Source organism: Mesorhizobium australicum, from assembly GCF_900177325.1.
GTDB lineage: Bacteria > Pseudomonadota > Alphaproteobacteria > Rhizobiales > Rhizobiaceae > Mesorhizobium_A > Mesorhizobium_A australicum_A.
Map to the genome: position 1 here is coordinate 500,834 of NZ_FXBL01000004.1, position 53,961 is coordinate 554,794.

Consider the following 53,961-nt stretch of genomic DNA (forward strand, 5'->3'; position numbering starts at 1 on the left):
GGCCATGAGAACAAGACCTACGCACTGTCCGGCGATTCGGCCGTCTCCTTCGAGGATATCGCACAGATCCTGTCGGAGGTCAGCGGCAAGGAGGTGCTATTCATCGCCGTCTCGGATCAGGACTATATTGCCCGCCTCATGGCTCAGGGGTTGCCCGAGCCGGCCGCCGGCTTTGTGCTGGCATGGGTGCATGGTGTCAACGCTGGCGAGTGGGAGGGCAAGACCGGTGACCTGGAGAAACTCCTTGGTCGCAAGCCGACGACGCCGGCCGAATTCCTGCGAGCCAGCTATGCTTCGCTCGAAACTTGAGACCGATAGCTAGTCCATAACGGTCGCACAGGACCATGGAAAAGCGAGGTAGGCGCGCGTGAGGTATGCGCCAGTCTCCGCCGCATGCGAAGCTTCGCGGCGATCATGAATAACGAACGCGCATCACCGTCTGGTGCCGAACAGAAGCATTGGATTGGAGGAAGAAGCAGGCATGGCTGAAACGTATCGTCTCCACTGTCCGTCGTCAGGGTTTTTGAGACAAACGGCAGCCTGATTTAGCGGAGGCTCTGGCTCATCTGGGTTGTCAATTTAGGCTGCGGCTTTGCGATGCTGCAAGCGCCGCTGTTCGATGGTCTTTCGCTTGATCCTTTCTCGTTGCAGCAGGATGGTCTGGCCTCGCCCGAAGTAGACGTCGGCGGGGGTAAGATTGTCGAGGCTCTCGTGGTAGCGCCGATGGTTGTAGTGCTCGACGAAGGCGGCGACCTGGGCTTCGAGATCGCCCGGCAGGAAATAGTTTTCGAGCAGGATGCGGTTCTTCAGTGTTTGATGCCAGCGCTCGATCTTGCCCTGCGTCTGGGGATGACAGGGTGATCCGCGGGTATGATCTATGTCCCTATCCTGCAGCCAGTCGGCCAACTCGCCGGCGATGTAGCACGGCCCATTGTCGGAAAGCAGGCGTGGCCGTTGATGCACCGTTGCCTGGTCGCAGCCTGATGCTGTGAGCGCCAGGTTCAGCGTGTCGGTGACGTCCTCGGCCTTCATGGTGGTGCACAGCTTCCAGGCGATAATGTAGCGGGAGAAGTCGTCGAGGATGGTGGAGAGATAGAACCAGCCCCAGCCGATCACCTTCAAATAGGTGAAGTCGGTCTGCCAGAGCTGGTTGGGCACCGTCGTTTTGTCGTGGAACTCGTTGGCCGCCTTGATGACGATGAAGGCTGGGCTGGTGATCAGGTCGTGCGCCTTGAGCAGACGATAGACCGAAGCCTCCGAGACAAAGTAGCTTTCGGTGTCGGTGAAGGTTACAGCCAGTTCGCGCGGCGACAGCTCCGGCTTGTCCAGGGCAAGGTCGATGATCCGGTCCCGCACGCCCTCGGGAATGCGGTTCCAGACCCGTCTCGGCCTTGGGCTGCGATCCTCGAGCGCGTCGACGCCGCCGCTCAGGAAACGATCATACCATCGATGGAAGGTGGCGCGGGGGATGCCGAGTTGTTCCAGTGTGCGCCGCGCCGGCAAGTGGGATTTCTCGACGATCCGGATGATCTCGAGCTTTTCGGAAGCAGGGTATCTCATTCGTCGTCGCCCCCATCCGCGATCATGCTTTTTTTAAGCAGTCGCAGTTCCAGCGCCTGCTCGGCGACGACCTCCTTCAGATCACGCGTCTCACGGCGAAGAACCTTGACCTCATCGGTGGTGGCAGCCCGCGCCGTGTCGCCCGCCAGCCGCTTCTTGCCCGCCTCGAGGAATTCCTTCGACCAGTTGTAATACAGGCTCTCGGCGATCCCTTCGCGCCGGCACAACGCCGCGATCGACTCTTCACCGCGTAGTCCCTCCAGCACGATGCGGATCTTCTCCTCCGCTCCATACTGCTTGCGGGTGGCCCGGCGGATGTCCTTGATCACCGCTTCTGCAGGGCGCTTCTCTGTCCCGGATTTCTGTCTCATCTTCGCTCCTTGAATGGCTACGATGAACCAGAAATTCTCCCCTCTCAGTTAAGCCGATTTTGTCTCATTGGTGCTGACGCCGGACAATCGCTCTCCGTTTGACAACGACGATACAATTTCCCAGAAAACGGAGACGTCGTTATCTGAGACTTCGTCTATTCGCGCATGAACGCGGGCTCTAAGTTTCTCACCCTTCAAAAAATTCCTGTGCTCGCGACGTTCGGGCGGAACGTCGGGTCTCCTTAAATCTAGTTCACTTGAAGGATACTCGTTTTCTTCTTCTTGCCGCAAATTTTGTTCTTGAACTTTATCGTTCAAGATCTTTTGGATATCGGCAAAAGGCACATACTTAAGATGGATTCCCTTGAAATTGGCCGAAATTTCGAAGTAGCGAGTCTCTCCATCTTTCGGCAATATGCAGAACTGACGGGACCCAAGCCGGGCGGTTCCGCTTTTTCCTAGGCTTGCTAGCCTGTCACTTTCCAAGGCAATTCCGTTTCCGTTAGCTAGGGTAAGATAAGCGATGCAGCCCGGCTTTTTGGATTTGATCCTGATAGGCACCTCAATATCCAAGCCTGTGCCGAGGCGCACGGCCGCTTCTTGGCCCTCATCTACGATTTGGGCGAATAACGCGGCAAGGCGGTCGACATCCTGTTCGGCAAACTGTTGACCCGGCCGCGTCTGCAAAATACCCGAAAGGTCAATTTCCCATCCGACATCTGCGCCAAAGTGGCGAGAGACGACTTTCTGATATTGCGGGTTATGCGCGCCACGCTCAGAAAGCGACGGTGCGTTGAATTTGCGCTGGACCATCCAAAAATCCCAACCGGAAACGCTAAAGATTAATTCTAGGCATGCTGTGACGGCAATGTAAGTGCTATCGGGCGATGTGGTGACCGGGCGCTATTTGCGCGCTTGAAAAGGATCGTTTTCGAGCGGATTTGAATCCCCTTTCTGCGATCCGGTAGAATTTTTCTCGAAGCCCGGATTTCCGTCATTTCTCGAACCATGAAGAAGGCGTGCCGCCGTCGCCGGGGGCTGCGCTCGAAAACGATCCATAGTGAGGGCTCACGACAGAACACCATCAAGATTGACGAACGGGCGGACGCCGCACACGAGAAAGATCGCCTATCTGCGCGTCTCGACGTGCGAGCAGAAGCCGGATCGCCAGATCGACGGGTTGAAGATGATTTGCGACGAACTGCATATCGAAACCCTCTCGGCCACCGCGCGGCGGCGACCGGTCTATCAGACCGTGATGCGCCGGCTCCAGCCGGGCGATCTCTTCATCATCTGGGACCTCGATCGCGCGTATCGGTCGGCCAAGGATGCGCTGAACGAGCTGGACCGCCTGCGCGGGCGCGGCATCGACTTCCTGATCGCCAATCTCGATATCGACACGACCACGCCGCACGGGCGGCTGGTCTACACCATCATGGGCGCGCTGGCCGAGTTCGAGCGGGCGACGCTCTCGCGGCGCACGAAGGAGGGACTGGCGGCGGCGCGGGCGCGCGGCAAGCGCCTCGGCCGGCCGCCGCGCCTGAACGATGCGCAGTTGCGTAGTGCCGATACGCGCATTGGCGCAGGCGCAACCTATACGGCGATAGCGGCAGAGCTCGACGTCGATGCCTGGACGCTCTCATGTTCGCTGCGCCGGTATCACATCCGAAAGGCAAGGAGATAACTCATGGGACTGCTCGGCATCTTCCTGCTGGCCACGCTATGCATCGGGCTTCCGCTCGCCCTGGTGATGGGCGGGATCGGCAGCTACCTCGAATCCCGTAACGAGAAGACATGCGTGGAGTGCGCGGAGACAATTCTGAAGGATGCGCGCAAGTGCAAGCATTGCGGCGCGATGCAGCCGGAAAGCGTCAAGGCCGTAGCCGTCCCGGCTGAGACGGCTTTACCGGCAATCGCGAACCGGCAATTGTCGGACAAGGCCGGGCGGCTGAAAGACAGCCCCGGCATGGCCGATCTTCAGACCCGCCTGCGCGATGAGCTCGCGCGCGGTCAACGCAAGCGCTTCTGGTGGGCTGTCGGCGTGACCACCTTCCTTATGGTCAGCGCGGCGTCGCGTGGTGCGAGATTCGATATGGTTATTGCGCAGGGCGTGATGGCGGGCGCAGGCGCGATGCTTGTCTATCTGTTGCTGGGTGCCTTGCACCGCCGCAAGCTCAACGCCGCCTACCGTGCGGGCGTGGAGGGGATGGACGAGCCGGCCCCAATGGCAGGTCAGGAGGCGGCGCAATGAGCGACTACAATCAACTGCATCGCGCGGCGCATGATCCATACTACCGGATTGCCTTTGAAGACCGGCAGCGCCGCGAGAAGGAGAGCCGCGACATCGCGCAGACGCTCGCACGCGGTAACGCCTCAAGATCGCCCGACATATCCATGCCCGGCTTGTCCATCCCCTCATCGCCGGAAGTGTCCGTGGGGAGCTATTCCTCGTCCGGTGCGTCGTCATCCGCCGAGCCCGACGCGGTTGACCGTGCCCTCGGGGCGGTCTTTGGCTTCCTTGCGCCGGCGATCGCTTACGTGGCCATCAGCTACGGCATGGTGTGGCTCTGGGCTCACCACTTTTACAAAGGCCCGGTCGCGTTGCTCTTCCTAGCCCTGTTCCTGCTGCTGTCTGTCGGTTTCGTCGTAAGATACTGGCGGCAGGCGATCGTGATCGCGGCCATCGCGACGTTTTACTGCCTGCGCTGACGCGCCATGATGCGGGAGCTGAATGAAAAAGAGCGTGCCGTCCTTGTGGCGGCAGTCGTGTTTCACAACGACGTGGTTCGGGCATGGGACGAGGGTGTGCCGTTGGCGGAGGTTGCGGCCATGCATGAGCATATGGTCCGCCAGCGCCGGAATGTCGGATGGGCGGCGATGGATGCAGGGCCGGACGTACTGGCGTTCGGCGCGTGGCTGAGCAGTCGCCTGCTATCCACGTGGCGGTTTTTGCAGACCTCGGCCGAAGGCGGCCGGGTGCCGGTAAGACCGACGACGATTGAGATTTCCGCGCCGGTGCAACCGTGACCGGCGCGGAGCAGGGAGGCAGCGAGGATATGGCCTTCTTCTGCCTCTTCCGGCTGCGCATGACGCCCGAGCAGGTCGCGGTGATGCTCGATCCGGGCGATCCCGCCATGCAGAAAATCTGGACCATCTATCTGCGCGACCGCTTCGCCTATGCACGGCGCTACACCACGATTGCCCGCTATCTGACCCCGAAATCGTAAGGCGCAAGATATGACCGAACGGCTGACGCCTGAGGAACGCGGGGTACTGGACGGGGCGCGGAACTACTTCAACATGATGGCACGCCTGATCCACCGGGCGAAGATGGCGCGGCGCGTGATCGGTACCGGTGTGACGCTGAAAGAGACGGCGTCCCTCCATGACGATATGCAGGCGCACCGCAATGCTGTCTGCCGGCTCGACAAGGGCGACCATTTAAGCACCGAGTACCGCGAAGACCTGCACGACGTTGCGCTGATCCTCTCGACCGACCTTCTCAGCGCATGGCGCTGCCTCGTATCGGAAGCGGCCGGGACGCAATCTTTTCCCACGCCGCCGCTCAAGAAGCCGACAATGTACGAGCACTCCGCCTCCAATGGCTGGGGCTGAGCCTACAGGCGGTTGGCGTAGGTCTAGACGGGCTCAAAGAAAAACCGCCACCCGGGGGTGGGCAGCGGCGAAGGGGATTTCGATGGGGGCAATGGCTAGGTCCTTCCAGTCACGCGCTGCTTTTTCTCGTCCGCTCTTGCATTGTAGATCGTGGTTTGCAGGGCCGTCTCCGTGTCTTGGAATGCCACACTGTCCATGACTTTCCAGAGGTGCATGTCGAGCGGTTTGAGATCCTTTACCCGCAACATGAGCTTCAGAAAGCGATTGAAACGGGGTTGATACGAGCCGATCGGCTCCTTGAGCTGGATCGTCATCTCAGGCCGCCTTTCCAAAGCGTGCCACCTGATCAGCCTGCATCTGCGCGCGATAGATGGCGTCCAGCTTTTCGGCTTTCTCCAGCAGGGCTTTGAACGTCTTGAGGCAGATGCGGGCCTTAGCCTTCTCGGCATAGGCTGCATCGTACAACTCTTTGACATCAAAGATAGAAATGGCGTTCTGGTTGGCTTGGGACCAACTCAGCCAATCGGCGAAGCGAAGCCCCACTTGCTTCAATGCATTCATAGTAAATTCCTTTCCACACAATAAGTTTAAGGCTCAATGGAGAGGAAATTATATGTAAAATATTAAAATAAGCTTAAAACTGTTAAATATTCTCTTTTTATTGATAGCTTTTATTAGTATAATCAGGATTAAGAGAGAATTTTTCATGAAAAACTATCAAATTTCGGCGGCAAGGGCGATGACAGGCTGGTCTCAGACGGAGTTGGCCGAGCGCGCCAATTCCTCGCTCACGACTATTTCCCAGGCAGAGACCGGCAACAACGCCGTATCGACTAAGCTGGCGGCTAAGATAGAGCAGGTTTTCAAGTCCGAAGGCATCTTCTTCACCGAACGCGGCGTCGAAAAGCGCGACACGGCTATCTACACCATCGGCGGCGACGGCTGGTGGCTTCAGGTGCTGGACGATGTCTACCAGTCGATGATCGACCAGAAAGGCGAAATCCTTCTCTTCTGCGCGGATGACCGGGAGTCGGGCGAAGAGGTCGTGCGCTCCTGGGCGCGCATCCGCAAGCTCGGCGTCTCCGTGCGCCAGCTCGTGCGCGAGGACAACGATTATCTCCTTGGCCCCGTCAACGAGTACCGCTGGATTCCGAAGGAATTTTTCACGAACTACGTCACCATGGTCTATGGCGAGAAGGTGTGCATCTGCGCCGAAAACAATACGAAAGCCGTCATCTTCAAGGACAGGCAGCTTGCCCGGATGATGACCAATCTTTTCAACTGGAACTGGAGCCATGCCGAGCAGCCTACAAGCAGCAGCGCCACCGATGCCGACCGACTATAGGGTCACCATCAACGGGCGATACGGCACCCTTGAAGCCTCGGCTGCCAGGTTGCAGGTCAGCGTCGGCAATCCGCGCTACGAGGGCCGCAAACTGGAAGCTCTGGCGGACTTCTGTCGGCGCCGCTACGAAAATACGACTGTGGTTCTCTCCGACACATTGCAGCGTCACAACCTGCCGGAGCCCCAACGGTACTGGATGGCGTGCCGGCGTGAGGGGCAGGAATGGCTGGAGCGAAATCGCGCTGCCCTGCACGGGCTCACCATCCGCCGTTGGGACGATTACCTGATGGACCCGCGCTATGCTTCCGCCAGAGCGCTGATCGATAAACTGACGGCCAGTGGTCCGGCTCACGAGGCGATTCTCGCGCTGGCTGAAAGGCAGACATCTATTCCCATAGAACGAAGCCTCTCCTTCCTGCGCGAAGAACTGGCAGTCTTCTCCTTCATGATGGAAGACAAGGCTATCGACATATATGCAGGAAGCTGGATCACGCCCGCCATCCGCGAGCTCAAACTTCCAGCGTTCGATTGCATCCGCTGCCTGTCGGTCGATCTCGAGCGGAAGCGGACCGCGAAACCTGACCTCGCATTGAGTGCCTAGAAATCACCTCTACACAGCTACGCCGAAGGCAGGATCGGATTCCGATTGCTTCCTTGCATCGTCTTCCGGAGTGATTTCGTCGACGGTCGCTGCCGACGTGTTTATGCCACCGGTTCCTGACTTCGCGGGTCTGACGCGAACCTGCACCATCCAGCCATTTCGATGACGCTTGCCGGGGGGCGGCCTGCCGTCAATGACCTGCCCGATCCATTCGCTTCGCTCCCGTGTGGGCCATGACGGGGCGGCCTGTTGCCGCCCGGCTTCTTTCGCGCATCGGCTGGATGATCCGGCCGCGAACTTGACAGCGAAAGGAACAAGCAATGTCAAAACACACCAAACCCGAGCGCCCGCTCTACCGGGTCACGTTCTCCCGCATCACCGGCAAGGATGAACACGATCAGGACATCCTCTCCCGCCCCAAAGAAATCGGCGCGGTCTGGGCAAGGAAGAACGGCAAGACCGGCGCTCTCATGATCCTCGACCTGATCCCGGTCGAACTCTCCCAGCGCCAGGGCGTCATCTTCCTGGTGCCGCCTTACGAAGAGCGCGACGGAGGCAAGCAGTGAGCGCGGCGCTCACCGTCGCCGGCCTGAACGACCTGTTCCGTGAGACTTTCCTCACGGGGCGGGTCGTCCTCACAGACGGCATCGCATCGCTTCCCGATGATCTTCGCGAAGCGGTCATCACGCGGGTCCGCACCTTCGATGCGTTCTCGCCGGACGACGATCCGTACGGCGAACACGACTGCGGCGCGTTCGACCAGCCGGGCGTCGGCAAGGTCTTCTGGAAGATCGACTGTTACGATCCCGAGTATCGCCATCGCAACGAAGACCCGGCCGATCCGAAGGTCACGCGCCGAGTGCTGACCATCATGCTGGCGGAGGAATACTGATTGCAAGCGTCAGTCGAAGTGCGGTTCAAGGCCCGCTCCAACTAAGGCGCGTGGAATTGGCCTGCCTCAGTTCAAGGGAAATAGCACAGTTCGAGATGGCTGGAGCGGAACTCTGCAAGACTGCGTAACACTACGGGTCGATTAGAACTACGCGAAGTTCGCAACGTATAACTACCAATTTATCCGAATGATTCATCGTTGATAGCTTCAACGATTATATCTCTAATATCATTGCTGAGGACGACAGCATCATCGGACAATTTCCTCAGTGTTTCAATTTTTCCAGCTGCCAATAATATTGTCGCAAAGTAATCTGTGGAAGAAACATCGTGACGATCCCACAGTTCCAACGCTAAATCTTCGAATTCATCCGAGAGTTTTTGATCGAACTCATCGTAGCTCAGGACAAATTTCTCACATATTACATTCAATATAAATATTGCATCCTCACGGTCATTCTCCCGAATCCCCTTGACCGAATTGCGTAGAGTTGTGACAAACCTCAGCGCCTGTTCATGAGAAATATGAACCGGTACCTTGTCTAATTCATCAGATATTACTTCGAGTATTTCATTCATACAGTGGAATATGCGTTATGTTTTGTTTTGCATTCCGATATAGTTTACCATCAGACCCCAGATATTTGCCACCGATTTGTACCTGTGCTGTCCACATTTTGCGGGAGTTTGACCCGACCGGCGCTCCCCGATCTGGAGAATGCCATTTGATCTCGACTCGTTGGCCCTTGAGAAAGAAGCGATATTTATATCCCTCATCAATTCTTTGGCTTTTGGTAAAAGGGAGTTCACGGTTGGCGGGGATCAACTTTCGAATTTGCTTCAATGAGACACCGCCACCCGTCAGCGCCGTGGATATGTCCCGAGCCGAAATCCTTTGAAGTTGTGATAAAGATTTTGCGTACCCAATGTTTGATTTTAGGCCATTCAATGAGCCAAGCGTATACGTACCTTCACCTGTAACGAGCCCAAAATTTCGACCGACCGCCAAGGCCCTTATGGGGTGCTTAATCAAGGAATTGCTGGAACCGCCTTTTCGAACACCATGGCGAGGTATCGTTGATGCCGCGCCACGAGCGTTATCATTCGCCGGCCGCGCCAAACGCCGGACACCGCTGGCGCTTGCCTTTCTTTTGATTGCATTCGGATGGTTCTGCGCTGCCATTCGTCGAACACCATGCATTGCTAGGGGTCGCCGTACTGTCCTTTGCGCTGATGGGGACTGCCGCTGCGCCAGCGTCCGGCGCAGCCTTTGGGCTTGCGCCAATGTGTTCGCGGCGGGCTTTCTTGCGATTCCCGGCTGGCGAATCCCGTTGTTCAATCCCGTCATCCGGCCCGCACGCGGAATAGTTTGCGCCTGCGGTCGCCTGACCTGCGGCCTCACCACCGGCGGCCTGACTACGCGCGGAGCGGGACGATAAGTAGGAGCGCGATAAACCGGCGCGGACCAGCCGCCGCGCCGCTGTACTTTGAGGATTAGGGACGGGCTATCCGGCCTCGCAAAAAAAACGGACGGCTGCGCCGCCCATAGCGAGGCTTCGGGCAATACCAGCAGCAAGGCCAGCACCACCCGCGGAAATATCCTTCTGATCCCGATCATGACGCTTTACCCGGCCAACGATTTCCCTATTCTTCAAACATCTTGCTACGGGTGGGGCATGCGGACAACGGGGTCGCGGGACAAATTATTAGCGGTGAATGAACGGCTGGGCGCGGGATGGTTTTTCTTGGTGCTGGCAGCGAATGCGTTGATGCCGGTCGCGGCACCGGCTCAGGAAACCTCCGTCCTCGAACTGGTGGATGAATGCGATATCCTCGCCGCCCATCCTGACGACCCAGAGCGCTACGCCGATGGCGTGGCGGATGATGCGATTGTGCCAAAACTCGCGGTGATGGCCTGTGAAGCGGCCATCGAGCAGGGTGCCGTGCCGCGATACATATTTCAGCTTGGCCGCGCCCTGCTGGCGGGCAACAAGCGCAGCGAGGCTTTTGCGCAATTCAATAAAGCGGCAGATGCTGGCTATGCCGCCGCCTCGGCCTATCTTGGCGATGCCTACCAGTTCGGCTACGGCACGGAGATTGACCCCGCCATGGCCTTGGCCGCCTACCAGAAGGCGGTTGCGGGCGGGTTTGAGATCGCCAAGGTGCAGATCGACCAGCTGCAGTTCAACCCGCAGATGTACACGGGCGAATTCCTGCCCGCGTTCTTCAATTCCGATTTTGCGAGCATCAACGGCAAGTCGAAGGATGAGGGCGTGGGGCCGCTGGCACGCAACTATGTCTTCAATCTCGTTCAGACGGTCATGAACGAATGCGGCGAGGTGCTTTCACCCGCCAGTGTGCCGAAGCTGTTCCGCTATCGCTATCCGTCTGGCTGGACAGCGCAGGCCGATGAGAATGTCGCGGTCGCCATCCAGACCTCCGTTGCCGAATATGACGGGCAGGCCTTTCTAAAACGGCACGGGTGCGAGGGAGCGGTGGCGAAGCATGTGTTTTCGCGCATGAATGCGTTTTTCTCGGAACAATGAGGGCGGGCGTGAGCGTGGGACGGTTTTTGAAGTCGGGCATGGCCGCGCTGCTATTGGCGTCGATGGCAAGCGCCGCCAGTGCCGAAAAGCTCTTTACCGAGCTGGGCGGGGCCAAGGCATACTTGCCGGATGATTTTGCCTGCGCCGCGAAGGCGCGCATAACGGTGCGCGCGGACGATCCGGCCTATTTCAACAGTGACCGCGCCAACCTCGAAAAGATGATCGCTGGCGTCCGCGCGGTGCTCGGCTTCCAGTGCGACCAGATCGAGGACGTGATGATAAGGGGCGTTGCCGGTGACAAAACCGTCTATGGCGGCGTGGTCACGGCAAAGAACGACTGGCTGCTGATCGACGTGCCGGTGAGCATTGTTGATGGCGCTCCAGCCCAGACGATCCCGCCGCCCGCGAGCGAGACGCCCAAGAATGCCGGGTCGGTGACGGCGCTGGCATTGCCGCCCAAGCCGGACCAAAATGCCGGGGGCGCAAAGCCGTTTGCGGCAGAGCCGCCGCCAGCACCGCCACCGGCGACGAAACCGGAAGCCTCCGGCGGCATTGAGCAGTTCAAAGATGTCCAGCGCAACATTCAGGGTGGCAGCTTTCCCGATGCGGGCTATAATTTCGCACCGCTAATTGCCTCCCTCTACCTCGGGAAGCTGAGCGACATCCCCGACGATCAGGAAAGCCGCAAGACAGTCGGCAGCATCATCGCCTCGGTCGCCGAAAACTGCGGCGACCGTCCCATCAATGTCGCCCGCGCCTTTATCGCCTATATCGACCCAAAGCTCGGGCGAGCCATGTCAGGCGATCGGGACGCGTTGATGCAGGAGGGTCTTGGCCGCTTAGCCGAAATGCTCAAAGGCATGTCTCAGGGTATGCCGGGGATGATGGATTACATCGAAAGCAATGCCTGGCAGATCGCCGAAGCGAAGGCGGACGGGCGACTGTTCATCCAGAACTACGGATGTCAGGGCGCAGACTTTGGCAAATTCGAGAGAAGCCTGCACAGCATCATTCTCCAGCGCTCGGGAAGCAACTTCGATCCCTATGACGTTATCGCCTATTCTCGACTCATGAGCCCGGCGCTGCGCAATCGTCTCGGCTACGCCGATCCGGACGAGGCGCTGCGCGAGCGCGAAATGGCAGGCTTTCATCAGGCCGCCCAGAAATCCTGCGAGGGGCGGTTCGATCAGTCCGGGTTTTGTGCCTGCGCGGTCGATAAACTCAAGGATGCCAGCCTGACGAAGGACCAGTGGCAGACAATTGGTGGCGAGTTCGCGAACGTAACACGATACGGCGCACTCCGCCCTGCCATCGCAGCATGCTATTGAGAGCAGCGAACATGACATCTGGCGGGTCTATACTTCTACGGGGAATTGCAACGGCGGCAGCCCTGACGGTGGCGTTGCCGCCGCAAGCAGCTGCGAACGATATTTTGCGCTTCGGCGAGCAGCTTCTCAACGAGATGCAGCGCAACAGCGGCGGCCGGGTTATCCGCCGCCTCGATGAGGATGAAATCATTCGCCGTGTGCCAGACCGGCGGCAGCAGCGTTCCGAAACGAGGCGGCAGCAACGGAAGACGCAGCAGCGCAGCGCTGAATCCGGCCCGAGAGGAAATCCCACCGTCTACCGGCTCCAACAATTCCTGATCGCGAACGGCTTCAATCCCGGCGAACCGGATGGAGATTGGGGACGCGCAACCGAACAGGCGCTTAAAGACTGGCAGGCCTCCATCGACAACGAGCCGACCGGCGTCCTGACCGACCCGCAGCGCATGACGATTTTTGGGACGACCGACCCGGCCGGAACCAAAACCGCCGAGCAACCCGCCCAGCCGATGACGGCACCAGCGCGTGTGGCAGCAGCCACCCCGCAGGGCGGAGGCTACGTGCAGGTCAATCGCCCCGGGTACGGCGTATGGTATGGGCGCATGGCCTGCAAGCGCGACCGGGAGACGCTGGATACGCAATTCGAGTTCGATATCGCCACCCGAAAAGACGGTTATTACGAACTGACGCTGGCCCTATACCGTCCGAACGACAAGGACGGACATGTCACCTACACAACCTTTTTGGGTGAGGACATTCGCGGCAAGGAAGGGACGCGGAATTTTGTCGTCAGCAAACGAGATAACGACATCGGCGCGATCACACCGGGCAACTTTACCCTGACAGGCGATATCTTTGGAAGCGCACCGCTAGAAGCCGCTTTTTCAAGCGGGCCGTGTCCTAGCTTCGCCGCCGAGCATTATTCGGCATGGGGATCGAGGATGACGCCGACTGCCGCGATACCTGTGGACGGTGGAACGTTTGTGTCACTACCGACGTGGCGGGATAGATGCGAAGCGCTCATCGGGTGGATGGACAAATTGACGGTCGAATACCCCGGCCATGATTTCCTCAAAGGGGATCGCAGCAATCACCGGCGCACCCTGCCTCTGTTTGCCGATGACGATTTCCTCCCGGTGTTCGGGCAGGCGTTCGACGCCCTCAACGAAGAATCGCGGCGGAAAATCTGGGACGAGATCGGCGATCATTGCGAACGAGACCCGTTCACCCGCGACCGGATGCGCATCTACAACTATTTGATCGAGGGGCGATTCAGGGAATATGGCGTCCATGCGCCTATGTTCGGGGTCCGTGAAATCCGCAAGATCAGGAACGAGGTGCGCGCCCTCGCTCAGCAAGCTGCCGCACCGATGAGCGGGGATCGTCCTTTCCGTTCGGTCGCAGGCGATCTGATCGCGGTTCGCGAACAGATCGCCGCGAAATCGACCCAGCTATGGCCGAGCGAGACGAAGGATGCGGCGGCCGCCATCGACGCGCGCATCCAGACGCTCGCGCGCGCCGAGGCGGACAAGGCGCTGGCCGCAACGCAGGCTGCTAGCGATCCGGCATCGGGTTTGAAGCTGGCAGGCGATGCTCTCTCCAATGACCGTTTTGGTTTCCTTGCCCAGATGGCTGCGGCGGATCGGGATCAATTCACGCGCGCTATCGAGGAGTTGCAGGCAGGTTTCGCCGAGCAGTTATTTGCGCCCGAGCTATCCAAAGCATCGGCAGCGCCCCGCGATCTCGGCGGCGTCCGCCAGATCGCCGAGCAGTTGAAAGCTGTGCCCGCAATAACAACCGGCATACCGGATACCCCGAAGCAGAAATTCATTGCAGCCCTGACCACCGAGCGCGACAAACGCCTTGTTGAAATCGTGGACCGCAGGATTGCCGAGTTGACGGCGCTGCCACCCGGTCTGGCCGGGTTGAGCGCTGGCGCGACATGGGCCGATACGCTCAAAGCCGATTTTGCCGGGTTTAGCGATAACGCCGCCCTCAAAAAAGCTGAGGGCGAGTTCGGTAAAGACCGGCAGCGCCGCCTAAAAGAAGCCCTCCCGGAATTTGAGGCTCGCGCGCGTTCCATGGCAAATCAGGCGGAAGCGGCGGCCCTGGTGGACCAGTATTTTTCCATGCCGAGCGACAAGCGTGAGACGGTCTGGCTCGAATACATGTTCGCTGCGAACGCGGTTGGTTCATAGCCAAGGCTTGGTAATACCAGTCAATCGGGCATAGCGCGGTTCGCAAGATGTGCGGGGTAGTACCCCGCATCTTGGCAAGGGGGTCGCTGCGCACCCCCGTTGCATCCCCCGGCCTGTGGCGCAAATCAGGCATTGAGCCTTCACGCGCCATCCGACCGTATCGCCGGTCGATCACTCGCAGGCGTCTGACCGCTGCACCACCAGTCAAGGAGCGTTCGGAGCTCCCCGACACCCCATGACCAACCCTGCGCGGTTTGGATGCGCGCCATCTTCTCGAAGATGGATCACGACCAGGGGCGTCCGCCGCCCCATGGACCCGCGCCATGCTCCCGCGCATGGAGGCGGCCGGAGGAGATGTCGGCTCTCCCCCGGACCCCATCGAGCAGGCGGAGATTTTGCTCTCCTCCTGCACCTCCATCAAACAAGCATTGCCGCCCGTTCCGCAACCATGCCGTTCACAATCTTTACAATGCCACGCATGTGGTGAGATTTAGCATGACCGAATCTTCCGAGCCGATTCCCGATCAACCCGCGCCTGGTGTACTTGCCGGAAACCTTGGCAAGCCAATCAAGCTGACGGATTTGCAGCTCAATGGCGTCACCGCCGAAGCCGGACGCGGTGGCCAAACGATCAGCATCTATACGCGTCTCTATCTCACTTCAGATGATCGCTTTTTTCACCGAATCGTGGAAGGCGTGACTGCCCATATTCAATATCGGGCGGGACAGGCCGGACAGTCCATCGACTTAACCCGCGTCGGTCTCATGTTGCTGATAGTTCACCCCGACAATACGGGTGATTTGTGGCTCGATGCGGCGGCCGTTACGATCAAGATTCTGATCAAATGCCCCATGGCGGCAGGAGCGGTCATTTTCGAGAAGGACATCGCGGATGTGACTGGAATGTCATTCCCGCTCGTGGAGATCGATAAGAAGGACCGCGTGATCTGCATTTTCCGAGAAGGATGGCGGTTTGCGCTTTTCTGCGATTTCAATCCCGACGGCGATCTCTCAATAGAGGATATGGAAAGGGATCTCGGAACACTCCACCGACGGCTGAAGTACCGAGACTTGTATGACTCCATCGCTGACCAAAACGTTTTCGGGCGTCTCGTCGAGGCGGGTTGGTTCCCGTTTGTTGAAATTCTCGGCGCGGAGTTTCGTCAGCTTGCGAGCCACTGCGAAGCAGGGTTCGAGCTCGACGAGATCGAAGCGAAGCTGCTTACCACGTTCGATGTGCCGCGGATCGAGAGCATGTTTGCCCGATGGATGGCTAAACCTCACTTTGCCGGCAAGGAGCTTCTGCTCCGATCGGCCCTCAAAAATTTCGCATCCGGCGACTCTGTCGCGGTACTGAAAATTGTGCTGACCGAAATCGAAGGCATATTGCGCGATGCGTACCGGAAGGTTCACGGCAAGGGGGCGAAGCTTAATAAGCTCTTGGAATTCGCGGTCTTGTCTGCCGAGAAAAAAGCCGGACAGCCGGACACGCTGCTGTTTCCGGCAGCATTCGCTCATTATCTGAAATCCCACACATTTGCAGATTTCGATCCTGGGACGCGAACCGGCAAGGCAAGTTCGCGTCACGCAGTCGGACATGGCGAAGCCGATGCGGAGAGCTATACGCAAGTGCGGGCGCTTCAGGCGCTGCTCACTCTCGACCAATTAGCTTTCTACACCTGACATTCCGGCAGGAGTTAATGACGGAAAGGCTCATCGTCATCCTCGCGCTCGGACTCGATCCAGCGACGCAGGGTATCGAGCGTTGCAGCGGCCCAGGCGCGAACCGCCGGCGAAGAATGCACGAGCCAGCCGGACACAAGCGGTACAAGGGGCTCAAGATATCCCGCGAGCGACCCCGAACATGAACTGGGACGAAGACGATCTGACACAGCGCGGAGAACATTCGGTTGGCCGCCGAATTCCTCTACAAAGGCGGCCATCGCCGGATGCCATGCCAATGATCCGTCGCGCTGTTCTAGGGCAATCGGAAGCCACGGCACCGCAAGGAAGGCCCGTGTTTCTGGTTTAGCGCGAATCCAATCGAGGTAAAGCTCGCGCGGGAGTTCGAATAGCAGGCCGGCGCCGAGCCAGTCTTCCCGATCCTGTCGCAAGAGGCGGCCCAGCCGGTGACGACGCACCGGGTCCTTCCTCTCAAATTCCTTGCTCAGTTCGCCCCAGACTTGCTGCGGATGGCTCTTGATCAGAGTTTGCAGGATTGTGCGTGCCGGATCATCCAGCGCGAAGAACACGTCGCTGTCTGCAAGCCGAGCAAGGCGCACAAGTTGCCTTGTCATATTGCAGGCGAACTTGTCATCGACAGCGCCATGTTTCGCGAGCCACGAGACGGATTCATGGAAATAGTGCCCGTCCATCGTCCCCCGATTAACACCGTTAAAAAGGTCGCGGGAAAGCAGGATGGATTTCACGGTTCGGATGAGCGTGCGTGCGGGCGACCGCCCGTCGTACAGATACATGAACACGATCTCGATCGCGGCCCAGAGACCGGGCGCGCCCATACGCTTGAGCGCATCAAGCAGCGGCTGAATATCGCCGGGCGAGAGATGGTTGAGACGTTGACCGTAGGACAGCGTCACGCATCGCCACGGCTCAACGTCTCCACTTTCCAGAAGGGAAATCACAAGGGCGAGATCAGCCGGCTGGAGCTTGCCGGAACCGATCATGGAGATCGCATCATCGCTGAGCTTCGGCGTCTGGAGGGCCAGACGCACGCATTCGCGCGCCGCTTCGCTATTCCGGTCGTCGGTGCCGGCAATCAATCCGCCGAATAATTGCCGGTTTGCCGGCGTCGGCTTGTCATTCAGATATTCGACTGCCCGTTTGAATGCGGCCACCGGATCGTGGAGCGACCTGGCAAGTTCGCGCGCAAAACCAAAAACGTTCTTGCCATCATTGACGCACAGCGCATCAAGCGTCCGGTCAAGCATCTTACTGTCCTTCGCGATAGCCGGAGCCAGCTTCGCAGCTTCGCGGGTCGAATACTCGAAGTCGTGCTTTGCGCCTGGCGAACGGTCGTACCGGGAATCGGGATCATGAAGATCGGCAGGCCAGCCATATGTGTAAACAACGACCCGATCGACCGGATCATCCGGCATCAATTCGTCGAAAAGCGCGCGCACCTTCGAGACTCGATCCGGTTTGTTCTTCTGCGCATCGAAATACAGCCAGCTTGCAACCGCCTTGATCGCATCCGGCCAGACTCCTGTATGCGCAATGATCCTCAAGACGGCGGCGCGCGCATCCTCGAAAGGTATTGAGCTAAGCAGGCCGCGCAGGTGCCGGGCTATCGCTTTCCTGGCCGGCTCCGCGTACGGCCCTCCCGATGTTGCAAACTCGCTGAGCCGGGAAAGGCCGGTGCGATGAAAATCCCACAGCTCGCCATAGGTCTTCGGAACCCAGTCCTCCAGGCGCTGTGAACTACCGATCTCATCGGAACTCCCGCTTCTGGAGAAGTGGGATGTCATCAGCATGCTTTCGAGCGCGTCGACGCAAAGCCGCTGCTCCGCCGCATCCGGCGAGCGCAAACCCTCCTCAAGAACCAGCAGGCGGGTGGCAGGATCGGCTTCCGTGCCGGAAAGGTATGGTTGATACAACTGCTTGAAGTGGCCGCCAGCACCGTTGTCATAACCGTCATCGGTTTCGCTCGCCGCAAGACGGCGCAGCAACGTGGCGGCGCGGGTAAAGCTTTGCGCACGGAAGGCCAGTTTTTCCAATGCCCAAATGAGATAACTGCGCCCATCGCGGATCGCCTTGAGTTCGTCATTCGTCAGCGGCGACAGCACACGATGAATCGTCTCCGCCGCCCGGTCGGGATCGACGTGGACGAGCCGATCAAAGCACTTGGCGCCAAACTCGGTGTTGAGAGCAGCAAGGTTTCCGAGGCACTCAGGAGCCAGCAGCGCTCGCGCAAAGGCCTTTGCCGTCGGCGAATTGTCGAGCCACCGCATGCGGCGCAACAGGCTCGATTTCAGTTCTTCGGATGCATCTGAGAAGAATGAGATAAGCGCTTCAGGCGACAGGCGGCCCAACCGGTTTTCGCCGAGTCGTGCAGCGAGCGGCACCGGCAGAACCTGGAAGAAGCTGCCGCGGACCTCAATGATCCCGCGTGCCCGAAAGCCCAGTATGAGATCGGTGAACTGCGCGGGCGGCATGCCGGCAAGCTTCTCCGCCACGAAAGCCGCTTCGGCGGCAGCCTGACTCCTGAAACCGACCCACTCAAACAGGCTCAATATCTCCAGCGCTTTTTGCGCTTCGTCATTTGGTGTGCTGCCGCCCCAGATTACCCGGTCAAGAACCTGCTCGGCTGAATTGATAATGTCGCGCCCATCGCCCTGCTGTGCGCCCAGAACCGCCATTTGTGGAAAGCCGTTCGCCAGTTCGGCAATAAACCGGGCATCGGCATCTCGAAGCGCCGGAGCAGCGCTCTTCGCGATCGCTTCGATATTGGCGTCGTCGGCGCGCTCCAGGCGAAGCGTGCGTGTGCCTTTCGCTTGCGTGAATTTCGTTTCGACGTTGATCGTGATCAACCGGAGTTGCGAACCCGCCCGGCCTGCGAAATCAGCGAGTTTGCGATGAACGTCATCGGGACATTCATCGACGACCAGTATGCCATTCGATCCGGAATCGGCGATTTCGAGCGCCAACTTGAGGACTTCTTCCTCAACGACGGAATAATCGGCATAGATGACGGAGCGGGCTGTCACCTGAGCATCAACTGCCGCCCCGTCAGCCAGCATCTGATACACAAAACGGGATTTTCCGAAGCCTGACGGGCCAATAACCCGGATGATGCGTTCTTTGTCTTCCAATCCATCAAGACAAGCTTGCACGCTCTGATTAAAATTCCAGGCGTTGATCCGGACATCTTTGCGTTCCGCCTCTTCTATGTTCCGGTTGACCGGGACATAGCGCGGCGTGTCGGACGGCACCCAGGGTACGTCATAAATGCCCGGCGATTTGCCCCAATCCTCATGCGATTGAAACCCGCCCAGCGACCGGCCGCGCTGATAGGAAGCCAGCCACAGTGCCACCGCCGGGTGGGTGAAAACCCAATCCGCTATGCGGTTCGCATCGTAAATCTCGATGGCGGCCGCCATATTCGGATCGCCGCCGCCGTCCGTGATGGCCTTTCGGATCGCAGCAACCAGCTTGTCCTTTTTCTTCTGGATCATCGGATAGGAACAGAAGACGACATAGGCGCCGCCGTCTGAAAGGACTTGCAGAACTGCGTCGTTGATCGCGGTCTTGCCGCCCTTTGCCTTCTTCAAAATCTCAGCGCGGATTTGCCCCTCGGTCAGATTTTGCGCTTTCGATTGAAAGAGCGTCAGCCGGTGGGGAAAATAAGCAGTGGAGTCGAGGCCGCCCGTCCATTGAACGCGGCCATCCTCGCCGCCGTCCGGAACCGTTACCTGCAACGGCACCGATGCGGCGCGAAGCGGAATATCCGTCAGTCGGCACTCCGCCAGCATGAGGCGTTTCATCAGCCTCACCAGCATGACGCTATCGAGCGTCTTGATGAAGTCGGGAGCAATCTCGAACATCATCGGCCGCCGTCGTCTTCGGGAAACAGCCCCGGCATCCAACGGTCGGCGAATTTCGCCGGAAAGGCCAATCGCAACGGCGCGCGGGTACTCTCCGATGTCAGCGCGCCGACATCAAGCAGCCCGGACGTGATGCGCCGCGCGGCACGCTCGCTCATACCAAGCATCTGCACGACATCGCTGCGCTGCAATTCCCCTTGATAGAGGACGGCTTTCAGCACGATGTCGGACTTTGAAGGAAGGGTTCCCGCCCTGATCTGCTCTTCCGCCCAGATCAATATTCGATCGCGCAGCCGGTCGGGCCTCATCAGGTTTTCCATGAAGGAGATCTGATCGATGCAGGTCTCAAGGAAAAATTCAGCGAAGGCGGCCAGCTCCTCCTCGCTGAGCGTACCGCGCCCATCGAGGTCATTGCGCCTGGGCATATCGCATGCGGCCAGGTGGTACTTATACTTCTTCTCCTGCCGCGCGAGTCCGCGTGAAACCGACCAGAGTCCCTGCGTGTCCAGCGTACCGAGCAGCATTGCGTACGACATCATCCGCGCGACGCGGCCGTTTCCGTCAACAAAGGGGTGCACCCAAAGCAGCCGGTGATGCGCGCAGGCGGCGGCGAGGACGGAATCAATGCGCCCCAGCTTGCTGTAAGCCTGATGGAAGCGCGCAAGGAACCGTGGAACGGCGCCGGGGCTCACGGCGATATGGCGACCCACTTTCACGTCGCGCTCACGCAGGGCGCCAGGTACGACAGCGACTTCTTCACCCGTGGTCGGGTCCTTTGCCACCAGCAATTCCGGCGGCAGCAGTTCACAAAACCGCCGATGCATTTCCTGGATAGCGGATGGTGCCGTTGCCGGCTCGGAAAGCCCGCCCGCATCGATCCACTGCTGCACGGTGATGTGCGCTTTGGCTTCGAGCTGCAGATTGCGTTTTTCCGGGTCGGCGCTGTAGTCGCCGTGCAGGGCGCGCTCGATATCGATCGGATGCGTGTTGTGCCCTTCGATCAGGTTGCTGTAGTAGCAGTTCATCGAACGCACGAGATCGGCCAAGGCGGCGGAGATCGAGGCCGGGAGCGAGCGCCTGAACCCCTCCGAGCGCGCGGCCAGATCGAGAGCCAGATCGTTCAGAACCCCGCGCCGCTTAGCATCCGCCGATATCATGAGCGGCTCGAACAGTCCGGTTGTTTCTCCATCGTCGCGAAGGATCATATTGCCTGTCTTTGGCCGCTTTTCTGGCCGACTTCAAATCAAAATTTTTTTAATGATATCATACATATGCACATCAGAGAAGCTTGAAATATTCCGCTATTTTGGCCGCTTAGTAGGCCGGTTGACCTCAGGCGCCCCCTCGCTTGGGGGAGGCACGGGTCAGTTTAATCGTTCCCGCCGTATTCATTCCCTTTTGCCAGTTTCGGTTTGTCCAGTAGACGCCCTTCATCTCTGGAGGATGGCGCGTGGCGAGGATTTCAATATAGGCCGCTCCCATGTGCATCTGCTCATCCGACGGCTGAGGATGCGGGGTGCTGTTCCGGAAAACCGAGGTCACATAAAAACGGCCGGTTCCCGCCTCCTTGATCGGCTTAACAAACAAAGTGTCCGACATCGAGTAATCGCCGTCGCCGGTCAACGACATGCTGATAGCGAACAAGCTCTGCCGTATGGTCATTGTGCCCCGAATCCGCACTTTGACCTTTGCAGGGTCAAGATCGGGATGAAAGGCAGCAATCTCCTTGATGTTGGATTCTGCAATGAATGCCCATTCCCCTGAAATATTGGGGAAAACCCATGTGTTGAGAAAGGGGAAAATCTTCCAGAACACGCGCCAGAGCGGCGATGTACCGAGAATCATGATAAAAGCTGCCGCGCCGGTAATCGCAAACGACACCGTCCGCGCATATCCGGTCATGTCGGTCGGTCTGATAACCAACCAGGCTGCGATCAGCGCCAAAGCGCCAATGGCCAACACGATGCGGATCAGCGTCGGCTTCTCCAGGGCTTGATACATGCCCGATTCCTCAATATATAGTATTGGTTCTTGTTTTGTTTATGCTACATTGTGATTCACGTTTTGTCACCCGAAAAGGAAACGCACGATGGCGCTCATGAACGCCAACACATTGCTCTATGGCGCCCGTGACGCTATCGCCTACCATCAGGCCATCCAACTGCCCGATGACGTGCGCGCCGCTATGTTTCAGGCCGACCGCGATATTCGCGCCCGCCTGAGGAAAGTGACGCGGTTCGTAATCGATAGCGGACGGGCAATGAGCTACGCTTCGGCAGAATACCGCCGGGCAAAGCAGGAACCGCTTCAGTTCGAGCTGCGCTTTCTCAGGCAAGGCAGTGTCGTTTACGACACGGTCATCGATCCTGCTCGCCGTCCTCCGCAGCAAACGGACCTGGATGATGGCATTTATGCCCGGACATCCTTTCTCTCGGATTTCGAGCCGGGGCTGGCTGCTACCAAGTATTTCGAGCTGGTCGAGACGGCCCTCGCGCCCCTGTGCAAGGAGCGCGGGTGGCGCCTCGTAACAAACAAGGACACCTGCGTTCGCGTCGTCATCGACGAGAAGATTCACATCGATCTGCCGCTCTACGCTGTGCCCGACACGGAATTTGTAACGCTCGAGAAATGCTTCCAGGATGTCACGGGGCTGAAGCTCGTCGCCGGGAGCGCCCGGTTGTCTACCGTTCTGGATGGGTTCTCGGACATCCGCATCCCTACCGACAGGGTCATGCTGGCGCATCGCAAGAAAGGCTGGATTTCATCGGACCCTCGCGCGCTGCATGACTGGTTTGTGCGCGAGTGCGAGCGGCATGGCCCGCAGTTGAGGCGGACCTGCCGATACCTGAAAGGTTGGCGCGACTTTCTCTTCCTCGAAGGCGGTCCGGCGTCGATCGCCCTCATGGCTTGTGCTGTCCGCAGCTACAAAGAAGGCGGATGGGTTCCTCAAAACGATCGTGACGATCTGGCGATGTTGGAAATCGCAAAACGGCTTCCCGTATTTTTCAGCGCAACGATTGTGAACCCGGTGCTGCCGGATGCGGAGCCACTCAACGACTGGGACGAGGTAACCCGGAAGCGGTTTGTGAACGCCGCTAACGATCTCCACGGGCACATGCACACAGCTCTTGAAGGCACCGCGAACGCGGAAATCACGGTTCGCAGGCTGCAAGAAGCGCTGGGCACCCGTGTTCCGTACCGGCCTGATCTGGTTCGGGCGTTCGACAAGACACCGGCGCGCGCGCCGGTCGCTGCCGTGGTCGCATCGCCTCTGCCGCTCAGGAGGCCGACCACCTCTGCATGAGCGAACCATGGCTCCGCATTAAGGCTGTCCTGGAGGCGCAGGGATTTATCCCGGCGGGTGACGTCAATGAAGACCGGTATGTCGGTGCACTGAAGTCCGGCAGCGTCTCGGTCAAGGTGGAAGTTACCATCGAGGACTATGATTTTCTTGTTCTGCCGCGTGTGAAGGTACTGGATCGTCAGGCGCTGCCGAAAGCAATTCGCGGCCATCTCACCGAAGGCGACTATCTCTGTTACGCCGATCGCGAGACGTTCCTGCTCGACCGCTACCAGCCGGACCGGTCGATATTGACTGTTCTCGATAGGGCCCGCGATACACTCAATATTTTGCTTCACGGCAATCCCGCGCGCGATATCGCTGCGGAACTTTTCGCCTATTGGGGCGGCGTGCCCCATGCCTTCATCGATTCGCCGCGCACAATGACCAGGGCAACTCTCGGATCAGTCAGTTTTCGGAATGGTTATGTGCTGCGCGTCGTTGCATCCACTCCGGAACGTATGAAATCTTGGGCAGCAGCCGGGAATGCAACGTGTGAGGTTGCAGGATCGATACCCGTTCTGCAATGCACCGGCCACATCCTTCCTCCGGAAGCGGCGATCGAGACATTTGCCGACGCGCTATCCTGGGCCCAAGGTCAGCAAGGTGCGCCAGGCGGTATCGCGGAGCTGGCCATTTCCGCGTCGGACACCGCGCCCGGCCTCTTCCTTGTAGGTGATAATGGGGTGCTCGGATTCCAGGCCATCGCAAACCCCACCTTGAATATCGCCGCCAAGCGGGGATTCCGCACTTCCAAGCGGGGGGCTCTGTGGCTTACCGAGAAAGACAAGCTCAAAATCGAACGGCTGCGCGGTGTTCCGGCGGATCACGATGAAATTGTCGCGCGGAATCTCGCCGGCGTAGCGCCCCTCAGCGGAAAGAGGATTGCGCTGATCGGATGCGGCACCGTAGGGAGCTACCTCGCGCGGGGACTGGTTCAGAATGGCGCCGGGCAGCGCGCTTCTCTTTTGCTGATCGATCCGGACATCTTTGCCCCAGGCAACATCGGTCGCCACTTGCTTGGCGCCCGCTATATCGGTCGGAACAAGGCCGAAGCCATGGTTGAGGCGCTAAGGCACGATTTTCCGGACGTCGAAATCGAGGCTGTGACGCGCAGTGCGGCGACCTGCTTCAGCAGGCTGGCCGGCTTTGATCTCGTTGTGGACGCAACGGGCAGCGAGCAATTCTCCGATGCCCTCAACGGCTGGGCGCTGGCGAGCCGCAATGCGGGGCGCGCGTGTCCGCCTATCCTTTACGCATGCCTTCATGGCAACGGCATAGCCGCACAGACTTTTCTTGCAACGGGGCGTGCGGGGGATGCCTGCTTTCGTTGCCAGCGGCCGTTATTCGAGCAATCCTGGCGCTATCCGGTCGTTCAGGGACCCTACGAGACCCCGAACGTGGCAGTGCGGCCATGCGGCGAAGGCGCCTTCGTGCCCTTTGCTGTAGACGCCACGATGATGGCTGCGGCGCTTGCTCTGCGTCATGCCATCGATGCGGTTTCCCAGAATGGCAGACCGACTTTCAGAATGCGTGCGGTGGATGCCTCGAAAGCCAGGCATCAGAACGATCGAACTGTCGAACGCTCCGAGAAATGCCCCGCTTGTTCACCTCTCGTGCATTGAGCATCGATTCGCTGGTTCCCGGTTCCAGGAACAGTACCAGTCGCTGACTCCCTTGTGTGTAGAATGCTGCGTCGCGGGATATGCATATTGACGCCCGCCTCGAAATACTCTCTCCTGATCAAGTACCCTTAAAGGGGTGCCGGCCACCTGGCCGAAATAACCGACGGCGGAGCAATCCAAACGTCGAAGAGAATGAGAACAGCCCCGGCATTTGCTGTGTGGCGCTGCCAAAACCACCCTCGAAAATGATAAAAAGCCGCGCTTCGGCGCGCGTCATAACCTCATGGAGGAAGGCATGCGCTTCGCACTTGTAGATGGAATTCTTACATCGCCCTCATCAGGGCTGACCGGTGTGTGCCGGGCTTGCGGGAACCCTGTGTTTGCGAGATGCGGTCCCATTCGGGCTCATCATTGGACCCACCGTGGCGAGCGCGTGTGTGATAGCTGGCACGAGCCGAGGACGCAGTGGCACTACGCATGGCAGGATAGGTTTCCGAAGCCCTGGCAGGAGTTCATCCGTTATGCACCATCGGGCGAAAAACACATCGCGGATGTCCATACCGGCCACGGGTTTACGATTGAGTTCCAGTACTCATATCTGAAACTCGAAGAGCGCCTTGCCCGCGAAGCCTTCCATGGCAACTTGGCATGGGTGGTCAGCGGGGGCCGGTTGACTAGAGACCTGCCGCGCTTTCTCGAAGGCTTGGCATCGTTCCAGCCAGTCTGGCAAGAAGGCGTTTATGTCACGCCGTTTCCGGAAAGAGCTTTCCCGCGAAACTGGCTTGATTGTTCCGCACCGGTCTTCTTCGATTTTGCGAACGCGCCGAAACTTTCAGATGCGTCCTCTCTGGTAGCGCAGCCGCTTTGGTGCCTGCTGCCGAAGCGCGTATTTGGCAAGGCCGTCGTACTCCGGATTCCACGAAATACCCTCGTGCGATGGGCACACGAGCGTGATCAGCTATTGCCAACGCAGACGATTATGACACAGGTGGCCCGCGCTTTGGTCATGATCGAGCGCGCGAGACAGGCTGAAATCGTACGTCTGCGTTCGATCGAAATTGGCAGGCAACAACGCCGCGTCTGGCGGCCACGAACAAAACGCAGGCGCTTTCGCAGATACTAGTTGGAATAGCCGGTAAGTTGCGGAAGGCCTTGGGGCTTTGCCCCCGGCGCGCTCCAAGAGCCTTCCGCCCAGCCTCGGTCGCTGCGCTCCTGCAGCCGGTTCCCCGCGAAGGCTCTTTCCGCTTGCACCCCATTCTCGCCGAAGGGCAGGGGTTCAGGTAGGCTGAACCCATCAAAGATTGGAAGAGCGCAGCCCGGCCATGATGGCATCCAGCTCGGTATCCTGGTCGAGGGTTGGCGCTGAGAGAGCCGGCACGCGCGGCCTCCTGTCCAGCCAGGCATATTTGTCGGGCCGGGTGCGCACGTCGCGCAGCAGGCCGGCCATTTCCGGCCGCTCCCAGAAATTCGGTAGCTCCACCGTGAAGAACCCGTGATCGCGGGATTCCAGCAGCGCCTTGTCGCCGCCAGTGGCCGCGCGGATGTCCTCGACCTGGAGCAGCGGGCGGGCCTGTTCGGAGAGATTATCGCCCGAGCCGTTGACCTGGTTCTGGTTGACGTTGAACCCGCGCACCATGACGGAGGTTTTGCCCGAGCGGTGCTCGATCTCCTTCAGCGTCTCGTTGTCCGGCAGGCCGCGATAGAGCGTGTGCGCGACGGCCTTCTTCCAGATGCGCGCGGTCTCGCAGCCGTATTTCGCCTCGATCTGCGCCGCCGCGTTCTGGAAAACGCCAAGGAAATTGATCCCGCCCTCGCGGTACAAGGTGAGGATTTCGAAGAAATTGGAGACGTAGAGCTGGCCCCATTCCTCGCCGATGAGAAGGGTGCGCAGGGGACCGTGCGCATCGGCGACGCGCTCCACGATGGCGGCCGTCATCGCGCCGACGAAGGTGCGGCTGGTCTCGCTGCGCGCCGAGCCGATCAGGAAGAGCGCGGTGCGCTCGTGTTTCATCTCCGCCGGATCGAAGGAATTGCGCTCCGTCACCGCCCGGGCCGCCGATCCCGGCTGGAAGCCCCGCAGCCGCTCCATGATGAGCGAGGCATAGGCATTCCACTGGTCTTTCGATTTCGTGAGGGCGGCGATCTGGAGGCACATGCCGGCATCATCCTGCATGCGGTGATCGCTGGCCCACACGTAAAGATCATGGGCGATAGCCTTGGGATCGCGCCCGAAGAAGTCCCACAGGCCGCCCGGCGTGCAGGGATGGATGGCGGAAGGATAGAGCGCCGTGATCTTGTTGTAGAGCGCAAAGCCGGTGCGCACGCCCTGGCCGATCCAGCGGTGCGCCGGATTGGGATCGACCGGCACAAGGTAGCTCGCCGCATCGTAGGCCACGTCGCCGACAAGGGGGCGCAGCTCCGGCCGCGCCGCAATTTCCAGCAGGCGGGTGTTGATGTTGAAGGTCTCGGACGGGTAGCCGTAGAGCCTGTCGGCATTGATGAAGCGCACGCGGTAGCCCTGCCGCTCCAGCGTCTTCCAGGAGACCCACGCCAGCTCGCCGTCCTTGGGATCGGTAATAGTCTTGCTCAGATGCGCCGTGCGCGGCGAGACGAGATTGGCCCCGAGGAAACGGGTGAACTTGCCCTTGCCCGCCTGCGCATCGATGGCGATCGGTTCCGTGCCTGCGTAGACTAGCGCGCTGCCGCCCAGGAATCCGAGTTCTATGCCCCGGCGAAGGATACGATGCCCGGTCATAGCAAGCCGGACTCCTTCAGGTTATCAGGATCGTTCAGCGCGGCATGACCGAGCTGGCCGGACGGGTTGGCGTCCAGCATGGCGCGGAGCTGCGCGGCCGCCAGCGCTTCGGCGCGCGCCCTTGCGATACGGGCCTCCGCCGCATCCCGCCAGGCAAGGCGCTGCTGCGCATGAGATTCGAACGTCCACACGAACTGGTAGAGTTCGGTGAGACGGCCGAGACTCATGACGGTTTCTCCTCGTCATCCCATGTTGCGAAGCGGAACGGCTCGGTCGGGGCCGGCGCTTTGTCAGCCGGTGTAGGGAGCGCCGGCGGCGGCGTATGGTCCGGCGCGGCCGCTGGCGGCTCATCGTCGGCTGTGAGGATTTCGATGCCGACGGAGCCCAGCGTATAGCCGCCGATCAGCAGGTAGCCGAGATAATCCGCTTCGAACGGCAGCCCGAACAGAATGCAGCAGAAGGCCCAGAAGGTGGGTGCCAGCGCCATGCCGATCAGGCCGCGCCCGACAAAGGCATGTGCCTCGTCCGGCGTGATGACGAAGCGGCCAAGGCGCAGCGGCTTCTTCCACGCCAGCAGCGCCAGGACCGTGAACACCAATGCGGCGAAGGCGAGAAGGGCGAAGAAGAACAGGGCTGCGAAGGCGATAACGGCGACGACCACCCCGATGGCGGCGTTCTCGTCATTGCTTTTCGAGGACATGACACACTCTCCCTTGTGGTTATTACCGTTGAAGCTTGAGACCGGTGGACGCGCCGAGGCTTTGCCCCGGCCCATCCGCCTGGCGGCTGAAGGCGAGATAGCGGCCGATATCCCGGTGCAGGTCGCGCAGGAGGGTTGCCTGCTCACGGCGCATCTCTTTGATCCGCGCCTGGAGGACGGCCCGCTGTTCAAGCTGTCTTTCGATCAGTGCCTGGCGCTCGGCCGCCTGCCGCTCGCGGCTGCGCCGGGCTTCAAGCTCGTTGCCCCGGCGTATCTGCTGGTATTTTCCGGTGAGGCGGTGCCAGAGGCCGCGCAGGCCCTTGGGCAGCCGGCCCGCGCGCGCCCTTGTTTCCTCGTCCCATTCGGATTTCTGGCGTGCATCGAGATCGGTGCGCGCCTTGCGGTGATGCTGCGTCATCTCCGCCCGGTAGGAGGCCAGCTTCTCCGCACGGCCCTTGAAGGCCGCGCGCGATTCTTCGACATGCCGGCGGATGGACAGCGTCATGCGCTGGCCGATGGTCTTGCGCGTATCCGTAACCGAAGGCAGCGCCTCCCCGTCGCCGAGCCGGGCGCGCACCTCTTTCGTCTTCACATCGAGCAGACGCGGCAGCGACCAGACATCACCGCGATGATCGAGCACCACGAAACCGCGCTGATCGCCTTTCGCCAGGAAGAACCCGCGTTCCTCCAGCGCATTGCGCAGAGCTGGCAAACCGTCCGAGCCTCGCCAGCATTCCTGCACGGTTTGTTTGAGCCAGCGGGGATCGATATCCTGCCGCTTCGCCTGCTGCCATTCCGCCAGCGTGAAGTTGGTTGGATTGCGCTCGGCTGCATTGGCAAAGCCGCGCGGCATCTTCCAGCCATGCTCCAGATAGAGGTCGCGCGCGATGTCCCGGAGTCGGTTCTTGAAGAAGGGTAGCGGACGCGCCGTCATCGTGTCGGCGTCGATACGGCTCCACACCGCATGGGCATGACGCCGGCCTTCCTTCTCATGGAAGACCAGGGCACGGGGCTGGCCGTCCAGTCCGAGTTGTTTTTCGATGCGGGCAACGGCATCCTCGAACACCGGCACCGGCACTCGTTCGCCTTCGGGCGGACTCAAGGAAAGCGAAAAGAGATACTGGCGGCAGTTCGTGCCGCGAGCGATCGCCTCGACCTCCTTGAAGGCGGCCTTGAGATTATCGCCGGCAAAGCCCCGCAGCTCATGCAGGCTGATATGCTCGTTATCGTCGGTGCGCAGGAGATGGACTGCGAGATTCTGACCACCGGCGCGCTGCGAGCCTTTGAGGATCATTGCACCGCCTCCGGTTTGAGACCGAGCGCGGCCAGCAGCAGCCGGCGCAGGTCGCGCACATCGCGAAGCGCGGCGAATAATTCGGCTTCTGTCTCAGGCGTCATCGGCAAGGCACCGATATTCACGGCATGGGCGAGCTGGTTGAGATTGTTGGCCAGGTGCGAGCGCCCGAGCAGGGCAAGGACCTGCGCCAGGGCCGTGCGATCTTCCACGGCAAGACCGGTGCGCCGTGTACGGATCGGCAGGGTATCCCCCAGCACTTTCGTCTTGATGTAAGCGCCGAGCGGCGCGCCTGCGGCCTCAATAGCCAAGCGGGCGCGGTCATCCACGCTCAGGCGCAGGCAGAAGGGAGCCGAACGCTTTTTCTTCGGCTTCGCAGCCGGTTTGCGGTAAACTTGTTCGGCAGTAGCGGGGTTGAATGTCTCGGTCAGGGACATGGCGGCACCGGAGGCTTGCTAGGCCTCAGGTGCTCAAGCTGGGTGTTCCAGTCGGCTAAAACCTCGAACAACTGGTTCGACATTTCACCATCAAGGCGCGCCAATTTGGCATTGTACAACAAGTACTTAGCCTTAGCCTGCACTTGCTTCATGGGCTTCATGGCTGAGCGGCGTAAGCACTGCGGACCTCGAATCCAAGCTCACCATGTCGCTACATTCCGCAGATTTACGGCAAAACTCGAATTTGCAGCGGATAAGCATCAAGAACGAAGGTTGAGCGCTGCCCACGAAGGCAGCACCCTGATTGGGGGCACCTCGGGCCCGAAACTGGACCTTGGCTTAGGCACCTAGGCCCGCGTCGGACAGCGACATATGCTGCGGAATGGGTGCTTCTCGTTTGAGCTAGCTCAACGAGGCTGTTGAGCATGCCGTGCATAAGAGAGGTCGCGCCACGCAGATCCGGAGCAAATTCGATGACGAATACGCACCGACGGCAGGAGGATTATGATCTCCTGACGCTCGCGACCAGAACGATCCCTCGTTACACATCCTATCCAACCGCTCCCCAGTTCACCGCCGACGTCGACGCCGCGACGTTTGGCGGCTGGCTGGACCTGGAAGCGAAGCGTGGCGACCCGGTCTCGATCTACCTCCACGTCCCCTTCTGCAGGTCGATCTGCAATTACTGTGGCTGCACGACGAAGGCGGCGCTTCGCGACGATCCCGTCCGAGCCTATGCCGAAGTGCTCAAGGACGAAATCCGACTGGTGGGGGCCACGACCGAACGCATCGCCGTATCGCACCTGCACTGGGGTGGAGGCACGCCGAACATTCTGCCACCGGACTGCATGGCTGAGCTGGTCGGTCTGCTTTCCGAGACGTTCCGTTTCACGGACGACATGGAGCATGCGATCGAACTCGATCCACGGCACGTCACACAGGAAGGCATGGCGCGCCTCTCCGGCCTTGGCGTGAACCGGGTCAGCCTCGGCGTGCAGACGCTCGATGACCGTGTCCAGACAGCGATCGCGCGCGTCCAGCCCCTGCCAGTCGTCGAAGACGCAATGCGGGCTATATCGCAGGCAGGCATCGCGGATGTGAACTTCGACCTGATGTTCGGCCTTCCGTTCCAGACGGAAGCGTCGATCAAAACAACCGTCGAGCAGGCGATCCGCCTGGCCCCCTCGCGGTTCGCGGTCTTCGGCTACGCGCACGTCCCCTGGATGAAGCCCCACCAGCGCCTGATCGCCGACGAGACCCTCCCCGACGCCGGCGCACGGATCGCTCAGGCGCAGCTTGCGCGCCGTCTCCTGGTAGCTGCCGGCTATCAGGAGGTGGGCATCGACCACTTCGCCCGTGAAAGCGATCCGCTGGTGGCGGCGATGCGGAAAGGCACGATGCGCCGGAACTTCCAGGGCTACACGACGGACGCCGCGTCCACCCTCATAGGGCTTGGAGCGTCATCAATCAGCCGCACCCCCTATGGCTATGCCCAGAACCTGCCCGACAACGCTGGCTGGCAACGCCGTATCAGGGCGGGCGAACTGCCCGTGGCTCGGGGCAAGGCGATGGACGATGTGGACAGGATGCGTGGCGATGCCATCGAGTCCATCCTCTGCTTCTTCGAAGCCGATCTCGCCGCGGTCGCCGAGCGCCATGACACTTCGGTCGACGTGTTCGGTCCGGACCTCGTCAGGCTGCGCACGGAAATGGGAACGCGCGTCCGGATCGACGGCTGGAGGATCGCCATAGATCGGGACCCCCACGAAACCGCGCGTCTGGTCGCCAGTCACTTCGATGGCTACCTCCATTCAAACGGCCGTTATTCGGTGGCGGTCTGACAGCATGCGTTTCCTCTGGAACGCGTTGGGTTTTGTGTCGCTTGCAGCGGCCGCGGCCGGGGCAATCCTGCCGTTCCTGCCGGCCACGCCGTTCTTCATTCTGGCGGCCTTCGCATTTTCGCGCGGTTCTCCCAGAGTCGAGGCCTGGCTGTTGGAACATCCGCGGTGGGGTTCCGCGATAAAGGACTGGAGACGCGACCGATCGGTCTCCAAGAAGGCAAAGACGGTGTCCCTTTCGGTTATCTGCGCGACGCCCGTGCTGTCCTGGGTCCTCGGCTTCGGATCGGTCGTCTTGGGAATTCAGGTGCTCGTCCTTGCCATCGTGGCCGCGTTCATCTCGACGAGGCCCAGTCCTGGCCCTAATGCCCAGCCCTGAGGCATGCTGTCCAGAGATCGTCAACGATCCAGCAGCGGCTCGTAGCGCGCATCGGTCAGTGTCCTGAGGAAGGCGACGAGCGCCTCCACCCGTCTGTCGTCGAGCGCCGGACCGTGCGTGAGTTCCTTGACCGCGAACGTCTCCGGCACGCTCGGAAATTCGAAGGGCTGCCCGGTCTCCGGATTCATCTGCGCGGCGTCGGCCCTTGAGTTGTACCTGTTATAGAACCTGACGACAGTCGACAGGTCCCTGAAGACGCCGTTGTGCATGTAGGGTCCCGTCACCGCCACGTTGCGAAGGGTCGGCGTGCGGAACTTTCCGCGCTCATCCAGGGAGCCAACGGCCGGGTTGCCCGCGAGACCGGGATCGACCGTCCCGGGTGCGACGCCGTTGGCCACGCGCAGCGCCTTGTTCTCGGGCACGCCGATGTTGTGATAGCGGTTGTCGGTAAAGGTCTCTCGCGGGTCCATGGGGCTGCGGGAGAGTCGATGGCACTGGCTGCAGTTCGTGAACTGATCCGAGAAGAAGAGCACCCGTCCGAGTTCCTCCTCGTCGCTTAGCGTTGCCTCGCCGCGCAGGAAGCGGTCGTATTTCGAGTCGAACGGCGCGAACGCATCGGTGCGCTCGAAGGCGGCGACCGCCCGCGCCAGCGCCTCGAATGCGGCTTCGGGATCGTCGAGTACTCCCGGCCCGAACGTCGCCGGAAAGGCGGTCCGGTAGGATTCGTTCTCCCGCAGCCGCGCCGCCACCGACGCCATGTCCGGCATGCCCGTCTCGGCGGGGTTCAGCGGCGGCCCCCCGGCCTGCTCTTCGAGCGTGGCCGCGCGCCCGTCATGGAACAGGCCTCCCGCCCATTTGCCGTCCGACCCCTTGTGGAGGGGTGGCACCAGGGCGGCGTAAGATGCGGTCGGAGCGTTGCGGTCGCCAATCGAAACCCCGTCGTCGCCGAGCGACGCGGCGAGACCGCCGGGATCGGCAAACCCCCGGCCGGGATCGTGGCAGGTGGCGCAGGACTGGGTCCGGTTGGCGGACAGGTTAGGATCGAAGTAGAGCGCCTCGCCGAGAGAGGCCAAGGCCGCGGGATCGGCCGCGGCGACGGGTTCCACGCGCTCCCGCGAGGCGAACATCATCGCGCCGCCCGAGACCAGCGCGGTCGTCGCCGCGGCGAGCAGGCCCATCGCAAGCGCGTACTTCTCCGTCACCACGGCCGCCAGAAGCGCGGCTTCGCGGGAGGCCGCCGCTGCCCGGACGGTCCGGACATCATGTCGGGCGACCACGGCGGGTCGTACGTGACCGCCACTTCCGCAGCCGCCACGCCGGGCACGGCGCAGGCCGCGCGCTCCACTCCGTCCTTCAGATAGCCGACGGCCGGGCAACCCCGCGTGGTGGTGGTCATGACCACGTGGGCCGTCGAACGGTCATCCACCGCAACGAAGTAGATCAGCCCGAGGTCGACGACGTTCTCGCCCAGTTCGGGATCGATGACCGCGCGCAGCGAATCCCTGACGCTGTCCGCCAGCGTCCCCCGGCCCGTCGGTTCAGGTGCGGTCGTCATGACCCGTTCCGATCCTCACCAGCAGGCGATAGGCGGCGCCGTCAGGATCGAAGCCGCCCCGCCACTCGTGTCCGCGCTGCGCGAGCTGCGGAAACAGGAAGGTCGGCTCGCGGTCGAGAAGGGCCTCCATCACCTCGCCCCGCTGCATGGCCTCGGCGGCGCTCAGCACCTTCACCATGGGCTCGGGCGGCATCAGCCCGCGGTTGTCGAGATGCATGAGGGGGAACGGCCACCGAGCGTCGGCAGCCTCGGTCGTGGAAACAGCAGGACCGGCCGTCGGAGTGAACAGCACCTCCCAGTCCCCGCCGCCGATCTCCCGGTCCTGGTGTGTGAATCCTTTCGCTCCGAGCGCCCCGAACAGCGGCACGGGCCGGAACGGCGCCAGCAGGCGAAGCCCTTCGCCCGGTCCGAGCGCTGCCACCGTCTGCATGATCCGGCCGAACGGCTCGCCCCCTGTCGCGAGGATCGGCCTCACGTCCAATTCAACGTATTCGGTCATGATCGTGCTCCGTTCAGCGCCCGCCTGGCGCACTCGAGTAAAGAAGGGAAGGCCGCAGCGCTCCCTCGGGAAACCTCTGGCTCGCGGCGACGTCGGACAGCATCCGTGCCCGAACCAGATGGAAAACGATGCCTGCACTCGCGGCCAGCGTGCCGAATGCGGCGATTTGAAAGCCTGCGGCGTTTCCAACCGCCAAGGCGGCCGTCCCCGCCCCCACAGAAGCGAAATAGAGCAGGAACCACGGCCGTGCCGCTGCCTCCGAGACGAGGTCCTGGACCCGGGGCGTGGGAGCGCGCCCGAGGACCGGGCCGTAGCATTCAAGCCAGGTCATGAACGGTACGATCTTGTAGAGCTTCGCTAGGCCGAGGCCCGACAGCCATCCCAAGCCGACGAGGTAGACAGATGCCGCGATAGCCCTCTCGGCCCCGGCCAGTGCCGCCAGGGGCGCTGCCAGCACCACCGCAAGCCCCAGGGAGGCGAAAGCGAACACGGCGGTCTGCATGTTGAGTTCCAGTGCCCTGCGTCTGCGCCCGCGATAGAAGTTCACCACGTCCCGGCCATAGAGGGCAGCCGCGCCTGCGGCGGCGAGCCCGGCCACGAGCAGCACCCCTGGCACTGACCACCCCGCGAGAAGGGCCGCCACCCCTCCTCCGACGGCGGTTGCCATCGCCCCTGCCGAAAGCAGGAACGCCACACGGGTGCCGTTCCCCTGCGGGTCGGGCGAAAGGAGGAACATCGGAAACAGGCGATAGGAGACGCCCACCGCGCACATGGCCAGCCATCCCCCGAGCCCGGCAGCCGCATGAACGGGCATGCCCTGGGCGGCGACGTCGACGAGCGCGGGGGCCGACAGCGTTCCGCCGAGGACCTGCGTGAACACGAAGCCCAGCGCCGCCGCGGCCAGAAGCCCGGCCAGTCCGGCGGCCACGAAGGCTGCCGGGAGCGGAAGTGGCCGGGACCGCGCAATCGTCATGCCGATTGCGGCCACCGCCATCGCAAAGCCGAGGCAAAGCAAGAGGCCGCCGATGGGAAGAAAAGGCGCGGGCGTCTGAAGCAGTCCGTCCATCGCCAGAAAGCCCGACAGCAGCGAAACCAGACCCACGACGACGAACAGGAGCGCAGGCAGCGCCAGCCAGTTTGCCGCGAGCGAACGGTTCACGAGAACCGGAACGAATTGGAACAGCGCGCCGCACATCAGAAGGCTCAGCCACCCGATCGTCACGAGATGGACTACAACCAGCGTGCCCGGGTCTCGCAACCCGGCGGCTGGATAGCCGTAGCCTGCCGCCATCAAGGCCTCTGCCGCCAGCAGCGACATGAGCGCCGCGGCGAAATAAGCCATGGTCCATCGGGAGAGCGAGGCTCCGGTCATCTCGGCACCGTCGCCGGCTCAGGAGCCGCAGCAGCATTCACAGCCGCTGCCTGCCTCCCGGGAAATCAGGACGCGCCACACTTCCGGACCCTGCTCGACATAGGTCCAGCCGAAGAGACCGGGGAACCTCGCCTGGATCTGGTACTGAAGCGGACGCGGCTCGTGATCGCTGACGATCGCAAAGGCCTGGCTCGGCTTCAGCGCCTCGAGTACCGAGAATATCCGGGGATGGCGCTCGTAGGGCGGGATGGTGCGGACGTCGATGGTGGGGATGTCGGCGAGTTCTTCAGTGGTCATGCACGAGGCTCCGGGGTTCGACTGCACGCGGGCATGACGCGAAGCGCGCCGCCAGCTCGTGGACTTTAGCGAACCCGCACCGATGCTTGTTTGTCGAAGCGCAAACTCAGGAGACGGCGAAGCCGAGGTCCGGTCACGGGCTTCAGAACAGTCCGATCGCGACCGCGGCCAGGTTGACGGCCAGCGCCGCGAGCGCCGGGATCATCACCGCCGCTCCTGCGGCGACGGACAGCGCCGCGATCCAGTCGAACTTCCTGTCGGCCGTCATTCCCATGATCGTTCCTTCATGTCCTCAACGCCCGTTTCCGGGACGGCGTTCCGGCGCAGGCAACGGTGCATCGCTGCCTTGGTGGAGAACGCGTTCCGCCGCGCCGTCGAGATCTTCCAGCTGTCCGCTTTTCATCGACCACAGGAAGGCAAGCAGGCCCGCAAGGCCCATGCCCAGGGCAACGGGAACCAGCCACGCCAGGAGCCCGGTCATGCCGTCACCGGACGCAGGACGTCCGCCCTCGATTTCGAAGGCTCGCGCCGATCGGAAAGCACCCGCAGCGAGTTGGCCACGACCAGGATCGACGAGGTCGACATCGCCACGGCAGCCACGAGCGGCGTGACGTAGCCGGCCACGGCGAGCGGCAGCGCCAGCGCGTTATAGGCGATCGAGATCGCGATGTTCTGCCGGACGAGGCGCATGGACTTGCCAGCCACGGATATCGCCTCCGGCACGCTGCGCAGGCTGGAGCCCAAGAAGACGAGATCGGCCGCGCTGCGTCCGACATCGGCTGCCGTCGACGGTGCCATCGAGACGTGCGCCGCTCCGAGGGCTGGCGCATCGTTGATGCCGTCGCCGACCATCAGCACCCGTCTCCCTTCGCTGCGGAGCGTTTCCAGGCGGGTGACCTTGTCTTCCGGACGCTGCCTTCCCGACAGCTGCCCGATGCCCGTCAGCTTCGCGATCCGCCGGGTCTCCTCTTCGGCGTCCCCCGACAGAAGTTCGACCGACAGGCCGGAATCCATCATGGCTGCCACTGCCGCTGCAGCCCCCTCGCGCAACGTGTCCGACACGTCAAAACGGCCCACGAAGATGCCGTCGCGGGAAAGCCAGGGCCCCGAGCCGCTCGAATCGCCGTCTCCCTCGACCGCCCAGCCGGGCCTGCCGAGCCGCCAGATGCAGGCTCCGATAGGGGCTTCAATCCCGTCGCCAGGAACCTCGCGCGCCTCCGATACCTCGACGCCCTCGCCGCCGCCAAGTGCCGCGACCGCATTGGCCGCCGGATGGCGTGACAGTCGCGCCAGGGCGGCAGCGACAGGCAGCTCCGTCTGTGGAACGTCATGCGAGGAGACCCGCATCCGTCCGGTCGTCAGCGTTCCGGTCTTGTCGAGGACGACGTGGTCGATCTCAGCAAGCCGCTCCAGCGCGCTGCCGTCCTTCATGGTGACGCCGATCCCGAACAGACGGCGCGCGGCGGCCGCCTGGACCATGGGGACGGCGAGGCCGAGCGCGCAGGGACAGGTGATGATGAGGACGGCGATCGCCAGCGTCAGGGAACGGTGCCAGTCGCCAGTCGCCACGAACCAGCCCGCGAACGTCGCCAGCGCGACCGCATGGACGACGGGTGAATAGAGGGCGGCGGCGCGGTCGGCGATCCTGCGGTAGCGTGCGCGGCTGCCTTCGGCTGCTTCCATCAACCTGACCATGTCGGCCAGGAACGAGTCGCCAGGTCGACGGACGATGCGCAGCTCGATCGGACTGCTGAGGTTCAGCGCTCCCGAGAGCACCCGCGATCCCGGCTCGATGCTCTCGGGCGAGGTCTCCCCGGTGACGATGGAGAGGTCCAACGTTCCAACGCCCTTGAGCACGGTGCCGTCGGCCGGGATCCGCTCGCCGACGGGCACGAACACGGTGTCTCCCTCGCGCAGCGCCTGAACGTCCCGAAAATCGCGGCCGCCGTCCCTGTCCAGCACGGTCGCTCCGCGCGGCATCATCCGCGCCAGCGACTGCACGGCGTCGCGCGCCTTTCCGCGCATGGAGTGGTCCAGCGCGCGCCCGGCCAGCAGGAAGAACAGGAGCGACGTCACCGCGTCGAAGTAGGCGTGCTCTCCTCCAGACAGCGCGTCGTACGTGCTGAGACCCAAGGCCAGCAGGATGCCCACGCTGATGGGCACGTCCATGTTGGTCCGGCCGACGCGCAGCGCGCCCCAGGCGGATTCGAAGAAGATGCGGCCGGAATACGCGACAGCGGGTAGCGCGAGCGCGGCGGATATGAGGTGGAAGGCATGGCGCGTGCCCTCCTCCGCCCCGGACCAGATCGAAACGGACAGGAGCATGATGTTCATCGCGGCGAAGCCCGCGACGGCCGTCGCCCGCAACAGCTTCCCCATTTCCGGGGCGCCGATCGGATCTGGCTCGGCCAGCGTCGCCGCGTAGCCGGCCCGGCGCACGGCGTCGATGATGGGCGGCACCGGACCCTCCGTCCGCCACTTCACCGCTGCTCTTCTTGAGGTCAGGTTCAGGCGGGCGGAGGTCACGCCCGGAAGCCTTCCCAGCACGCCTTCGATCGCGGCGATGCACGCGCCGCAGTGCGCGCCGGGAACGCTCAGGTCGGTCTGCATGATGCCGTCGCCGAGATCCCGGCTGGCCAGCCGGATTTCCTCGGACGGCACGTCCCGGCCCGGCCCTGCCATCAGGGCGGCCTCCGCTCCGGGCGCGCAGCAGCTCATTACGTCAGGCCTCCGGCCGCGCCACGGCGACGTAGGCATGCCAGGTTGCATGCCCGAGCAGCGGGAAGATCACGATCATGCCCAGCAGTCCGGTCGCGACGCAGAGCGCGAAGAGCACGATCACCATCGCGCCCCATCCGATCATCGCCGGAAGGTTGTTCCACACGAGCTTCATGCTGGTCCCCATGGCCGTCAGCGCGTCGACCCTGCGGTCAAGCATCATCGGCACCGAGAACACGCTGATCGAGAAAGCGAAGGCTGCGAACAGCCCGCCGATGGCTGTCCCGACCGCGATCATCGTCCAGCCATAGGCAGAGCCGATCAGAACGCCGATGACGTTATCCAGGCCGGGGAAGGCGGTAACCCCGAAGAACAGCGCCCACAGAAGCACCGCCGCCCGGGTCCAAAGAAGCATGAGCAGGCTGAGCAGCAGCCCCGCAAAGAACACCTGTGCTCCGGCCTTCGGGCGCGTCCTGAGCATGGATGCAAGCCCGACCGTCCTACCCTCGCCGAGAGCGCGGCTCTTGGCGTAAAGGCCGATCGCAAGGAACGGGGCGACGATCAGGAAGCCCGCCAGCGACGGGAACAGGATGTAGTCCCGGCCGAATTCGAACAGCGTCCAGACGAACGCTGCCGACAGCAGGAACACGCCGACGCCGTAGGCGATGCTGGTCGAAGGCCCGCGCCAGAAATCCCGCCAGCCCAGCGCCAGCCACCGCAGTCCGGCCGTCGCCGGGAGGCCGCGCTGCAGAGCGGGGTCGCGCGTCTCGCCGATCCCGGAGGTCTCGCTCAGCAGCCAGTAGGACTTGTCGGTCTCGTTCATCGAAAATCCTCCCTCAGCACGCCGACTTGGCGGCCCGGTAGCTGCCGCCTGTACCCGCCTCCTTGAGATGGGGCACGCAGTCCGGCTGCGACGTGACGGCCACATAGACGAGATGGGCGTTCGCCGCCGCCACGAGCAGCAGCCCGGCCGGAACCAGCAGCCATGCGGAAGTCCAGCGCCGACGCCCGCCTGCGGTCCGGGCCGTCATGGCTGATTCGTCCCGAGATCGTGGACGTAGAGCGCGAGCGTCCGGATCTCCGCGTCGCTCATGCGTTCGTCCCAGGTCGGCATGTGGCCCTGCCTGCCGCCATGGACGGACGCGATGATCGTCTGCAGGTCGCCGCCGTAGACCCAGCCCGCGTCCGCCAGGTTCGGAGCGCCGACCTCGCGGTTGCCCTCGGCGTTCTCGCCGTGACATGCCGCGCATGTGGTGGCGAAGACCTCGCGTCCGGCTTCGATCCGCTCCAGGTTCTCCTCGGTCGAGTAATCGGGATTGCTCAGCGAATAGACATAGGCCGCGACGCTGCGGACCTGGTCCCGCTCCAGCACCCCGTCGCGTCCGAAGGCGGGCATCTGCGCGATCCTCGTGTCCGGATGGGCGGTGTTGATGCCGTAGCGCAGCGTCTGCTCGATCAGTTCGGGACCGCCGCCCCACAGCCAGTCATCATCCGTCAGGTCCGGATAGCCGGCGCGCCCGCGTCCGTCGCGCCCGTGACACGCCGCGCAGTTGTCGCCGAAGAGCTGCCGCCCGGTGCCGCGAACGGTCTGCATCAGCGCCTCGTCGGCGAGTATCGCGTCGTAGGGTTCGGATTCAAGGCGGGACATCCAGGCCGACCGCTCCTGCTGGCCTTCGATGACCCGCTCTTCTACCGTCGTGCGCTGGTCGACGCCGAGAAGGCCCTTGGTATAGGTCGTGCCGATTGGCCAGGCGGGCACGAAGAACCACCAGGCGATCGCCCAGATATGGGTGACGATCAGGAACATCAGCACGCCGCGGGGAACAGGAGTGTCCAGTTCCTTGATGCCGTTCCATTCGTGCCCGGTCGTTTCCCTTCCGGTGACGGGGTCGCGCTCGTTTACTTCCATGGCTTGTCGTCCCTGTCGAGGATGCTGGTCTTCGCCCTGTCGAAGCGCTTCCGGTTCGAGGGCCAGAAGGCGTAGGCGACGACGCACAGGAAGAAGCCCACCAGGTAGAACAGGCCCCAGCTCTTGGAGAAGGCGACAAGGGTGTCGTGGCTGATCTCGAACATCGCTCAGTCCTCCGCATCGGGCGCTTGTTCGGTCGCGGCCGTGTCGCGGAAGGCGGCGTCGGTCAGCCTCCCGAGGACCTGCAGGTAGGCCACCAACGCGTCCATCTCGGTCAGCCGCGTGGCCACCCCGTCAAACGCGCTCACCGAGGTGGCCTCGCCATAGCGCTCGGTCACCCCCGATGCAGCCTCGCTGTCGGGGAAGGCCTGACCGTAGGCGTCCCGCGCCGCGTTGGCGATCATCTCGTCCGTGTAGGGCACGCCCAGCGCGTGCTGGGCCGCGAGATGCTGCCCGAGGTCGCTCGTCCGAAGCTCGGTCCGTGCCAGGAAGGCGTAGGCTGGCATGTTGGATTCCGGCACGACGTCGCGCGGATTGATCAGGTGCGCGACGTGCCAGAAATCGGAATACTTGCCGCCAACCCGCGCCAGGTCCGGACCGGTGCGCTTCGACCCCCACAGCATCGGGCGGTCGTACTGGGACTCCACCGCAAGCGAATACGGCCCGTAGCGCTCGACCTCGTCGCGCAGCGTGCGGATCATCTGGCTGTGGCAGGCATAGCAGCCCTCGCGAACGTAGATGTTGCGGCCAGCCAGCTCCAGCGGCGTGTAGACCCGCATGTCGGGCGCCTGCTCGACAGTCTCGTCGATGGTGAAGAGGGGCGCGATCTCGACGATGCCGCCGACGCTCGCGGCGGCGATGATCGCCAGCACGAACCCGATCGCCGAGCGCTCCAGCTTCCGGTGGAAGAGTTCAGGCATCGCTCATTCTCCCGGTACGGCGACGGCCGCGGGCACGTCGCTCTCGCGCCGCTCCGCCAGCGGCACCGACCGTACCGTCATCCAGATGTTGTAGCAGCAGACGACCGCGCCGATCAGGAACAGGAGGCCGCCGAAGGCACGGGCGATGTAGTAGGGATACATCGCGACGAGGGAGTCGACGAAGGAGTAGGCGAGCGCCCCGTCTTCCGTGTAGGTCCGCCACATCAGCCCCTGGATGATGCCGGAATTCCACATCGCGAAGACGTAGATGAGCGTTCCGGCGATCGCGAGCCAGAAGTGGACCTCGACCAGCCTCGCCGAATACATCCGCTCCCGGTTCCACAGGGTCGGCACAAGCGTGTAGAACGAGCCGAAGGTGATCAGCGCCACCCACCCGAGCGCCCCCGCGTGGACATGGCCCACCGTCCAGTCGGTGTAGTGGCTGAGCGCATTGACGGGGCGGATCGCCATGAAGGAACCTTCGAAGGTCGACAGGCCATAGAACACAGCCGCGGCCATCATGAAGCGCAGCGTCGCGTCGTCGCGGACACGGTGCCAGGCGCCGTTGAGCGTCAGGAGGGCGTTCCCCGCCGACGCCCATGAGGGAACGAGCAGCATTACCGAGAAGGTCATGCCGAGCGTCTGCACCCAGTGCGGCAGCGCCGTATAGTGGAGGTGATGCGAGCCCGCCCACATGTAAAAGAAGGTGATGCCCCAGAAGCTGAGGATCGAAAGGCGGTAGGAGAAGATCGGTCGCTGCGCCCGCACGGGAAGGTAGTAGTAGAGCATCCCGAGGAAGCCTGCTGTCAGGAAGAACGCGACCGCGTTGTGCCCGTACCACCACTGGACCATCGCGTCCTGCACGCCCGGCCAGATCGTGTAGCTCTTCGCATGGCCCCAAGAAACGGGGACGGCGAGGTTGTTCACGATGTGGAGAATCGCCACGACCACGATGAAGGCCATGAAATACCAGTTCGCCACGTAGATGTGCGGCTCCCGGCGGCGTGCGATGGTGCGCAGGAACAAGACGAAATAGGTGACCCAGACCACGACGAGCCAGAGGTCGGCATACCACTCGGCCTCGGCGTATTCCTTCGACTGCGTCACGCCGAGCAGGTAGCCGGAAACGGCAAGGATGCAGAACAGGTTGAACCCGAGGAGCACGAACCACGGGCTGAACTGCCCTGCGAGCCGCGCGCGTGACGTGCGCTGCACGACATGGAATGACGTGGCGATCAGGGCGTTGCCGCCAAATCCGAAGATGACCCCGGAGGTGTGCGTCGGCCGCAGCCTTCCGAATGTCGACCAGGCCGCGTCGAAGGCCAAGTCGGGCCAGGCGAGCTGGGCGGCGACCCAGACGCCCATGAACATGCCGAACACGGCCCAGGCCATCGACAGCACGATGCCGACCTTGATCGGATCGTCGTAGTATGACGCCTCGCGGTCCTCGGTCGGCTCGGGATCGTAGAACCCGGACAGGACCGGGTAGAGCAGTCCTCCCGCGAAGAGGATCACCAGCAGGCCGTGAACGCCAAGCGTGTCGCTCCTGCCGAGCGCGGCCATCGCGATCCCGGCGGCGGCCAGCATGACGAGGACGACCGCCGCGTACTGCCTTTCGGTGGAACTGAGTTTCCCGATCATGATGCCCTCTGCAAGTCGATCATGCTGGCTCCGCAGTCTTGCCCGGCAGGCCAAGCAGCTCTGCAAGAACTTCCTTGTTCCCGGCTATGTCCGCCAGCGAGTAACCATCGAACACGGATAAGAACGCCTCGACGGCTTTCCTGACAACCCCTTTCAGCCGACAGGCGGGGGATATCGCGCAGGTCCCGCCCTCGGAGCGCATGCACTCGACCAGGCCGAAGTCGTCTTCGATCTGCCGCACGACGTCGCCGAGATTGATGTCTTCCGGTTTCCGCGCGAGCGCGATCCCGCCGGAACGGCCGCGAACGGTCGTCAGGTAGCCGAGCCGGCCAAGACGCAGGGCCACCTTGAGAAGATGGTTGCGGGAGATGCCGTAGCTTTCGGCGACGTCGGCGACCCGCGATGGGCGGCCGCGGTTCAGCGCCAGGTAGACAAGCATGCGCAGCGCGTAGTCGGTGTGATAGGTCAGGCGCATCCGTCCCTCCCCGGCTCGAAGGGTGCTTCGACCCGTTTGCAGATGGCGGCCGTCATCGTTCCGCTCCCGAAGCGCGCTCGAGGCGGAAGAACATCGCGAGCCTCAGGCTCTTCGCGATGCGCTCGGCCCGATCGATGAAGGTTTCAGCCACCCCTTCAGGGCAGAATTCCTCGGCACTGGCACGGAAATGCCCCAGCCAGACGTCGAAGTCGGCTTCGCGCACCTGCTCCAGCTTCGTGTGGGCGGGCACCGGGCGTCCGCTGTACGAGCCGTCCTTCAGGATCACCGAGCACCAGAAGTCCGTCATCTTCTCCAGATGAGGCTCCCAGCTTCCCGCGATCTCGGCCGCGAAGATAGGCCCCAGACGGGCGTCCCGGCGGACGCGTCCGTAGAACTCGCGCACCAGGCGGCCGATGAACGCCCGGTCGACTTCGGGATGGACGACGGCCCGTTCCTCGGGAGGGCGTTGCAGCTGAGCGGAAGCCGGATGGTTCAATGTGGTATCTCCAATACCACTTTCTAACGTCGGCGCGCTGCGAAGGAAAGCGTGCTGGATGTCGCAGCCTGCATTCCTCACGCTCTTTGCGCCGGAACAACGATCGGCCGCGTGTAGCTGACGAGGCTGCTGGCTTGAGGAGACAGCCGGACGATGCCTTCAGCGATGGACCCTGACATGTCGGTCGACGAGATCATGCGCAGATGGCCCGCGACCATCCGGGTCATGATCCGCCATCGGATGCTGTGCATCGGCTGCCCGATCGGCATCTTTCATACAGTCGCGGACGCGGCCGCCGCCCATGCGATGGAGGAGGCAGCCCTGACAGCCGAACTCCTCGCCGCGATGCGGTCGGACCCGTCGGCTGATGCCCCGTCGGCCTTCGAGGCGAACGCTCACAACCCGGAACCTCGTGAAGGAGAACAATCATGCGCGTGATCGAAGCAGTCGCCGCCCGACTCGACCAGTCGGTCAGGATGGCGGGGAACCGGGATCGATCTGCCGACCTCGAGCCTGTCGTCCGAGAACCAGATTCGCAACGCGATCTGGCGCTGCATCTTTTGCGGCCACGGGTCCGCATGCGCGGAGTGGGTCAATGCCGGAACGACGGGCGTGCCGGAATACTGCAGGAACCGGGAGTTCTATCTGGGACTCACCCGCGACGCAGCGTAGCCTCGGCCGGACGTCCGGCAACTCACTTCCGGCGTCGGTTCTCGGCCACCAGCATGAGCGCGTGCGGATTGGTGACGGTCACCTTCTGGCGGCCGCTCTTCACGATGCCTTCGTCCTCCCAGGCGCTCATCAGCCTGCTGACCGTGTGGAGCGTGCTCCCTGTCATCTCGGCGATGTCCTGCCGGGTGATGGGGAAGTCGATCTCGACGCCTTCCTCGGTCTTGCGTCCGGACTGCTGGACCAGCCGCATCACGGCTCCGGCGATTCGCTGCTCCACCTGGCGCGTCGACATTTCCACCACGCGCGACTGCGTGTCCTGAAGGCGGGCGCCGATCGTCTGGTAGGCGTTCGCGCCGAAACCGGGGAACCGGGACTGGAGGTCCTGCCAGACGCCGTTCGGCCAGGACAGCACCACGCAGTCCACCGCAGCGACCGCGTTTGCGGGATAGGTCGTCCGTCCCATAGCGACGGCGATGCCGAATAGCTCGCCCTCGTTGATGTAGCGGGCGATGACCTGCTCGCCCTCGGGCGTGGCCTTCACCACCCTGATGTGGCCCGACAGGAGCAGGAAGAACTGCCTGGCTTCCTCGTCCTGGGAGAAGACCTCCGAATCCTTCGGAAAACGCGACGAGCGCGCCGTCGAAAGGATTGCGTCGACGTCGTCGCCGCTCAGTCCGGCGAACGCGGGCAGTCCCGATACGAGCGACCTGTCGAGCGACATGCTGGAAGTCTTCCGGACGCCGAAGCCTCCGAAGTATCTACCCTTTGTTTGCGCTTGCGCAAACTGCCTCACGGCGTCGCGGGCTATTGGTGGATCATCGGCAGATCAAGCCGCGAATACGAAAGGACAGAACAATGAAACGCATCCTCGCAGCTCTCGCCCTCGGCGCGGCGGTCATGCTTACCGGAGCTGCCCAGGCGGCCGAGATCGAAGTCCACATGCTCAACAAGGGCGCCAAGGGCGCGATGGTGTTCGAGCCCGACCTGATCGTCGCGGCCCCCGGCGACACGATCCGTTTCGTGCCGACCGACAAGGGACACAACGTCGAGACCATCAAGGGCATGGTCCCGGAGGGCGCCGAGGCCTTCAAGAGCAAGTTCAACGAGGAGTTCACGGTCACCGTCACGGCCGAAGGCGTCTACGGCGTGAAGTGCGCGCCGCACTACGCGATGGGCATGGTCGCGCTCATCAGGGTCGGCGAACCCGCCAATGCGGAAGAAGCCAAGGCCGTGAAGCAGACGGGCAAGGCCAAGGCCGTCTTCGCCGAACTGTTCGGCCAGGTGCTGGCCGCCAACTGAACGAGGAGGCCCGTCTCCCGGAGAGGGGGCGTCCCGGCGGCCGGAGAGCGAGGCGGCGCTCTCCGGCCAAATTTTTTCGTGCCGCATTTCCCTATTTACCTTCCGGCAACCATGGGGAGCGGTCCTTCGCTCTACTTCAACCAGTTTGACGAGGCACAAAGAGCGCCAGCCCGCCTGTGAGAAGCAACGCCTAGACGACGTCATGCGCGGAGCCAAGCATTGATCGACTTTCTCACCTGCATCGCCGTGGATCACGACCCGGTGTATACTGTTTTGGCGGCGCTCGCCTGCGTGATCGGAGCGGCGGTTACCGTCGGCGTGAACGCCCGCGCCACGGCGACACGCGGCTATCGTCACGCGCTGTGGGTGTTCCTGGCTGGTCTCGTCGGCGGGGCGACCGTGTGGACCACCCACTTCGTGGCGATGCTTGGTTACAGGACCGACCTGATCGACGGCTACGATCCGGCGCTGACGGCGCTGTCGCTCGGCCTCGCCGTCGCCGGCAGCGCTGCGGGCGCACATGCCGCGATCGGGCGCTGGAGCCATGCCCCGGCGCTGGGCGGGCTCATCGCGGGATTGGGAGCCGGAGCCATGCACTACGTAGGCGCCTCGGCGATGCGGATCAGCGGAACAATTGAATGGAGCGGGACTGGCATCGCGCTGTCGCTGGTCCTCGGCGCCTCGCTTTTCTGCGCTTCCGCTTTGCGCGCCAGGGAAGGAACGGCGTCGTCCCGGCTTCAGGCCGCGCTGCTGATGGCGGGAGGAATCCTTTCCCTCCATTTCATGGGCATGGGTTCCATGGCCGTCGATCCAGGGGCTGCCGTCGCCGATGCGACGTCGTCGATCCCCAACGGCGTGCTCGCGGGCTTCATCCTCGCCATGTCGGGGACACTCGCCGCCATGGCCGCCGCGACCTTCATGATCGATTACGATTCGGAGCGGACCGCCAAGAGCCATTTCCGGTATCTCGCGCTTCACGACGAACTGACGGGCCTGCCGAACCGCGCCTGTGTCCGCGCCCGCGTCGAGGAACTCGCGGCCGACCCCGTCGCGCTCGGACGTCAGATCGCGGGCGTGCTGTTCGATCTCGACCGCTTCAAGGAAGTCAACGACGTCCACGGCCACGCCGCCGGCGACCACGTGCTGCGCGCCATTGCGGAGCGGATCTCTGCGGCGATGGCCGACGGCGAATTCGTCGGGCGCTTCGGCGGGGACGAGTTCGTCGCGATCAAGGTCCCGGTCTCCGGACGCGAGGAGGCAGCCCGCTTCGCCGAGAAGATCCGTCATCTTGTCGCGCAGCCGATTCAGTGGCGGGACGTTGTCCTCTCGGTCGGGGCCAGCGTGGGTCTCGTCGTCTATCCCGAAGACGGGCTGTCGCCGACGGTCCTCCTCCAGCGCGCCGACGCCGCGATGTACGCGGCCAAGCAGGCTGGACGCAACAACGTGACGACGTTTCAGCCGGACATGGAGGAGACTGCCCGCATGCGCAGCGAACTCGTCATGGACCTGAAGCGCGCTGTCTTCAACCGGGAGCTCTCCCTAGCCTACCAGCAGCAGAACGACACGGTGACGGAAGAGGTCGTGGGCTTCGAGGCGCTTCTGCGATGGAGCCACCCCAAGCACGGCAACGTTTCCCCAGCCGTTTTCATCCCGATCGCCGAGGAAGACGGCTTGATCGGATCGATCGGGGAATGGGTCCTACGCGAGGCCTGCCGCGAGGCAGCCTCTTGGCGCAAGCCGCTTCGGATCGCGGTCAATGTCGCCCCCTCGCAGCTGTCTTCGACGGAGCTTCCCGCCCTGGTACATTCGATCCTGATCGAGACAGGATTGAAGGCGTCGAGGCTGGAACTCGAAGTCACCGAGACCGGAATAATCGCCGACCAGCAGCTCGCGCTCCACGTCATCAGGCAGCTGAAGGCCCTCGGCGTCCGCATCGCCATGGACGACTATGGAACCGGATATTCGTCGCTGTCGATGCTGCAGAGGTTCCCCTTCGACAAGATCAAGATCGACCGGGAGTTCACGTCCGCGATCGGGACCGCACCCGAGGCAGAGGCGATCATCCTCGCCACCGTCGCGCTGGGACGCGCGCTGGGAAGGCCCGTGCTTGCCGAGGGCGTCGAGACCGCCGCTCAGCTGGCCTTCCTCCGCAAGGCAGGATGCCGCGAGGTCCAGGGTTTCCTGTTCGGAATGCCGACAGGCAGGGCCGGAGCCGCACGCATCGCCGGGATCAGGAGGCCCGCCAGCCGTCTGCGGGCAGCCGACGCGGCCCTGATGCCTGCGATTCAGTCTGTGGCGTGACCGACGGCCACCGGGAGGGACATCGGGACGTCCAGCTCGGCGTGCATCCGGTTGAACCGCTCCAGCCTGTCGAACACGGAAGCCTGCGGCAGCTCCTTGCCCTGCAGTTCCGGCGCTACCTTCCAGCCAGGATCGACGCCCTCCATGTTCGGAAGCTCGTGCGCGATGCCCTTGTGGCAGTCGATGCAGGTCGCCTCGCCCGACAGCAGGTAGCGGGTGTGGATCTCGGCCGCACGCGGAGCCTGCCTTGACAGGTCCATGGCGACCGAGGAGTGGCAGTTGCGGCATTCCAGGCTGTCGTTGGCTTTCAACCGCGCCCATTCGTGCTTCGCGAGTTCGAGGCGGTGATCCAGGAACTTCTGGCGCGTGTTGATTGTGCCGAAGATCTTGCCCCAGACCTCCTTGGAGGCCTGCATCTTGCGGGCGATCTTGTCGGTCCATTCATGCGGCACGTGGCAGTCGGGGCAGGACGCCCGCACGCCCGAGCGATTGGAGAAATGGACGGTGCGGGTCAGCTCCTCGTAGACGTTCGTTTCCATCTCGTGGCACGAGATGCAGAAGGCTTCGGTGTTGGTCACCTCAAGGGCAGTGTTGAACGCGCCCCAGAAGATCACGCCCCCGAGGAAGCCGCCGAGCGTCAGGAAACCGAGGCTGAGCGTCGCCGCCGGCGTGGAGACGATCCGCCAGGCCCACAGTGCGGCCGCCTTGATGCGCGCCCACATCTACTCGTCCCCGGCGTGGCCGACGCCGAGCTCGCTCATGTCGACGAAGGTGTTGCCGACCAACGGGGCCGTGTCGGCCTGCGGTACATGGCAGGCTGTGCAGAAGTAGCGCCGCGGAGACACGTCAGCTAGCATCTGGCCTTCGCGTGTCATGTAGTGGGTGACGCTGATCATCGGCGCGCCCGAGCCTTCCGTGAACTCGCGCTTGTGGCACGACATGCAGCGGTTGGCGTTCACCGACAGCTGGTAGCCCTCGATCGAGTGCGGAATGATCGGTGGCTGCTCGGGATAGGCGCGCATCTTGCGGACATCGTCGACGATCCAGCGCGGGATCGGATCGGCGGGCAGGTTCTCCATGGGCTGCCCGGCGCCCGTCAGCGGCGGCACGATCTCGGCCGACATCTGCGCAAGCGCGGCCGTGCCCGCGAGCGCAACCAGCCCGAGGGCGACGAGGAGGCGCGCGCGGCGCATCACGCGGGGACGATCTTGACCGCGCATTTCTTGAAATCCGTCTGTTTCGAGATAGGATCGGTCGCGTCGAGGGTGACCTTGTTGATGAGCTTGCTTGCGTCGAACCAGGGGACGAACACCACGCCCCGCGGCATTCGATTTCGGCCCCGGGTCTCGACCCGGACCCGCAGTTCCCCGCGCCGGGAGACGACGTTGACCTCCGCGCCCTGGTTGATGCCTCGACGGCGCGCGTCGTCGGCGTTCATGAAGCAGACCGCTCCGGGGAACGCCTTGTAGAGTTCGGGCACGCGCATGGTCATCGAGCCCGAGTGCCAGTGCTCGAGCACACGACCGGTCACCAGCCAGACGTCATATTCGTCGTCCGGCGATTCCGCCGGGGGCTCGTAGGGCACGGCGAGGATGACCGCCTTGCCGTCGGGCCTGCCGTAGAAGCGTACGCCTTCGCCCGGCTTCACGTAGGGGTCCAGTCCCTCACGGTAGCGCCACTTCGTTTCCTTGCCGTCGACGACGGGCCAGCGCAGGCCGCGCACCTCGTGGTAGGTGTCGAACGGCGCGAGGTCGTGGCCGTGGCCCCGGCCGAACTCGGCATACTCCTCGAACAGTCCCTTCTGCAGGTAGAAGCCGTATTCGCGGCTCTCCCTGTTCTCGTATACCGCGTCGAGATCGGCGAGCGGAAAGCGGTCGACCTTGCCGTTCCGGAACAGCACGTCGAACAGCGTCTTGCCCTTGTATTCGGGATGGGCGTTCAGGATGTCGGCAGGCCAGACCTCGTCGGTGGTGAAGCGCTTCGAGAATTCGGTCAGCTGCCACAGGTCGGACCGGGCCTCGCCGGGCGCATTCACCAGCTGTCGCCAGACGTGCGTGCGGCGCTCGGCATTGCCGTAGGCGCCTTCCTTTTCCACCCACATCGCGGCGGGCAGGATCACGTCGGCCGAGAGCGCCGTCACCGTCGGATAGGCGTCGGAGACCACGATGAAATTGTCTGGGTTGCGGTAGCCCGGATAGGTCTCGTTCGAGTTGTTGGGCGCCGCCTGGACGTTATTGTTGACCTGCACCCAGTAGAAGTTGAGCTTGCCGTCCTTCAGCATCCGGTCCTGCTGGACGGCATGAAAGCCGACCTTGTCGGGCAGCAGCCCGTGCGGCAGCCGCCAGATCTCCTCGGCATGCTCGCGATGCTCGGGATTTGTCACCACCATGTCCGCAGGCAGCCGATGGGCGAAGGTGCCGACCTCGCGCGCGGTGCCGCATGCCGAAGGCTGGCCCGTCAGCGAGAACGGGCTGTTGCCCGGTTCGGAGATTTTTCCGGTCAGGAGGTGGATGTTGTAGACCATCTGGTTGGCCCACACGCCGCGGACGTGCTGGTTGAAGCCCATCGTCCAGAGCGACATCACCTTGACGCCGGGATCGGCGTAGAGCTCGGCCAATTGCTCCAGGAAGCCCGGCTCCACGCCGGAGAGTTCCGACGCCATCTCGAGCGTGTATTCCGAGACCAGCGCCTTGAACGCTTCGAAGTCGATCGGCTCCATCTTGCCCGGATCGGCAGCGCCCTTGGCTGCCATCTCGACCGGATTGTCCGGACGAAGACCGTAGCCGATGTCCGTGGCACCGCTCATGAAGACGGCGTGGTCGCGGACGAAAGCCTCGTTCACCCTCCCCGTCTGGATGATGTGGTTGGCAATGTAGTTCAGGATCGCCAGATCCGTCCCGGGCTTGAACACGATCGGGATGTCGGCGAGGTCCATCGAGCGGTGGGTAAAGGTCGACAGCACGGCGCAGCGGACGTGCGGATGGCCCAGCCGCCTGTCGGCCAGCCGGGTCCAAAGGATCGGATGCATCTCTGCCATGTTCGAGCCCCAGAGCACGAAGGCGTCGGCGTGCTCGAAGTCGTCGTAGCAGCCCATCGGCTCGTCCATGCCGAAGGTGCGCATGAAGGCGACGGCCGCGGAGGCCATGCAGTGGCGGGCGTTTGGGTCGAGGTTGTTGGTGCGGAAGCCCGCCCGCATCAGCTTGGTGGCGGCGTAGCCCTCGAAGATCGTCCATTGCCCGGAGCCGAACATGCCGACGGCTTCCGGTCCCTTCTCGCGCAGCGTTGCCTTGCACTTCTCCGCCATGACGTCGAAGGCCTCGTCCCACGAGACGGGCTCGAATTCGCCGTCCTTGTCGTAGACCCCGCCGGACTTGCGCATCAGCGGCGTGGTCAGGCGGTCCTGGCCGTACATGATCTTGGAGAGGAAGTAGCCCTTGACGCAGTTGAGGCCGCGGTTGACCTCGGCCTGGCTGTCGCCGTGGGTGGCGACGACGTGACCGTCCTTCACGCCCACCATGACCCCGCACCCGGTGCCGCAGAAGCGGCACGGCGCCTTCGACCACTTGATCTCCAGCGCATTCACGCCGCCCGGAACGGGCTGTGCGGCGGCCGGCAGCGCGATGCCCGCGGACGCGGCCGCAAGCGCGGCCGCATGTGCCTTGAGGAGATCGCGTCGGTTGATGTCAGCCGTCATGACCGCGCCTCCTGGTCCTCGGCATGTTCGAACACCATGTTCGCCGCAAGAACGCCGTCCATCGCCGAGATCGCCGTCAGCGTTTCTCCCAGCATCCCGCTGGTCGGCCCCTCGATCGTGATCACGACCCGGCTACCCTCGCTGGCGTGCACCTCCACGCCACGCATCGCCGCGAGCAGTTCAGACAATTCGGCACGCCGCTCAGGCAGGGCCACGACGACCGCGCTCGATATGTGGTGTCGGTCGCCGGCGCCGGCGGTGAGCAGGCCGCGTCTGGTGAGTTGGCGCATGCCGTCAGCCTCCCGGAGGCCCGGGCGGGCCGAAGACGATCTGATACATCCAGACAAGGAAGCCGTAGCCGCCCACGACGCCCACCGCGACGACGGGCCAGATGCCGAAGGCCAGGACCAGGAAAGTCAAGAGTTCCCGCCGCCGCGTCTTCGCGGGCGGGATGTCCGCCGATGCTGTCGCCTCCCGGATGTCCTGGGTCATGACCTCCTCATCATGGGCCTGGGACTCGGCATCATGCCGATACGTAGAAAATACTAACCCAGCATTCTCAGATGTCCATCGTTATACGATCGGAACGGAAGCATGACCTGTTGCTCAAGCCCGCCGTCCCCAGAGGATCGGGGCGTAGCGCACCGCGAAGAGCAGGAAGGCCCCAGCCCAGAGCGCGCCGCCGCAGCTTAGCACATGGGCGTACCAGTCTCCCGCGAAGGGGGCGGCGACGCGCAGCATGGCTCCGGCCGACACCATCGCATACGTGGCAATGACGTAGCGGTCGGCAACGATCGCCCGTCCCGTGTGGCCAAGGCTCGCCCTGGTCATGACGGCAAGCGTCATGGTGCCCACGGCGCCTGCGGTCAATGCGTGCAGGGCGGCCGAGTGAGGAACCGCGTCTGGCAGCAAGGTCGAGAGACCGAGCAGCGCGAAGGAGACGGCCAGCCATCCATAGCCGACATGCAGCACGAGCAGGATCGGCTCGCGCATCGTAGCCACACCGCGCCAGCGGAAGAGGCGCACGGCGAGCAGCGCTCCGGCGGCGAACAGCAGCACGCCGACGAGCGCGCTGTGGGGCATCACCACCCACCCGAGCACCGCGGCGGCAGTGGCGGCAAGCGCTGCTTTGTCGAGCCTGCCGAAAGGCTCGGGAAGATGCGCTGCGCCCTCCTTCACGAGCCAGTTCCGGGTGAAGCTGGGCACAATGCGCCCCCCGATGAGCGCGATGAGCATTCCGGCAGCGGCCAAGGCCAGGCGCTGGCCAAGTTCGTGGTCGACGAAACCCGCACTGGCCAGATGGTCTGCCGCGTTGGCTACGCCGAACAGCGTGATCATCACCGCCACTGGCGCGTTCTTCCAGTTCTTGCCCGCCGTGACCTCGCGCCAGATCGCGAAGGCGAGCGCGGCCGGAAACGCCAGGTCGACCGCCATCGCGATCCAGGGATCGGGCGAAGCCAGGCATGCCGCCCGCCCGGCCAGCCAGAGGCCTACGAGCACGGCGAGCGGCATCCCGCTCAGCGGTAGCCTTCCCGTCCAGTTGGGGATTGCGGTGAGGACGAAACCCGCGATGACGGCGGACAGGTAGCCGAACAGCATCTCGTGGGCGTGCCAGTGCATGCCGCCGAACGGGCCGCCGATGTCGAAGCCGCCGAAGTAGGCGCCGAGCCAGACCGGGACCGCCAGTCCGGCGTGAAGCGCGGCGAGAAAGAAGAATGGCCGAAAGCCATAA

General features: G+C 62.7%; 61 protein-coding genes (2 of these 61 only partly in view). 24 read left to right on the forward strand and 37 right to left on the reverse strand.

Annotated elements, in window-relative coordinates:
• Positions 1 to 309, forward strand: partial view of an SDR family oxidoreductase gene (locus B9Z03_RS04790; protein ID WP_085463136.1) — the 3' end only. Its footprint begins 570 nt before the window's first position; 309 of the gene's 879 nt are visible here — the last part of the coding sequence; its start codon lies beyond the left edge, outside the window; its stop codon occupies positions 307 to 309.
• A 270-nt stretch (positions 310 to 579) separates the two neighbouring features.
• Here the strand turns inward: B9Z03_RS04790 and B9Z03_RS04795 are convergent.
• A protein-coding gene (locus B9Z03_RS04795) for an IS3 family transposase (RefSeq protein ID WP_139832163.1) occupies positions 580 to 1,931 on the reverse strand; the annotation gives its coding sequence in 2 pieces (ribosomal slippage) (positions 580 to 1,595 and positions 1,595 to 1,931; 1,353 coding nt in all).
• 48 nt (positions 1,932 to 1,979) lie between these two features.
• Complete coding sequence (locus B9Z03_RS29295; protein WP_139832164.1) at positions 1,980 to 2,744, reverse strand: hypothetical protein; 765 nt, start codon at positions 2,742 to 2,744, stop codon at positions 1,980 to 1,982.
• Between the two features lie 277 nt (positions 2,745 to 3,021).
• Between B9Z03_RS29295 and B9Z03_RS04800 the strand changes: the two genes are divergently transcribed.
• Genes B9Z03_RS04800 through B9Z03_RS04820 form a run of 6 tightly spaced genes read left to right on the forward strand, consistent with a single transcriptional unit; the run spans position 3,022 to position 5,546 of the window.
• On the forward strand, positions 3,022 to 3,615 hold the full coding sequence (locus B9Z03_RS04800; RefSeq protein ID WP_176247424.1) for a recombinase family protein: 594 nt from the start codon (positions 3,022 to 3,024) through the stop codon (positions 3,613 to 3,615).
• 3 nt (positions 3,616 to 3,618) lie between these two features.
• Positions 3,619 to 4,182, forward strand: a complete 564-nt coding sequence (locus B9Z03_RS04805) for a hypothetical protein (RefSeq protein WP_085463138.1) — start codon at positions 3,619 to 3,621, stop codon at positions 4,180 to 4,182.
• Positions 4,179 to 4,640, forward strand: a complete 462-nt coding sequence (locus B9Z03_RS04810) for a hypothetical protein (protein ID WP_085463139.1) — start codon at positions 4,179 to 4,181, stop codon at positions 4,638 to 4,640. The genes B9Z03_RS04805 and B9Z03_RS04810 overlap by 4 nt, the downstream gene beginning before the upstream one ends.
• Before the next feature lie 6 nt (positions 4,641 to 4,646).
• Positions 4,647 to 4,958: a hypothetical protein gene (locus B9Z03_RS04815; protein ID WP_085463140.1), complete on the forward strand. Its 312-nt coding sequence runs from the start codon at positions 4,647 to 4,649 to the stop codon at positions 4,956 to 4,958.
• Positions 4,959 to 4,987: 29 nt separating this feature from the next.
• On the forward strand, positions 4,988 to 5,158 hold the full coding sequence (locus B9Z03_RS29735) for a hypothetical protein (protein ID WP_176247425.1): 171 nt from the start codon (positions 4,988 to 4,990) through the stop codon (positions 5,156 to 5,158).
• A 10-nt stretch (positions 5,159 to 5,168) separates the two neighbouring features.
• Positions 5,169 to 5,546, forward strand: coding sequence for a hypothetical protein (locus tag B9Z03_RS04820; protein ID WP_085463141.1), 378 nt, complete (start codon positions 5,169 to 5,171; stop codon positions 5,544 to 5,546).
• 95 nt (positions 5,547 to 5,641) lie between these two features.
• On the opposite strand, the gene B9Z03_RS04825 is transcribed toward B9Z03_RS04820, so the two are convergent.
• The gene (locus B9Z03_RS04825) at positions 5,642 to 5,860 is read right to left on the reverse strand and encodes a hypothetical protein (RefSeq protein WP_085463142.1); all 219 of its coding nucleotides are present in this window, start codon (positions 5,858 to 5,860) and stop codon (positions 5,642 to 5,644) included.
• Between the two features lies 1 nt (position 5,861).
• Positions 5,862 to 6,107, reverse strand: coding sequence for a hypothetical protein (locus B9Z03_RS04830; RefSeq protein WP_085463143.1), 246 nt, complete (start codon positions 6,105 to 6,107; stop codon positions 5,862 to 5,864).
• Between the two features lie 145 nt (positions 6,108 to 6,252).
• Between B9Z03_RS04830 and B9Z03_RS04835 the strand changes: the two genes are divergently transcribed.
• The 4 genes from B9Z03_RS04835 to B9Z03_RS04850 all read left to right on the forward strand — a co-directional run bounded on the left by B9Z03_RS04835 (position 6,253) and on the right by B9Z03_RS04850 (position 8,384).
• On the forward strand, positions 6,253 to 6,891 hold the full coding sequence (locus B9Z03_RS04835; protein WP_085463144.1) for a helix-turn-helix domain-containing protein: 639 nt from the start codon (positions 6,253 to 6,255) through the stop codon (positions 6,889 to 6,891).
• On the forward strand, positions 6,875 to 7,492 hold the full coding sequence (locus tag B9Z03_RS04840) for a hypothetical protein (RefSeq protein WP_085463145.1): 618 nt from the start codon (positions 6,875 to 6,877) through the stop codon (positions 7,490 to 7,492). The genes B9Z03_RS04835 and B9Z03_RS04840 overlap by 17 nt, the downstream gene beginning before the upstream one ends.
• Before the next feature lie 320 nt (positions 7,493 to 7,812).
• Entirely contained in the window at positions 7,813 to 8,058 is a 246-nt protein-coding gene (locus B9Z03_RS04845; RefSeq protein ID WP_085463146.1) for a hypothetical protein, read from the forward strand.
• Positions 8,055 to 8,384 carry a DUF3768 domain-containing protein gene (locus B9Z03_RS04850; RefSeq protein WP_085463147.1) on the forward strand — a complete coding sequence of 110 codons (330 nt, stop codon included), beginning with the start codon at positions 8,055 to 8,057 and terminating at the stop codon, positions 8,382 to 8,384. The genes B9Z03_RS04845 and B9Z03_RS04850 overlap by 4 nt, the downstream gene beginning before the upstream one ends.
• A gap of 179 nt (positions 8,385 to 8,563) precedes the next feature.
• On the opposite strand, the gene B9Z03_RS29300 is transcribed toward B9Z03_RS04850, so the two are convergent.
• A complete protein-coding gene (locus B9Z03_RS29300; protein WP_139832167.1) occupies positions 8,564 to 8,962 on the reverse strand; it encodes a hypothetical protein in 399 nt (132 codons plus the stop codon).
• Positions 8,955 to 9,566: a polymorphic toxin type 30 domain-containing protein gene (locus B9Z03_RS29740; protein WP_176247427.1), complete on the reverse strand. Its 612-nt coding sequence runs from the start codon at positions 9,564 to 9,566 to the stop codon at positions 8,955 to 8,957. Before B9Z03_RS29740 ends, B9Z03_RS29300 begins: the two co-directional genes overlap by 8 nt.
• 433 nt (positions 9,567 to 9,999) lie before the next feature.
• On the opposite strand from B9Z03_RS29740, the gene B9Z03_RS04860 reads away from it, so the two are divergent.
• The 4 genes from B9Z03_RS04860 to B9Z03_RS30005 all read left to right on the forward strand — a co-directional run bounded on the left by B9Z03_RS04860 (position 10,000) and on the right by B9Z03_RS30005 (position 16,135).
• Positions 10,000 to 10,929, forward strand: coding sequence for an SEL1-like repeat protein (locus tag B9Z03_RS04860; protein ID WP_139832168.1), 930 nt, complete (start codon positions 10,000 to 10,002; stop codon positions 10,927 to 10,929).
• A 38-nt stretch (positions 10,930 to 10,967) separates the two neighbouring features.
• Positions 10,968 to 12,257 (forward strand): hypothetical protein, encoded by a 1,290-nt coding sequence (locus B9Z03_RS04865; protein ID WP_085463150.1) that lies wholly within the window; start codon positions 10,968 to 10,970, stop codon positions 12,255 to 12,257.
• A gap of 68 nt (positions 12,258 to 12,325) precedes the next feature.
• On the forward strand, positions 12,326 to 14,452 hold the full coding sequence (locus B9Z03_RS04870; RefSeq protein ID WP_176247428.1) for a peptidoglycan-binding domain-containing protein: 2,127 nt from the start codon (positions 12,326 to 12,328) through the stop codon (positions 14,450 to 14,452).
• Positions 14,453 to 14,947: 495 nt separating this feature from the next.
• The gene (locus tag B9Z03_RS30005; RefSeq protein ID WP_210191343.1) at positions 14,948 to 16,135 is read left to right on the forward strand and encodes a hypothetical protein; all 1,188 of its coding nucleotides are present in this window, start codon (positions 14,948 to 14,950) and stop codon (positions 16,133 to 16,135) included.
• A 14-nt stretch (positions 16,136 to 16,149) separates the two neighbouring features.
• Here B9Z03_RS30005 and B9Z03_RS04880 read toward each other — a convergent pair whose 3' ends face one another.
• The 3 genes from B9Z03_RS04880 to B9Z03_RS04890 form a co-directional block, all read right to left on the reverse strand.
• Positions 16,150 to 20,013: a hypothetical protein gene (locus B9Z03_RS04880; protein ID WP_139832169.1), complete on the reverse strand. Its 3,864-nt coding sequence runs from the start codon at positions 20,011 to 20,013 to the stop codon at positions 16,150 to 16,152.
• Complete coding sequence (locus tag B9Z03_RS04885; RefSeq protein ID WP_085463153.1) at positions 20,013 to 21,218, reverse strand: Fic family protein; 1,206 nt, start codon at positions 21,216 to 21,218, stop codon at positions 20,013 to 20,015. Before B9Z03_RS04885 ends, B9Z03_RS04880 begins: the two co-directional genes overlap by 1 nt.
• 127 nt (positions 21,219 to 21,345) lie before the next feature.
• A complete protein-coding gene (locus B9Z03_RS04890; RefSeq protein WP_085463154.1) occupies positions 21,346 to 22,014 on the reverse strand; it encodes a Cap15 family cyclic dinucleotide receptor domain-containing protein in 669 nt (222 codons plus the stop codon).
• Between the two features lie 88 nt (positions 22,015 to 22,102).
• Between B9Z03_RS04890 and B9Z03_RS04895 the strand changes: the two genes are divergently transcribed.
• The 3 genes from B9Z03_RS04895 (at position 22,103) to B9Z03_RS29305 (ending at position 26,101) form a co-directional block, all read left to right on the forward strand.
• On the forward strand, positions 22,103 to 23,317 hold the full coding sequence (locus B9Z03_RS04895; protein ID WP_085463155.1) for a CBASS cGAMP synthase: 1,215 nt from the start codon (positions 22,103 to 22,105) through the stop codon (positions 23,315 to 23,317).
• Positions 23,314 to 24,978, forward strand: a complete 1,665-nt coding sequence (locus B9Z03_RS04900; protein WP_085463156.1) for a ThiF family adenylyltransferase — start codon at positions 23,314 to 23,316, stop codon at positions 24,976 to 24,978. The genes B9Z03_RS04895 and B9Z03_RS04900 overlap by 4 nt, the downstream gene beginning before the upstream one ends.
• Positions 24,979 to 25,411: 433 nt before the next feature.
• A complete protein-coding gene (locus B9Z03_RS29305; RefSeq protein ID WP_139832170.1) occupies positions 25,412 to 26,101 on the forward strand; it encodes a competence protein in 690 nt (229 codons plus the stop codon).
• 171 nt (positions 26,102 to 26,272) lie between these two features.
• Here the strand turns inward: B9Z03_RS29305 and B9Z03_RS04905 are convergent, their stop codons facing one another.
• From B9Z03_RS04905 to B9Z03_RS04925, 5 genes are read right to left on the reverse strand one after another with little or no spacing between them, the layout of a single operon-like run.
• Positions 26,273 to 27,733, reverse strand: coding sequence for a type IV secretory system conjugative DNA transfer family protein (locus tag B9Z03_RS04905; RefSeq protein ID WP_085463157.1), 1,461 nt, complete (start codon positions 27,731 to 27,733; stop codon positions 26,273 to 26,275).
• Positions 27,730 to 27,960 carry a hypothetical protein gene (locus tag B9Z03_RS04910; RefSeq protein WP_085463158.1) on the reverse strand — a complete coding sequence of 77 codons (231 nt, stop codon included), beginning with the start codon at positions 27,958 to 27,960 and terminating at the stop codon, positions 27,730 to 27,732. Before B9Z03_RS04910 ends, B9Z03_RS04905 begins: the two co-directional genes overlap by 4 nt.
• Positions 27,957 to 28,433, reverse strand: coding sequence for a hypothetical protein (locus B9Z03_RS04915; protein WP_085463159.1), 477 nt, complete (start codon positions 28,431 to 28,433; stop codon positions 27,957 to 27,959). Before B9Z03_RS04915 ends, B9Z03_RS04910 begins: the two co-directional genes overlap by 4 nt.
• A gap of 22 nt (positions 28,434 to 28,455) precedes the next feature.
• Positions 28,456 to 29,727 (reverse strand): relaxase/mobilization nuclease domain-containing protein, encoded by a 1,272-nt coding sequence (locus B9Z03_RS04920; RefSeq protein ID WP_085463160.1) that lies wholly within the window; start codon positions 29,725 to 29,727, stop codon positions 28,456 to 28,458.
• On the reverse strand, positions 29,724 to 30,164 hold the full coding sequence (locus tag B9Z03_RS04925) for a plasmid mobilization relaxosome protein MobC (protein ID WP_085463161.1): 441 nt from the start codon (positions 30,162 to 30,164) through the stop codon (positions 29,724 to 29,726). The genes B9Z03_RS04920 and B9Z03_RS04925 overlap by 4 nt, the downstream gene beginning before the upstream one ends.
• A 473-nt stretch (positions 30,165 to 30,637) precedes the next feature.
• Between B9Z03_RS04925 and hemN the strand changes: the two genes are divergently transcribed.
• On the forward strand, positions 30,638 to 32,005 hold the full coding sequence (gene hemN / locus B9Z03_RS04930; protein ID WP_085463162.1) for an oxygen-independent coproporphyrinogen III oxidase: 1,368 nt from the start codon (positions 30,638 to 30,640) through the stop codon (positions 32,003 to 32,005).
• Between the two features lie 4 nt (positions 32,006 to 32,009).
• A complete protein-coding gene (locus B9Z03_RS04935; protein ID WP_176247429.1) occupies positions 32,010 to 32,381 on the forward strand; it encodes a YbaN family protein in 372 nt (123 codons plus the stop codon).
• A 20-nt stretch (positions 32,382 to 32,401) separates the two neighbouring features.
• Here the strand turns inward: B9Z03_RS04935 and B9Z03_RS04940 are convergent, their stop codons facing one another.
• The 16 genes from B9Z03_RS04940 to B9Z03_RS05010 all read right to left on the reverse strand — a co-directional run bounded on the left by B9Z03_RS04940 (position 32,402) and on the right by B9Z03_RS05010 (position 44,263).
• Entirely contained in the window at positions 32,402 to 33,559 is a 1,158-nt protein-coding gene (locus B9Z03_RS04940) for a cytochrome-c peroxidase (RefSeq protein ID WP_210191344.1), read from the reverse strand.
• Positions 33,560 to 33,579: 20 nt separating this feature from the next.
• A complete protein-coding gene (locus tag B9Z03_RS04945; protein ID WP_085463164.1) occupies positions 33,580 to 33,936 on the reverse strand; it encodes a metal-sulfur cluster assembly factor in 357 nt (118 codons plus the stop codon).
• Positions 33,920 to 34,435 (reverse strand): DUF2249 domain-containing protein, encoded by a 516-nt coding sequence (locus tag B9Z03_RS04950; RefSeq protein WP_139832171.1) that lies wholly within the window; start codon positions 34,433 to 34,435, stop codon positions 33,920 to 33,922. Before B9Z03_RS04950 ends, B9Z03_RS04945 begins: the two co-directional genes overlap by 17 nt.
• A gap of 13 nt (positions 34,436 to 34,448) precedes the next feature.
• On the reverse strand, positions 34,449 to 35,807 hold the full coding sequence (locus B9Z03_RS04955; protein WP_085463165.1) for a hypothetical protein: 1,359 nt from the start codon (positions 35,805 to 35,807) through the stop codon (positions 34,449 to 34,451).
• A gap of 18 nt (positions 35,808 to 35,825) precedes the next feature.
• Positions 35,826 to 36,104, reverse strand: coding sequence for a DUF2249 domain-containing protein (locus tag B9Z03_RS04960; protein ID WP_085463166.1), 279 nt, complete (start codon positions 36,102 to 36,104; stop codon positions 35,826 to 35,828).
• A gap of 142 nt (positions 36,105 to 36,246) precedes the next feature.
• A complete protein-coding gene (locus B9Z03_RS30385; protein WP_280174837.1) occupies positions 36,247 to 36,378 on the reverse strand; it encodes a hypothetical protein in 132 nt (43 codons plus the stop codon).
• Between the two features lie 18 nt (positions 36,379 to 36,396).
• Positions 36,397 to 36,585 (reverse strand): cbb3-type cytochrome oxidase assembly protein CcoS, encoded by a 189-nt coding sequence (gene ccoS, locus B9Z03_RS04965; RefSeq protein WP_085463167.1) that lies wholly within the window; start codon positions 36,583 to 36,585, stop codon positions 36,397 to 36,399.
• Positions 36,582 to 38,786 carry a heavy metal translocating P-type ATPase gene (locus B9Z03_RS04970; protein ID WP_244561665.1) on the reverse strand — a complete coding sequence of 735 codons (2,205 nt, stop codon included), beginning with the start codon at positions 38,784 to 38,786 and terminating at the stop codon, positions 36,582 to 36,584. Before B9Z03_RS04970 ends, ccoS begins: the two co-directional genes overlap by 4 nt.
• Positions 38,787 to 38,826: 40 nt before the next feature.
• Complete coding sequence (locus B9Z03_RS04975) at positions 38,827 to 39,645, reverse strand: DUF2189 domain-containing protein (protein WP_085463169.1); 819 nt, start codon at positions 39,643 to 39,645, stop codon at positions 38,827 to 38,829.
• A gap of 13 nt (positions 39,646 to 39,658) precedes the next feature.
• Positions 39,659 to 39,853, reverse strand: coding sequence for a hypothetical protein (locus B9Z03_RS04980; RefSeq protein ID WP_085463170.1), 195 nt, complete (start codon positions 39,851 to 39,853; stop codon positions 39,659 to 39,661).
• Positions 39,850 to 40,731, reverse strand: coding sequence for a cytochrome-c oxidase, cbb3-type subunit III (ccoP, locus tag B9Z03_RS04985; RefSeq protein ID WP_085463171.1), 882 nt, complete (start codon positions 40,729 to 40,731; stop codon positions 39,850 to 39,852). Before ccoP ends, B9Z03_RS04980 begins: the two co-directional genes overlap by 4 nt.
• The gene (locus tag B9Z03_RS04990) at positions 40,722 to 40,895 is read right to left on the reverse strand and encodes a cbb3-type cytochrome c oxidase subunit 3 (RefSeq protein WP_085463172.1); all 174 of its coding nucleotides are present in this window, start codon (positions 40,893 to 40,895) and stop codon (positions 40,722 to 40,724) included. The genes ccoP and B9Z03_RS04990 overlap by 10 nt, the downstream gene beginning before the upstream one ends.
• A 3-nt stretch (positions 40,896 to 40,898) precedes the next feature.
• A complete protein-coding gene (ccoO, locus tag B9Z03_RS04995; RefSeq protein WP_085463173.1) occupies positions 40,899 to 41,651 on the reverse strand; it encodes a cytochrome-c oxidase, cbb3-type subunit II in 753 nt (250 codons plus the stop codon).
• 3 nt (positions 41,652 to 41,654) lie between these two features.
• A complete protein-coding gene (gene ccoN / locus B9Z03_RS05000) occupies positions 41,655 to 43,292 on the reverse strand; it encodes a cytochrome-c oxidase, cbb3-type subunit I (RefSeq protein ID WP_085463174.1) in 1,638 nt (545 codons plus the stop codon).
• Between the two features lie 19 nt (positions 43,293 to 43,311).
• A complete protein-coding gene (locus B9Z03_RS05005) occupies positions 43,312 to 43,767 on the reverse strand; it encodes an Rrf2 family transcriptional regulator (RefSeq protein WP_085463175.1) in 456 nt (151 codons plus the stop codon).
• Between the two features lie 52 nt (positions 43,768 to 43,819).
• On the reverse strand, positions 43,820 to 44,263 hold the full coding sequence (locus B9Z03_RS05010) for a group III truncated hemoglobin (protein ID WP_085463176.1): 444 nt from the start codon (positions 44,261 to 44,263) through the stop codon (positions 43,820 to 43,822).
• Between the two features lie 177 nt (positions 44,264 to 44,440).
• Between B9Z03_RS05010 and B9Z03_RS05015 the strand changes: the two genes are divergently transcribed.
• Both B9Z03_RS05015 and B9Z03_RS30610 read left to right on the forward strand, forming a co-directional pair.
• Positions 44,441 to 44,701 carry a DUF1858 domain-containing protein gene (locus B9Z03_RS05015; protein ID WP_348529000.1) on the forward strand — a complete coding sequence of 87 codons (261 nt, stop codon included), beginning with the start codon at positions 44,441 to 44,443 and terminating at the stop codon, positions 44,699 to 44,701.
• Positions 44,702 to 44,761: 60 nt separating this feature from the next.
• A complete protein-coding gene (locus B9Z03_RS30610) occupies positions 44,762 to 44,935 on the forward strand; it encodes a DUF6455 family protein (protein ID WP_432417024.1) in 174 nt (57 codons plus the stop codon).
• Positions 44,936 to 44,957: 22 nt separating this feature from the next.
• Here the strand turns inward: B9Z03_RS30610 and B9Z03_RS05020 are convergent, their stop codons facing one another.
• Entirely contained in the window at positions 44,958 to 45,656 is a 699-nt protein-coding gene (locus B9Z03_RS05020) for a Crp/Fnr family transcriptional regulator (RefSeq protein WP_085463178.1), read from the reverse strand.
• 134 nt (positions 45,657 to 45,790) lie between these two features.
• Here B9Z03_RS05020 and B9Z03_RS05025 point away from each other — a divergent pair, with 134 nt between their 5' ends.
• Together B9Z03_RS05025 and B9Z03_RS05030 are read left to right on the forward strand one after the other, a co-directional pair.
• Positions 45,791 to 46,234 carry a pseudoazurin gene (locus tag B9Z03_RS05025; protein WP_085463179.1) on the forward strand — a complete coding sequence of 148 codons (444 nt, stop codon included), beginning with the start codon at positions 45,791 to 45,793 and terminating at the stop codon, positions 46,232 to 46,234.
• A 219-nt stretch (positions 46,235 to 46,453) separates the two neighbouring features.
• Positions 46,454 to 48,535, forward strand: coding sequence for a putative bifunctional diguanylate cyclase/phosphodiesterase (locus B9Z03_RS05030; RefSeq protein ID WP_085463180.1), 2,082 nt, complete (start codon positions 46,454 to 46,456; stop codon positions 48,533 to 48,535).
• Here the strand turns inward: B9Z03_RS05030 and B9Z03_RS05035 are convergent.
• The 6 genes from B9Z03_RS05035 to B9Z03_RS05060 all read right to left on the reverse strand — a co-directional run.
• Positions 48,520 to 49,257: a cytochrome c3 family protein gene (locus tag B9Z03_RS05035; RefSeq protein WP_085463181.1), complete on the reverse strand. Its 738-nt coding sequence runs from the start codon at positions 49,255 to 49,257 to the stop codon at positions 48,520 to 48,522. The genes B9Z03_RS05030 and B9Z03_RS05035 overlap by 16 nt on opposite strands.
• Positions 49,258 to 49,755, reverse strand: a complete 498-nt coding sequence (locus B9Z03_RS05040) for a nitrate reductase cytochrome c-type subunit (protein WP_085463182.1) — start codon at positions 49,753 to 49,755, stop codon at positions 49,258 to 49,260.
• On the reverse strand, positions 49,728 to 52,229 hold the full coding sequence (gene napA, locus B9Z03_RS05045; protein ID WP_085463183.1) for a periplasmic nitrate reductase subunit alpha: 2,502 nt from the start codon (positions 52,227 to 52,229) through the stop codon (positions 49,728 to 49,730). The genes B9Z03_RS05040 and napA overlap by 28 nt, the downstream gene beginning before the upstream one ends.
• Complete coding sequence (locus B9Z03_RS05050; protein WP_085463184.1) at positions 52,226 to 52,519, reverse strand: chaperone NapD; 294 nt, start codon at positions 52,517 to 52,519, stop codon at positions 52,226 to 52,228. Before B9Z03_RS05050 ends, napA begins: the two co-directional genes overlap by 4 nt.
• Positions 52,520 to 52,523: 4 nt before the next feature.
• Positions 52,524 to 52,721, reverse strand: coding sequence for a periplasmic nitrate reductase, NapE protein (gene napE / locus B9Z03_RS05055; protein WP_085463185.1), 198 nt, complete (start codon positions 52,719 to 52,721; stop codon positions 52,524 to 52,526).
• A 114-nt stretch (positions 52,722 to 52,835) separates the two neighbouring features.
• On the reverse strand, positions 52,836 to 53,961 hold the 3' portion of the coding sequence (locus B9Z03_RS05060) for an NnrS family protein (RefSeq protein WP_085463186.1). It continues 110 nt past the right edge of the window; only the last 1,126 of its 1,236 coding nucleotides appear in the window; the start codon falls outside the window, past its right edge; it ends in the stop codon at positions 52,836 to 52,838.

Excerpts from the sequence above, each read along its gene's own strand:
- B9Z03_RS29295 (WP_139832164.1), bottom strand. The coding sequence starts at position 2,744 with ATGGTCCAGCGCAAATTCAACGCACCGTCGCTTTCTGAGCGTGGCGCG.
- B9Z03_RS29735 (WP_176247425.1), top strand. The coding sequence starts at position 4,988 with ATGGCCTTCTTCTGCCTCTTCCGGCTGCGCATGACGCCCGAGCAGGTC.
- B9Z03_RS04950 (WP_139832171.1), bottom strand. The coding sequence starts at position 34,435 with ATGACCGAATACGTTGAATTGGACGTGAGGCCGATCCTCGCGACAGGG.
- hemN (WP_085463162.1), top strand. The coding sequence starts at position 30,638 with ATGACGAATACGCACCGACGGCAGGAGGATTATGATCTCCTGACGCTC.
- B9Z03_RS04990 (WP_085463172.1), bottom strand. The coding sequence starts at position 40,895 with ATGTTCGAGATCAGCCACGACACCCTTGTCGCCTTCTCCAAGAGCTGG.
- B9Z03_RS04960 (WP_085463166.1), bottom strand. The coding sequence starts at position 36,104 with ATGACCACTGAAGAACTCGCCGACATCCCCACCATCGACGTCCGCACC.
- napA (WP_085463183.1), bottom strand. The coding sequence starts at position 52,229 with ATGACGGCTGACATCAACCGACGCGATCTCCTCAAGGCACATGCGGCC.
- ccoP (WP_085463171.1), bottom strand. The coding sequence starts at position 40,731 with ATGGAAGTAAACGAGCGCGACCCCGTCACCGGAAGGGAAACGACCGGG.
- B9Z03_RS04890 (WP_085463154.1), bottom strand. The coding sequence starts at position 22,014 with ATGTATCAAGCCCTGGAGAAGCCGACGCTGATCCGCATCGTGTTGGCC.
- B9Z03_RS04880 (WP_139832169.1), bottom strand. The coding sequence starts at position 20,013 with ATGTTCGAGATTGCTCCCGACTTCATCAAGACGCTCGATAGCGTCATG.
- B9Z03_RS04830 (WP_085463143.1), bottom strand. The coding sequence starts at position 6,107 with ATGAATGCATTGAAGCAAGTGGGGCTTCGCTTCGCCGATTGGCTGAGT.
- B9Z03_RS04845 (WP_085463146.1), top strand. The coding sequence starts at position 7,813 with ATGTCAAAACACACCAAACCCGAGCGCCCGCTCTACCGGGTCACGTTC.
- B9Z03_RS04810 (WP_085463139.1), top strand. The coding sequence starts at position 4,179 with ATGAGCGACTACAATCAACTGCATCGCGCGGCGCATGATCCATACTAC.
- B9Z03_RS04840 (WP_085463145.1), top strand. The coding sequence starts at position 6,875 with ATGCCGACCGACTATAGGGTCACCATCAACGGGCGATACGGCACCCTT.
- B9Z03_RS04980 (WP_085463170.1), bottom strand. The coding sequence starts at position 39,853 with ATGACGGCCCGGACCGCAGGCGGGCGTCGGCGCTGGACTTCCGCATGG.
- B9Z03_RS04935 (WP_176247429.1), top strand. The coding sequence starts at position 32,010 with ATGCGTTTCCTCTGGAACGCGTTGGGTTTTGTGTCGCTTGCAGCGGCC.
- B9Z03_RS05050 (WP_085463184.1), bottom strand. The coding sequence starts at position 52,519 with ATGCGCCAACTCACCAGACGCGGCCTGCTCACCGCCGGCGCCGGCGAC.
- B9Z03_RS30005 (WP_210191343.1), top strand. The coding sequence starts at position 14,948 with ATGACCGAATCTTCCGAGCCGATTCCCGATCAACCCGCGCCTGGTGTA.
- ccoN (WP_085463174.1), bottom strand. The coding sequence starts at position 43,292 with ATGATCGGGAAACTCAGTTCCACCGAAAGGCAGTACGCGGCGGTCGTC.
- B9Z03_RS29740 (WP_176247427.1), bottom strand. The coding sequence starts at position 9,566 with ATGGCAGCGCAGAACCATCCGAATGCAATCAAAAGAAAGGCAAGCGCC.
- B9Z03_RS04920 (WP_085463160.1), bottom strand. The coding sequence starts at position 29,727 with ATGATCCTCAAAGGCTCGCAGCGCGCCGGTGGTCAGAATCTCGCAGTC.
- B9Z03_RS04915 (WP_085463159.1), bottom strand. The coding sequence starts at position 28,433 with ATGTCCTCGAAAAGCAATGACGAGAACGCCGCCATCGGGGTGGTCGTC.
- napE (WP_085463185.1), bottom strand. The coding sequence starts at position 52,721 with ATGACCCAGGACATCCGGGAGGCGACAGCATCGGCGGACATCCCGCCC.
- B9Z03_RS04820 (WP_085463141.1), top strand. The coding sequence starts at position 5,169 with ATGACCGAACGGCTGACGCCTGAGGAACGCGGGGTACTGGACGGGGCG.
- B9Z03_RS04900 (WP_085463156.1), top strand. The coding sequence starts at position 23,314 with ATGAGCGAACCATGGCTCCGCATTAAGGCTGTCCTGGAGGCGCAGGGA.
- B9Z03_RS04885 (WP_085463153.1), bottom strand. The coding sequence starts at position 21,218 with ATGATCCTTCGCGACGATGGAGAAACAACCGGACTGTTCGAGCCGCTC.
- B9Z03_RS04905 (WP_085463157.1), bottom strand. The coding sequence starts at position 27,733 with ATGACCGGGCATCGTATCCTTCGCCGGGGCATAGAACTCGGATTCCTG.
- B9Z03_RS04860 (WP_139832168.1), top strand. The coding sequence starts at position 10,000 with ATGACGCTTTACCCGGCCAACGATTTCCCTATTCTTCAAACATCTTGC.
- B9Z03_RS04815 (WP_085463140.1), top strand. The coding sequence starts at position 4,647 with ATGATGCGGGAGCTGAATGAAAAAGAGCGTGCCGTCCTTGTGGCGGCA.
- B9Z03_RS04955 (WP_085463165.1), bottom strand. The coding sequence starts at position 35,807 with ATGACCGGAGCCTCGCTCTCCCGATGGACCATGGCTTATTTCGCCGCG.
- B9Z03_RS05025 (WP_085463179.1), top strand. The coding sequence starts at position 45,791 with ATGAAACGCATCCTCGCAGCTCTCGCCCTCGGCGCGGCGGTCATGCTT.
- B9Z03_RS04825 (WP_085463142.1), bottom strand. The coding sequence starts at position 5,860 with ATGACGATCCAGCTCAAGGAGCCGATCGGCTCGTATCAACCCCGTTTC.
- B9Z03_RS05020 (WP_085463178.1), bottom strand. The coding sequence starts at position 45,656 with ATGTCGCTCGACAGGTCGCTCGTATCGGGACTGCCCGCGTTCGCCGGA.
- B9Z03_RS04805 (WP_085463138.1), top strand. The coding sequence starts at position 3,619 with ATGGGACTGCTCGGCATCTTCCTGCTGGCCACGCTATGCATCGGGCTT.
- B9Z03_RS05040 (WP_085463182.1), bottom strand. The coding sequence starts at position 49,755 with ATGCGCGGTCAAGATCGTCCCCGCGTGATGCGCCGCGCGCGCCTCCTC.
- B9Z03_RS04970 (WP_244561665.1), bottom strand. The coding sequence starts at position 38,786 with ATGGCAGGGCCGGGCCGGGACGTGCCGTCCGAGGAAATCCGGCTGGCC.
- B9Z03_RS30385 (WP_280174837.1), bottom strand. The coding sequence starts at position 36,378 with ATGGGAATGACGGCCGACAGGAAGTTCGACTGGATCGCGGCGCTGTCC.
- B9Z03_RS29300 (WP_139832167.1), bottom strand. The coding sequence starts at position 8,962 with ATGAATGAAATACTCGAAGTAATATCTGATGAATTAGACAAGGTACCG.
- B9Z03_RS05015 (WP_348529000.1), top strand. The coding sequence starts at position 44,441 with ATGTCGGTCGACGAGATCATGCGCAGATGGCCCGCGACCATCCGGGTC.
- B9Z03_RS05005 (WP_085463175.1), bottom strand. The coding sequence starts at position 43,767 with ATGCGCCTGACCTATCACACCGACTACGCGCTGCGCATGCTTGTCTAC.
- B9Z03_RS04945 (WP_085463164.1), bottom strand. The coding sequence starts at position 33,936 with ATGACGACCGCACCTGAACCGACGGGCCGGGGGACGCTGGCGGACAGC.
- B9Z03_RS04835 (WP_085463144.1), top strand. The coding sequence starts at position 6,253 with ATGAAAAACTATCAAATTTCGGCGGCAAGGGCGATGACAGGCTGGTCT.
- B9Z03_RS04940 (WP_210191344.1), bottom strand. The coding sequence starts at position 33,559 with ATGGGCCTGCTCGCCGCGGCGACGACCGCGCTGGTCTCGGGCGGCGCG.
- B9Z03_RS04925 (WP_085463161.1), bottom strand. The coding sequence starts at position 30,164 with ATGTCCCTGACCGAGACATTCAACCCCGCTACTGCCGAACAAGTTTAC.
- B9Z03_RS04910 (WP_085463158.1), bottom strand. The coding sequence starts at position 27,960 with ATGAGTCTCGGCCGTCTCACCGAACTCTACCAGTTCGTGTGGACGTTC.
- B9Z03_RS05035 (WP_085463181.1), bottom strand. The coding sequence starts at position 49,257 with ATGTGGGCGCGCATCAAGGCGGCCGCACTGTGGGCCTGGCGGATCGTC.
- ccoO (WP_085463173.1), bottom strand. The coding sequence starts at position 41,651 with ATGCCTGAACTCTTCCACCGGAAGCTGGAGCGCTCGGCGATCGGGTTC.
- B9Z03_RS04895 (WP_085463155.1), top strand. The coding sequence starts at position 22,103 with ATGGCGCTCATGAACGCCAACACATTGCTCTATGGCGCCCGTGACGCT.
- ccoS (WP_085463167.1), bottom strand. The coding sequence starts at position 36,585 with ATGACCGGGCTCCTGGCGTGGCTGGTTCCCGTTGCCCTGGGCATGGGC.
- B9Z03_RS04865 (WP_085463150.1), top strand. The coding sequence starts at position 10,968 with ATGGCCGCGCTGCTATTGGCGTCGATGGCAAGCGCCGCCAGTGCCGAA.
- B9Z03_RS04975 (WP_085463169.1), bottom strand. The coding sequence starts at position 39,645 with ATGAACGAGACCGACAAGTCCTACTGGCTGCTGAGCGAGACCTCCGGG.